This window comes from Pseudomonas sp. St29 (assembly GCF_001547915.1).
GTDB lineage: Bacteria > Pseudomonadota > Gammaproteobacteria > Pseudomonadales > Pseudomonadaceae > Aquipseudomonas.
The window spans coordinates 700772-756937 of the sequence record NZ_AP014628.1 but is presented as its reverse complement, the minus strand read 5'-3'; the positions used below and the strand labels follow the sequence as shown (position 1 = coordinate 756937).

General features: G+C 65.2%; 57 protein-coding genes and 1 pseudogene (1 of these 58 running past the window's edge). 44 read left to right on the top strand and 14 right to left on the bottom strand.

Annotation, left to right across the window (positions count from 1 at the left end):
• The 14 genes and pseudogenes from aroQ to PST29_RS03290 all read left to right on the top strand — a co-directional run.
• Positions 1–213: the 3' portion of a type II 3-dehydroquinate dehydratase gene (gene aroQ, locus PST29_RS03355; RefSeq protein WP_060842372.1), read on the top strand. The gene continues 240 nt to the left of window position 1, outside the view; the window shows 213 of its 453 coding nt (coding positions 241–453); the start codon falls outside the window, past its left edge; the stop codon is at positions 211–213.
• A 48-nt stretch (positions 214–261) separates the two neighbouring features.
• A complete protein-coding gene (accB, locus tag PST29_RS03350) occupies positions 262–723 on the top strand; it encodes an acetyl-CoA carboxylase biotin carboxyl carrier protein (protein ID WP_060837344.1) in 462 nt (153 codons plus the stop codon).
• 17 nt (positions 724–740) lie between these two features.
• Entirely contained in the window at positions 741–2102 is a 1362-nt protein-coding gene (gene accC / locus PST29_RS03345) for an acetyl-CoA carboxylase biotin carboxylase subunit (protein WP_060837343.1), read from the top strand.
• Between the two features lie 232 nt (positions 2103–2334).
• The gene (gene prmA / locus PST29_RS03340; RefSeq protein WP_060837342.1) at positions 2335–3213 is read left to right on the top strand and encodes a 50S ribosomal protein L11 methyltransferase; all 879 of its coding nucleotides are present in this window, start codon (positions 2335–2337) and stop codon (positions 3211–3213) included.
• A gap of 30 nt (positions 3214–3243) precedes the next feature.
• Positions 3244–4554, top strand: a complete 1311-nt coding sequence (locus PST29_RS03335) for a DUF3426 domain-containing protein (RefSeq protein WP_060842371.1) — start codon at positions 3244–3246, stop codon at positions 4552–4554.
• Positions 4555–4750: 196 nt separating this feature from the next.
• On the top strand, positions 4751–5764 hold the full coding sequence (gene dusB / locus PST29_RS03330; protein WP_060842370.1) for a tRNA dihydrouridine synthase DusB: 1014 nt from the start codon (positions 4751–4753) through the stop codon (positions 5762–5764).
• Positions 5761–6081 carry a DNA-binding transcriptional regulator Fis gene (gene fis / locus PST29_RS03325; protein WP_003186237.1) on the top strand — a complete coding sequence of 107 codons (321 nt, stop codon included), beginning with the start codon at positions 5761–5763 and terminating at the stop codon, positions 6079–6081. The genes dusB and fis overlap by 4 nt, the downstream gene beginning before the upstream one ends.
• Before the next feature lie 82 nt (positions 6082–6163).
• Positions 6164–7771 carry a bifunctional phosphoribosylaminoimidazolecarboxamide formyltransferase/IMP cyclohydrolase gene (gene purH / locus PST29_RS03320; protein ID WP_060842369.1) on the top strand — a complete coding sequence of 536 codons (1608 nt, stop codon included), beginning with the start codon at positions 6164–6166 and terminating at the stop codon, positions 7769–7771.
• 170 nt (positions 7772–7941) lie between these two features.
• Complete coding sequence (gene purD, locus PST29_RS03315; protein WP_060837339.1) at positions 7942–9231, top strand: phosphoribosylamine--glycine ligase; 1290 nt, start codon at positions 7942–7944, stop codon at positions 9229–9231.
• Between the two features lie 99 nt (positions 9232–9330).
• Positions 9331–12117 (top strand): hybrid sensor histidine kinase/response regulator, encoded by a 2787-nt coding sequence (locus PST29_RS03310; protein WP_060837338.1) that lies wholly within the window; start codon positions 9331–9333, stop codon positions 12115–12117.
• 63 nt (positions 12118–12180) lie between these two features.
• The gene (locus tag PST29_RS03305) at positions 12181–12777 is read left to right on the top strand and encodes a MarC family protein (protein WP_060837337.1); all 597 of its coding nucleotides are present in this window, start codon (positions 12181–12183) and stop codon (positions 12775–12777) included.
• Positions 12778–12810: 33 nt separating this feature from the next.
• On the top strand, positions 12811–13263 hold the full coding sequence (locus tag PST29_RS03300; RefSeq protein WP_060842368.1) for a hypothetical protein: 453 nt from the start codon (positions 12811–12813) through the stop codon (positions 13261–13263).
• Positions 13260–13703: pseudogene (locus PST29_RS32575) on the top strand (CPCC family cysteine-rich protein); the annotation flags it as partial. The gene PST29_RS03300 and the pseudogene PST29_RS32575, both read left to right, overlap by 4 nt.
• A gap of 124 nt (positions 13704–13827) precedes the next feature.
• Positions 13828–14307: an SMI1/KNR4 family protein gene (locus PST29_RS03290; protein ID WP_060842366.1), complete on the top strand. Its 480-nt coding sequence runs from the start codon at positions 13828–13830 to the stop codon at positions 14305–14307.
• A 54-nt stretch (positions 14308–14361) separates the two neighbouring features.
• On the opposite strand, the gene cobJ is transcribed toward PST29_RS03290, so the two are convergent.
• From cobJ to cobG, 4 genes are read right to left on the bottom strand one after another with little or no spacing between them, the layout of a single operon-like run.
• Positions 14362–16068, bottom strand: a complete 1707-nt coding sequence (cobJ, locus tag PST29_RS03285; protein WP_060842365.1) for a precorrin-3B C(17)-methyltransferase — start codon at positions 16066–16068, stop codon at positions 14362–14364.
• Positions 16068–16799 carry a precorrin-2 C(20)-methyltransferase gene (locus tag PST29_RS03280; RefSeq protein WP_060837333.1) on the bottom strand — a complete coding sequence of 244 codons (732 nt, stop codon included), beginning with the start codon at positions 16797–16799 and terminating at the stop codon, positions 16068–16070. The genes cobJ and PST29_RS03280 overlap by 1 nt, the downstream gene beginning before the upstream one ends.
• Positions 16799–17425: a precorrin-8X methylmutase gene (locus tag PST29_RS03275; RefSeq protein WP_060837332.1), complete on the bottom strand. Its 627-nt coding sequence runs from the start codon at positions 17423–17425 to the stop codon at positions 16799–16801. The genes PST29_RS03280 and PST29_RS03275 overlap by 1 nt, the downstream gene beginning before the upstream one ends.
• Entirely contained in the window at positions 17418–18731 is a 1314-nt protein-coding gene (cobG, locus tag PST29_RS03270; RefSeq protein ID WP_060842364.1) for a precorrin-3B synthase, read from the bottom strand. The genes PST29_RS03275 and cobG overlap by 8 nt, the downstream gene beginning before the upstream one ends.
• A gap of 131 nt (positions 18732–18862) precedes the next feature.
• Between cobG and PST29_RS03265 the strand changes: the two genes are divergently transcribed.
• The 27 genes from PST29_RS03265 to PST29_RS03135 all read left to right on the top strand — a co-directional run bounded on the left by PST29_RS03265 (position 18863) and on the right by PST29_RS03135 (position 45096).
• Positions 18863–20077, top strand: a complete 1215-nt coding sequence (locus tag PST29_RS03265; protein WP_060842363.1) for a bifunctional cobalt-precorrin-7 (C(5))-methyltransferase/cobalt-precorrin-6B (C(15))-methyltransferase — start codon at positions 18863–18865, stop codon at positions 20075–20077.
• 93 nt (positions 20078–20170) lie between these two features.
• Positions 20171–21268, top strand: coding sequence for a cobalt-precorrin-5B (C(1))-methyltransferase (locus PST29_RS03260; RefSeq protein WP_060837329.1), 1098 nt, complete (start codon positions 20171–20173; stop codon positions 21266–21268).
• Positions 21265–21993, top strand: coding sequence for a cobalt-precorrin-6A reductase (locus tag PST29_RS03255; RefSeq protein ID WP_060842362.1), 729 nt, complete (start codon positions 21265–21267; stop codon positions 21991–21993). The genes PST29_RS03260 and PST29_RS03255 overlap by 4 nt, the downstream gene beginning before the upstream one ends.
• 173 nt (positions 21994–22166) lie before the next feature.
• On the top strand, positions 22167–22469 hold the full coding sequence (locus PST29_RS03250; RefSeq protein ID WP_060842361.1) for a type II toxin-antitoxin system RelE/ParE family toxin: 303 nt from the start codon (positions 22167–22169) through the stop codon (positions 22467–22469).
• Between the two features lie 3 nt (positions 22470–22472).
• Entirely contained in the window at positions 22473–22763 is a 291-nt protein-coding gene (locus tag PST29_RS03245) for an addiction module antidote protein (RefSeq protein ID WP_060842360.1), read from the top strand.
• 99 nt (positions 22764–22862) lie between these two features.
• Complete coding sequence (locus PST29_RS03240; RefSeq protein ID WP_060837325.1) at positions 22863–23261, top strand: DUF2946 domain-containing protein; 399 nt, start codon at positions 22863–22865, stop codon at positions 23259–23261.
• Between the two features lie 49 nt (positions 23262–23310).
• Positions 23311–23805 carry a copper chaperone PCu(A)C gene (locus tag PST29_RS03235; RefSeq protein WP_016968237.1) on the top strand — a complete coding sequence of 165 codons (495 nt, stop codon included), beginning with the start codon at positions 23311–23313 and terminating at the stop codon, positions 23803–23805.
• Between the two features lie 57 nt (positions 23806–23862).
• Positions 23863–24273 (top strand): DUF2946 domain-containing protein, encoded by a 411-nt coding sequence (locus PST29_RS03230; protein ID WP_060837324.1) that lies wholly within the window; start codon positions 23863–23865, stop codon positions 24271–24273.
• A gap of 88 nt (positions 24274–24361) precedes the next feature.
• Positions 24362–26494, top strand: a complete 2133-nt coding sequence (locus PST29_RS03225) for a TonB-dependent copper receptor (protein WP_060842359.1) — start codon at positions 24362–24364, stop codon at positions 26492–26494.
• 99 nt (positions 26495–26593) lie between these two features.
• Positions 26594–27976 (top strand): PepSY-associated TM helix domain-containing protein, encoded by a 1383-nt coding sequence (locus tag PST29_RS03220; protein ID WP_060842358.1) that lies wholly within the window; start codon positions 26594–26596, stop codon positions 27974–27976.
• A gap of 154 nt (positions 27977–28130) precedes the next feature.
• On the top strand, positions 28131–30266 hold the full coding sequence (locus PST29_RS03215) for a TonB-dependent receptor (RefSeq protein ID WP_060842357.1): 2136 nt from the start codon (positions 28131–28133) through the stop codon (positions 30264–30266).
• Positions 30267–30295: 29 nt separating this feature from the next.
• Entirely contained in the window at positions 30296–31084 is a 789-nt protein-coding gene (locus PST29_RS03210) for an ABC transporter ATP-binding protein (protein WP_060837320.1), read from the top strand.
• Positions 31081–32040 carry an ABC transporter substrate-binding protein gene (locus tag PST29_RS03205; RefSeq protein ID WP_060842356.1) on the top strand — a complete coding sequence of 320 codons (960 nt, stop codon included), beginning with the start codon at positions 31081–31083 and terminating at the stop codon, positions 32038–32040. Before PST29_RS03210 ends, PST29_RS03205 begins: the two co-directional genes overlap by 4 nt.
• On the top strand, positions 32037–33047 hold the full coding sequence (locus tag PST29_RS03200) for a FecCD family ABC transporter permease (RefSeq protein ID WP_060837318.1): 1011 nt from the start codon (positions 32037–32039) through the stop codon (positions 33045–33047). Before PST29_RS03205 ends, PST29_RS03200 begins: the two co-directional genes overlap by 4 nt.
• Positions 33048–33190: 143 nt before the next feature.
• Positions 33191–33490 carry a hypothetical protein gene (locus PST29_RS03195; RefSeq protein WP_060837317.1) on the top strand — a complete coding sequence of 100 codons (300 nt, stop codon included), beginning with the start codon at positions 33191–33193 and terminating at the stop codon, positions 33488–33490.
• Between the two features lie 280 nt (positions 33491–33770).
• Positions 33771–35036: an urea ABC transporter substrate-binding protein gene (gene urtA, locus PST29_RS03190; protein ID WP_060837316.1), complete on the top strand. Its 1266-nt coding sequence runs from the start codon at positions 33771–33773 to the stop codon at positions 35034–35036.
• Between the two features lie 153 nt (positions 35037–35189).
• On the top strand, positions 35190–36692 hold the full coding sequence (gene urtB / locus PST29_RS03185; RefSeq protein ID WP_060842355.1) for an urea ABC transporter permease subunit UrtB: 1503 nt from the start codon (positions 35190–35192) through the stop codon (positions 36690–36692).
• Complete coding sequence (urtC, locus tag PST29_RS03180; protein WP_060842354.1) at positions 36692–37771, top strand: urea ABC transporter permease subunit UrtC; 1080 nt, start codon at positions 36692–36694, stop codon at positions 37769–37771. The genes urtB and urtC overlap by 1 nt, the downstream gene beginning before the upstream one ends.
• Complete coding sequence (gene urtD, locus PST29_RS03175) at positions 37768–38628, top strand: urea ABC transporter ATP-binding protein UrtD (RefSeq protein WP_060842353.1); 861 nt, start codon at positions 37768–37770, stop codon at positions 38626–38628. Before urtC ends, urtD begins: the two co-directional genes overlap by 4 nt.
• Before the next feature lie 116 nt (positions 38629–38744).
• Positions 38745–39443, top strand: coding sequence for an urea ABC transporter ATP-binding subunit UrtE (gene urtE, locus PST29_RS03170; RefSeq protein ID WP_060837313.1), 699 nt, complete (start codon positions 38745–38747; stop codon positions 39441–39443).
• A 30-nt stretch (positions 39444–39473) separates the two neighbouring features.
• Positions 39474–40313, top strand: coding sequence for an urease accessory protein UreD (locus PST29_RS03165; protein ID WP_060837312.1), 840 nt, complete (start codon positions 39474–39476; stop codon positions 40311–40313).
• Positions 40314–40356: 43 nt separating this feature from the next.
• A complete protein-coding gene (locus tag PST29_RS03160; protein WP_060837311.1) occupies positions 40357–40659 on the top strand; it encodes an urease subunit gamma in 303 nt (100 codons plus the stop codon).
• Between the two features lie 9 nt (positions 40660–40668).
• Positions 40669–41202, top strand: a complete 534-nt coding sequence (locus PST29_RS03155; RefSeq protein WP_060837310.1) for a GNAT family N-acetyltransferase — start codon at positions 40669–40671, stop codon at positions 41200–41202.
• Positions 41203–41209: 7 nt separating this feature from the next.
• Positions 41210–41743 carry a GNAT family N-acetyltransferase gene (locus PST29_RS03150; protein WP_060842352.1) on the top strand — a complete coding sequence of 178 codons (534 nt, stop codon included), beginning with the start codon at positions 41210–41212 and terminating at the stop codon, positions 41741–41743.
• Positions 41740–42045, top strand: a complete 306-nt coding sequence (locus PST29_RS03145; RefSeq protein WP_060837308.1) for an urease subunit beta — start codon at positions 41740–41742, stop codon at positions 42043–42045. Before PST29_RS03150 ends, PST29_RS03145 begins: the two co-directional genes overlap by 4 nt.
• Before the next feature lie 123 nt (positions 42046–42168).
• Entirely contained in the window at positions 42169–43869 is a 1701-nt protein-coding gene (gene ureC, locus PST29_RS03140) for an urease subunit alpha (protein ID WP_060842351.1), read from the top strand.
• Between the two features lie 99 nt (positions 43870–43968).
• A complete protein-coding gene (locus tag PST29_RS03135; protein WP_060842350.1) occupies positions 43969–45096 on the top strand; it encodes a sensor histidine kinase in 1128 nt (375 codons plus the stop codon).
• A gap of 174 nt (positions 45097–45270) precedes the next feature.
• Here PST29_RS03135 and PST29_RS03130 read toward each other — a convergent pair whose 3' ends face one another.
• Positions 45271–45576 (bottom strand): chaperone modulator CbpM, encoded by a 306-nt coding sequence (locus PST29_RS03130; RefSeq protein WP_173655925.1) that lies wholly within the window; start codon positions 45574–45576, stop codon positions 45271–45273.
• Between the two features lie 20 nt (positions 45577–45596).
• Entirely contained in the window at positions 45597–46535 is a 939-nt protein-coding gene (locus PST29_RS03125) for a DnaJ C-terminal domain-containing protein (RefSeq protein ID WP_060845064.1), read from the bottom strand.
• A gap of 298 nt (positions 46536–46833) precedes the next feature.
• Between PST29_RS03125 and PST29_RS03120 the strand changes: the two genes are divergently transcribed.
• Positions 46834–48099 (top strand): Hsp70 family protein, encoded by a 1266-nt coding sequence (locus tag PST29_RS03120; protein ID WP_060837304.1) that lies wholly within the window; start codon positions 46834–46836, stop codon positions 48097–48099.
• A gap of 95 nt (positions 48100–48194) precedes the next feature.
• On the opposite strand, the gene PST29_RS03115 is transcribed toward PST29_RS03120, so the two are convergent.
• From PST29_RS03115 to PST29_RS03095, 5 genes are all read right to left on the bottom strand, one after another.
• On the bottom strand, positions 48195–49205 hold the full coding sequence (locus PST29_RS03115) for an AI-2E family transporter (RefSeq protein ID WP_060837303.1): 1011 nt from the start codon (positions 49203–49205) through the stop codon (positions 48195–48197).
• A gap of 124 nt (positions 49206–49329) precedes the next feature.
• Positions 49330–50049, bottom strand: a complete 720-nt coding sequence (locus PST29_RS03110) for a hypothetical protein (RefSeq protein ID WP_232513194.1) — start codon at positions 50047–50049, stop codon at positions 49330–49332.
• Between the two features lie 164 nt (positions 50050–50213).
• On the bottom strand, positions 50214–50678 hold the full coding sequence (locus PST29_RS03105; protein WP_060845062.1) for a hypothetical protein: 465 nt from the start codon (positions 50676–50678) through the stop codon (positions 50214–50216).
• A 214-nt stretch (positions 50679–50892) separates the two neighbouring features.
• Positions 50893–51192, bottom strand: coding sequence for a PsiF family protein (locus PST29_RS03100; protein ID WP_060842349.1), 300 nt, complete (start codon positions 51190–51192; stop codon positions 50893–50895).
• A gap of 71 nt (positions 51193–51263) precedes the next feature.
• On the bottom strand, positions 51264–52052 hold the full coding sequence (locus tag PST29_RS03095) for an AraC family transcriptional regulator (RefSeq protein ID WP_060842348.1): 789 nt from the start codon (positions 52050–52052) through the stop codon (positions 51264–51266).
• Positions 52053–52148: 96 nt separating this feature from the next.
• On the opposite strand from PST29_RS03095, the gene PST29_RS03090 reads away from it, so the two are divergent.
• Positions 52149–53054, top strand: a complete 906-nt coding sequence (locus tag PST29_RS03090) for a DMT family transporter (protein WP_060842347.1) — start codon at positions 52149–52151, stop codon at positions 53052–53054.
• Positions 53055–53057: 3 nt separating this feature from the next.
• Here PST29_RS03090 and PST29_RS03085 read toward each other — a convergent pair whose 3' ends face one another.
• The 3 genes from PST29_RS03085 to PST29_RS03075 all read right to left on the bottom strand — a co-directional run bounded on the left by PST29_RS03085 (position 53058) and on the right by PST29_RS03075 (position 55012).
• Positions 53058–53948, bottom strand: a complete 891-nt coding sequence (locus PST29_RS03085) for an esterase/lipase family protein (protein ID WP_060842346.1) — start codon at positions 53946–53948, stop codon at positions 53058–53060.
• Positions 53949–54058: 110 nt separating this feature from the next.
• Positions 54059–54364, bottom strand: coding sequence for a DMT family transporter (locus PST29_RS03080; RefSeq protein WP_060842345.1), 306 nt, complete (start codon positions 54362–54364; stop codon positions 54059–54061).
• Positions 54365–54373: 9 nt separating this feature from the next.
• Positions 54374–55012: an FMN-dependent NADH-azoreductase gene (locus PST29_RS03075; RefSeq protein ID WP_060837296.1), complete on the bottom strand. Its 639-nt coding sequence runs from the start codon at positions 55010–55012 to the stop codon at positions 54374–54376.
• A gap of 125 nt (positions 55013–55137) precedes the next feature.
• Between PST29_RS03075 and PST29_RS03070 the strand changes: the two genes are divergently transcribed.
• Positions 55138–56091 (top strand): LysR substrate-binding domain-containing protein, encoded by a 954-nt coding sequence (locus PST29_RS03070; protein ID WP_162492865.1) that lies wholly within the window; start codon positions 55138–55140, stop codon positions 56089–56091.
• The last annotated feature ends 75 nt before the right edge of the window (positions 56092–56166 follow it).

Below are 56166 nucleotides of genomic sequence, written 5' to 3'. Positions count from 1 at the left end.
CATACAAGCGTCGCATTACGTGACGCGCTGCTGGCGGTGAGCATCCCATTCATCGAAGTGCATTTGTCCAACTTGCACAAACGCGAACCTTTCCGCCATCACTCCTACTTCTCCGATGTTGCGGTGGGAGTGATCTGCGGCCTTGGCGCCAGCGGTTACCGACTGGCCCTGGAGGCCGCCCTAGAACAGCTTGAACGACAGGCAAGTGCTTGAACGACAGGCAATAAACGCCCCTGACCGACCCTTGGGAGTTGATGATTCATGGATATCCGTAAAGTTAAGAAACTGATCGAGCTGCTGGAAGAGTCCGGCATCGACGAGTTGGAGATCAAGGAAGGCGAAGAGTCCGTACGCATCAGCCGTCACAGCAAGACTCCAGCCCAGCAGTACTACGCCCCCGCACCGGTGGCCGCTCCTGCTGCTGCACCTGCCGCTGCTGCCGCCCCGGCCGCCGCTGCTCCTGCTGCCCCGGCCGCACCTGCGCTGAACGGCACCGTGGCCCGTTCGCCAATGGTCGGTACTTTCTACCGCAAGTCTTCGCCAACCTCGCCAGCCTTCGTTGAAGTCGGCCAGAGCGTGAAGAAAGGCGACACCCTGTGCATCGTCGAAGCGATGAAGATGATGAACCACATCGAAGCTGAAACCAGCGGTGTGATCGAATCCATTCTTGTCGAAGACGGCCAGCCGGTTGAGTACGACCAACCGCTGTTCACCATCGTTTGAACCGCGGAGAGTCTTTGATGTTGAAGCCTGCGAAGTTGGAAAAAGTCCTGATCGCCAACCGCGGCGAAATCGCCCTGCGGATCCTGCGTGCCTGCAAGGAAATGGGGATCAAGACCGTCGCCGTCTACTCCAAGGCCGACAAGGAGCTGATGCACCTGGGCCTGGCGGACGAATCCGTTTGCATCGGGCCTGCGCAAGCCGCGCAGTCCTACCTGCACATCCCGGCCATCATCGCGGCCGCTGAAGTCACTGGCGCTACGGCGATCCACCCTGGCTACGGCTTCCTGGCGGAAAACGCCGACTTCGCCGAACAGGTGGAAAACTCCGGCTTCGCCTTCATCGGCCCGAAAGCTGAAACCATCCGCCTGATGGGCGACAAGGTTTCCGCCAAGCACGCGATGATCGCTGCCGGAGTTCCTACGGTTCCAGGTTCCGACGGTCCGCTGCCGGAAGACGAAGAAACCGCATTGCGCATTGGCCGTGAAGTCGGCTACCCGGTGATCATCAAGGCCGCCGGCGGCGGTGGTGGTCGCGGCATGCGCGTGGTGCACAAGGAAGAAGACCTGATCGCCTCGGCGAAGCTGACCCGTTCCGAAGCCGGTGCGGCGTTTGGCAACCCGATGGTCTACCTGGAAAAGTTCCTGACCAACCCACGTCACGTGGAAGTTCAGGTGCTGTCCGATGGCCAGGGCAATGCTGTCCATCTGGGCGATCGCGACTGCTCGCTGCAGCGCCGTCACCAGAAGGTCCTCGAAGAAGCGCCGGCACCGGACATCGACGAGACTGCGCGCCAGGAAGTCTTTGCCCGCTGCGTCAAGGCCTGTATCGACATCGGCTATCGCGGTGCCGGTACGTTCGAGTTCCTGTACGAGAACGGCCGCTTCTACTTCATCGAGATGAACACTCGCGTGCAGGTAGAGCACCCGGTATCGGAAATGGTCACCGGCATCGACATCGTCAAGGAGATGCTCAGCATCGCCGCCGGCAACAAGCTGTCGTTCACCCAGGATGACGTGGTCATCCGCGGTCACGCGCTGGAATGCCGGATCAACGCCGAAGACCCGAAAACCTTCATGCCAAGCCCAGGCACGGTCAAGCATTTCCATGCCCCGGGCGGCAACGGCGTGCGCGTCGACTCGCACCTGTACAGCGGTTACGCGGTTCCACCGAACTACGATTCGTTGATCGGCAAGCTGATCACTTACGGCAGCAGCCGTGACGAAGCCATGGCACGCATGCGCAATGCGCTGGACGAAATCGTCGTCGACGGGATCAAGACCAACATCCCGCTGCACCGCGATCTGACCCGTGACGAAGGCTTCTGCAAAGGGGGCGTGAACATTCACTACCTTGAGCACAAGCTGGCCGAGCAACACTGATCGGCACCCGCCACACCGACAAGGCCGCTTTCGAGCGGCCTTGTCGTATCCGCCCCTGCGCCCCGCAGGAGCGAGCTTGCTCGCGAACCACGCAGCGGCCATCCCCCGATCAACCGCCATCGCGACCAAGCACTCGGCTTCCCCCCTCGCTCCCACCGGGCGTCTCGCGTAAACTTGCGCGCTTCTCGCGGCCCGCTAGGCTGCACTTCACATATTTTCAAAGGTGCCCGCCATGCCTTGGCTGCAAGTCCGTCTCGCCATCAGCCCAGAACAAGCCGAAACCTATGAAGACGCTTTTCTTGAAGTCGGTGCCGTTTCGGTCACCTTCATGGACGCCGAGGATCAGCCGATCTTCGAACCCGAACTGAACACCACCCCGCTGTGGTCCCACACCCACCTGCTGGCCCTGTTCGAGGGCGGCACCGAGGCCGCCAGCGTGCTCGCCCACCTGGAACTGCTGACCGGCGCTCCGCTGCCCGAACACCACAGCGAAGTCATCGAAGACCAGGACTGGGAACGCAGCTGGATGGACAACTTCCAGCCGATGCGCTTCGGCCAGCGCCTGTGGATTGTTCCCAGCTGGCACGCCGCGCCGGAGCCGGATGCGGTCAACCTGCTGCTGGACCCGGGCCTGGCGTTCGGCACCGGCACCCACCCGACCACCGCCCTGTGCCTGCAATGGCTGGACAGCCAGGACCTCAAGGACTGCAACGTGCTGGACTTCGGCTGTGGTTCGGGAATCCTGGCCATCGCCGCCCTGCTGCTGGGCGCCCGCCACGCGGTCGGCACCGACATAGACATCCAGGCCCTGGAAGCCTCCCGCGACAACGCCGGACGCAACGGGATTGCCGACGAACTGTTCCCGCTCTACCTGCCCGAGCAACTGCCGCAGGTAGAGGCCGATGTGCTGGTGGCCAACATCCTGGCCGGCCCTCTGGTGGCCCTGGCTCCGCAGCTGTCGGGCCTGGTCAAGTCCGGCGGACGCCTGGCGCTCTCCGGCATCCTCGCCGAGCAAGGCGAAGAAGTCGCTGCGGCCTATGCCCAGGACTTCGATCTGGATCCGATTGCCACCCTCGATGGCTGGGTGCGCATCACCGGCCGTCGGCGCTAGAATGGCCGCCTGCATAATCCGGATGGCCGCATGACCGACAGTTTCGTCACCCAATGCCCACATTGCCAAACCAGGTTCCGTGTCAGCCACGCTCAACTGAGCGTGGCCCGTGGAGTGGTGCGCTGTGGCTCCTGCCTGCAGGTGTTCAACGCCGCGCGGCAGTTGCTGGAGCAGCGCGCCGCCAAGGAAAGCGCAGCGTCCAGGCCAGTGGCGAAACCGGCGCCCGCCCCCGCGCCTGCGGCAGCGCCTCCCGTCGAGCCGCCAGCCGAGCCTGCCGCCAGCCCCACGCCAGCGGCGCCCCCCGTGCAACGCGCCATCAGCCAGAAACAATGGTCGGCTGCCGAAATGGACCTGGATCACCTGGACCTCGACGAGGAGCTGGCCAAGCTCGAACAGCGAGAGATCCAGCCGGCCAAGGCCTTTGGCCAGGAACGGGAACACAAGGAAGGCAGCCTCAGCGCCCGCCGCGACCCGCAGGACGCCGATGACGCCCACTGGCCCGACGGCCTGTTTGGCAGCGCCGCTGAACATGACGAACCGCAACCTGTCGCTCTCAAGGCCCAGGCCCAGGCGGACGAACCTGCCCCCGAGCCGCCCCGGCAGAGCCGTACCGAGCCGTCGCTGTCCTTCAACCTGGCGGACCTGGAAGACGAACCCAAAGCCCCCAAGCTGCGCCTGGATGACGACCTGGAACCGTTCGACGCCCGGATCTCGGCAGACAGCGCCGAAGCGGACGATGAAGCGGACATCCCCCACGGCAAGAAACGCCGCGAACGCAGCGAACCCGCCGTGCCGGAAGACGTCTTGCTGGACCTGGTGGATGATCCGATCCACCTCGACTGGCAGAAACGCCGCTCGCCCTGGGGCCGGCGCCTGCTCTGGCTGCTGTTGATCCTGCTGGCCGCCGGCGGCCTGGCAGGTCAGTACATCGCCTACCATTTCGACGAACTGGCGCGCCAGGACCAGTACCGCCCCTGGTTCCAGCAACTGTGCCCGGAGTTCGGCTGCACGGTGCCATCCCGGGTGGATATCGCGCGGATCAAGAGCAGCAACCTGGTGGTGCGCAGCCACCCGGAATTCAGCGGGGCCCTGGTGGTGGACGCCATCATCTACAACCGTGCGCCCTTCTCCCAACCCTTCCCGCTGCTGGAACTGCGCTTCGCCGACCTCAACGGCCACCTGATCGCCAGCCGCAGCTTCAAACCCGGGGAGTACCTGGGCGGTGAGATGCAGGATGTGGCGGAAATGCCGCCGCAGACGCCGATTCACATCGCCCTGGACATTCTTGACCCCGGACCGAAAGCCGTGAACTACAGTCTCAGTTTCCACTCGCCCGAGTGAATCGGCTGAACGAGCTGGCGAACAACTCCGAATTGAAGACAGATTTATGACTGCGTCGCTCAGATTGATCCCAGAGCGATAACGGAATAACTGTTCAGATTTTATCCAATTCAGCCTTTATCCGGTCATCGAGAGCGGGTATCATGCCAACCCTTTTTCGAACTCTCATGATCCGGCCCCACAACAGGGAAGTCCTATGTCGGCGGTACGCATCGGCCCATATACATTGCACAACGGCTTGATTCTCGCCCCGATGGCGGGGGTCACCGACCAGCCCTTTCGTCAGCTTTGCAAGCAGTTGGGCGCGGGCCTTGTAGTCTCGGAAATGGTCACCAGCGACATGAGCTTGTGGAACAGCCGCAAATCGCGGTTGCGCATGATCCACGAAGGCGATCCCGAGCCACGCTCGGTGCAGATTGCCGGTGGCGATGCACAGATGCTGGCGGATGCCGCCCGCGCCAACGTCGAGTTGGGCGCACAGATTATTGATATCAACATGGGTTGTCCGGCGAAGAAGGTCTGCAACAAGGCCGCCGGCTCCGCGTTGCTGAAAGACGAAGCCCTGGTCAACGAGATTCTCCAGGCGGTGGTGGCCGCGGTGGATATACCGGTCACCCTGAAGATCCGCACCGGCTGGGACCGGCAGAACAAGAACGGCCTGACGGTGGCGAAGATCGCCGAACAGGCAGGCATCACGGCGCTGGCGGTCCATGGCCGGACCCGGGCCGACCTGTACACCGGTGAAGCCGAGTACGACACCATTGCCGCGATCAAGCAGGCGGTGTCGATTCCGGTCTTTGCCAACGGCGATATCGACTCACCCGAAAAAGCCCGGCAGGTCTTGCATGCCACCGGCGCCGACGGGCTGTTGATTGGCCGGGCCGCCCAGGGGCGGCCATGGATTTTTCGTGAAATCGAGCACTTCCTGCGCACCGGTGAGACCCTTCCGGCACCGGAGCTGTTCGAAGTGGAACGTATTCTGCTAGAGCACCTGGCCGCGCTGCATGCCTTCTATGGAGAGGTCATGGGCGTACGCATCGCACGCAAGCATGTGGGCTGGTATCTCGCAACCCTGCCGGGCGCCAGGGAGTTCCGCGCCCACTTCAATCGTTTGGAAGATACGGAAGCACAATGCGCCAACGTTCGTGAGTTCTTTGCCGGACGTTACAAGAGCCTGGAAACAGGGGACGGAGAAGGGGTGGCCGCATGACGATGATGACCGAGACTTTAGTGAGTGGAACAACACCCGTGAGCGACAACGTGAATTTGAAACAGCACCTCAATACCCCCAGCGAAGAAGGCCAGACCCTTCGCGGGAGTGTCGAGAAGGCGCTGCACAATTATTTCGCCCACCTTGAGGGCGCTGCCGTCACGGACGTGTACAACCTGGTGCTCTCCGAAGTCGAGGCTCCGTTGCTCGAAAGCGTGATGAACTACGTCAAGGGCAATCAGACCAAGGCCAGCGAACTCCTGGGCCTGAACCGCGGCACCCTGCGCAAGAAACTCAAGCAGTACGATTTGTTGTAAGCATTCAATCAAACCAGAAAGGCGCCCGCGTAAAAAACGGTCGCCTTTTTTGCTGACTCCTTTGCTTTTGATGGAAATTGAGATGACCGACCAGACTACCCGCCTGCCGATCCGCCGCGCCTTGATCAGTGTTTCCGACAAGACCGGGATCCTTGAATTCGCCAAGGAACTGGAAGCCCTCGGCGTGGAGATCCTCTCCACCGGCGGGACCTTCAAGCTGCTGCGGGACAACGGCGTGTCCGCAGTGGAAGTGGCGGATTACACCGGTTTCGCGGAAATGATGGATGGCCGGGTCAAGACCCTGCACCCGAAAATCCACGGCGGTATCCTCGGTCGTCGCGGTATCGACGACGCCATCATGAACGAGCACGGGATCAAGCCCATCGATCTGGTGGCGGTCAACCTCTACCCTTTCGAAGCCACCATCTCCAAGCCCGGCTGCGACCTGCCGACCGCCATCGAGAACATCGACATCGGCGGCCCGACCATGGTCCGCTCGGCGGCCAAGAACCATAAGGACGTGGCCATCGTGGTCAACGCCAGCGACTACGCCGGTGTCCTGGAAAACCTCAAGGCCGGTGGCCTGACCTACGCCCAGCGCTTCGACCTGATGCTCAAGGCCTTCGAACACACCGCCGCCTACGACGGCATGATCGCCAACTACATGGGCACCGTGAACCAGGCCGCCGACACCCTCTCGACATCCGGCCGCAGCGAATTCCCGCGGACCTTCAACAGCCAGTTCATCAAGGCCCAGGAAATGCGCTACGGCGAGAACCCGCACCAGAGCGCGGCGTTCTACGTGGAAGCCAAGCCCGCCGAAGTCGGCATCGCCACCGCCACCCAGCTGCAAGGCAAGGAGCTGTCCTACAACAACGTAGCCGACACCGACGCCGCGCTGGAATGCGTGAAGAGCTTCGTCAAGCCGGCCTGCGTCATCGTCAAGCACGCCAACCCGTGCGGCGTGGCGGTCAGCCCGGACGCTGAAGGCGGCATCCGCCAGGCCTATGAACTGGCCTACGCCACCGACACCGAATCGGCCTTCGGCGGCATCATCGCCTTCAACCGCGAACTGGACGCCGACACCGCCAAGGCCATCGTCGAGCGGCAGTTCGTCGAAGTGATCATCGCCCCGAGCGTCAGCGAGGAAGCCCGCGCCATCGTCGCCGCCAAGGCCAACGTGCGCCTGCTGGCCTGCGGCCAGTGGTCGGCCGACCGGGTTCCGGCCTGGGACTACAAGCGCGTCAACGGTGGCCTGCTGGTGCAGAGCCGCGATATCGGCATGATCGGTGCCGATGACCTGAAAGTCGTCACCAAACGCGCCCCGACCGAGCAAGAGATCCACGACCTGATCTTCGCCTGGAAAGTGGCCAAGTTCGTCAAGTCCAACGCCATCGTCTACGCCAAGAACCGCCAGACCATCGGCGTCGGCGCCGGTCAGATGAGCCGCGTGAACTCGGCGCGGATCGCTGCGATCAAAGCCGAACACGCCGGTCTGCAGGTTCAGGGCGCCGTGATGGCTTCCGACGCCTTCTTCCCGTTCCGTGACGGTATCGACAACGCGGCCAAGGTCGGCATCACCGCGGTGATCCAGCCCGGCGGCTCGATGCGTGATGCAGAAGTGATTGCCGCGGCCGACGAGGCCGGCATTGCCATGGTCTTCACCGGCATGCGCCACTTCCGTCACTAACAGCAGCCACAAGCATCAAGCTGCAAGCGACAAGCCAGGGCCAAGCGCAGTTGCGCTTGCCTGATCCTTGCAGCCTTCCCTTTTCAGAGCCGCACGCAGCACGGCAGGGCGATAAGAATTGCTCTTCACTTGCAGCTTGCGGCTTGTAGCTTCCTCCGAAGGAGTCTGACTTGAACATTTTGATCATTGGTAGCGGCGGTCGCGAACACGCCCTGGCCTGGAAAGTCGCTCAGGACCCACGGGTCGAAAAAGTATTCGTCGCCCCCGGCAACGCCGGCACCGCCATCGAAGCCAAGTGCGAGAACGTCGCCATCGACGTCCTGGCCCTGGAGCAACTGGCCGATTTCGCCGAGAAGAATGTGTCCCTGACCATCGTCGGTCCAGAAGTGCCGCTGGTGGCTGGCGTGGTCGACCTGTTCCGCTCCCGCGGCCTGGACTGCTTCGGTCCGACTGCCGGTGCCGCGCAGCTGGAAGGCTCGAAAGCCTTCACCAAGGATTTCCTCGCGCGCCACAAGATCCCGACCGCCGACTACCAGAACTTCACCGAAATCGAGCCGGCCCTGGCCTACCTGAAGGAAAAGGGCGCCCCGATCGTGATCAAGGCCGACGGCCTGGCCGCCGGCAAGGGCGTGATCGTCGCCATGACCCTGGCCGAAGCCGAGGAAGCCGTGCGCGACATGCTGGCCGGCAATGCCTTCGGCGAAGCCGGTTCCCGCGTGGTCATCGAAGAGTTCCTCGACGGCGAGGAAGCCAGCTTCATCGTCATGGTCGACGGCAAGAACGTGCTGCCGATGGCCACCAGCCAGGACCACAAGCGCGTTGGCGACGGCGACACTGGCCCCAATACCGGTGGCATGGGCGCCTACTCGCCAGCACCGGTGGTCACCGCCGAAGTGCACCAGCGGGTCATGGATCAGGTGATCTGGCCCACCGTGCGCGGCATGGCCGAGGAAGGCAATGTCTACACCGGCTTCCTCTATGCAGGCCTGATGATCGACAAGGCCGGCAACCCGAAAGTCATCGAATTCAACTGCCGCTTCGGCGATCCGGAAACCCAGCCGGTGATGCTGCGCCTGCAGTCGAGCCTGGTGCTGTTGGTCGAAGCCGCCCTGGCCCAGGCCCTGGACAAGGTCGAAGCGCAGTGGGACCCACGCCCGAGCCTGGGCATCGTCCTGGCAGCCGGCGGCTATCCTGCTGACTACGCCAAGGGCGCGGTCATCACCGGCCTGGACGCGGCGGCGGCCCTGGAAGGCAAGGTGTTCCACGCCGGCACCGCGCTCAAGGACGGTCAGATCGTGACCTCCGGCGGCCGGGTACTCTGCGCCACCGCCATGGGCGACAGCGTCGACGCGGCCCAGCAGCAAGCCTACCGCCTGGCGGCCAAGATCGACTGGCAAGGCTGCTTCTACCGCAAGGACATCGGCTACCGAGCCATTGCCCGTGAGCGCGGTCAGGAGTAAAGCTGCCCCTGTCCCCGGCAAGGGCCCGGTGCCCTTGCCGTGCGGTCATTACGCCGCGCATAGTTATAATCAGGCATCAACCAATGAAGGGATTTCGCCGTGCGCTGGCTCAGGATTGCCCTAGGCTTCACCGTCACATTGCTGACCCTGCTCTGCTTGAATCCGGCTCTGGCCGCTCAAGGCAGTGGCTGGGCGGTTTTGCTCGACGAACAGGCCGATCTGCAGCTCAGTGACATCCGCTCCCCGCGCTACACCAACCAGTTCAGCCCCATCGAGCTGGACAAGCTGACCGCCGCCGAACCCGATGGCGCGCTGTGGCTGCGCTTCAAGCTGCAACCCGGGCCCCACGAACAGCTCCTGCGGATCTTCGCCCCCGACCTGTCCCACCTGAATCTCTACGTGCTCGACGGCGACAAGCTGATCGAGCAAGTGAACACCGGCTCCAGCCAGCCACAAACGGAAAAGCCCCTGCCCAGCAGCGACTTCATGCTGCCGCTGCCGCAAAGCGCCAAGCCGCTGGAGGTCTACCTGCGGCTGGTGTCCGAACACGAACTGCGCCCCTACATCACCCTGCAATCGGCGGTGATGAGCGCCGCCGACCAGAGCCAGACCCTGATCTACGGTCTGTTGTTCGGCTGCCTGGCGATGCTGATCCTGCATAACCTCACCCGCTTCGCCTACACCCGTTCACGCAGCAGCCTGTGGCTGGCGGCCTGCGAGGGGCTGTTGACCCTCAGCCTGCTGATGCTGTTGAACCTGTTCGGCCCGTGGCTGCCGGACTGGCAAGCCTTGCAGACCCCGGGCGCCTACCTGGCGCTGCTGCTGACCGCGCCCTGCGGGATGATGTTCGCCTACCGCTTCTTCGCCCCGCTGGGCCCGCACCCGCTGAACCGCTTGCTGCTGGGCAATATCCTGCTGATCAGCCTGTTCGGCCTGTTGCTGCTGTTCGTCAACACCTTGCCGCTGAACATCATCACCTACGGCCTGGTGGCCCTGGCCGGCCTGAGCATGCTGTTCGTCGGCGGCTATCACTGGCACAAGGGCTATCGCCCGGCCCGGCTGTTCGTCACCGCCATGGTGATCTTCAACCTCGGCACCCTGGTGATTCTCCCGGCCCTGCTGGGCCTGACCCTGGTGGCCCCGCAAGGGCTGATCGTCACCCTGCTCAGCGTGGTCTGCGTCGCCGGCCTGCTGATGAGCGTCGCCCTGGGCGAACGCCAGCGCGACATCACCGAGAACCGCTTCAGCGTCAGCCGCGATCTGGCCGCCAGCACCGCCGAGGTCAATGCCAAGGCCGAGTTCCTGGCCAAGATCAGCCACGAGATCCGCACCCCGATGAACGGCGTGCTGGGCATGACCGAGCTGCTGCTGGGCACCCCGCTGTCGGTCAAGCAGCGCGACTACGTGCAAACCATCCACAGCGCCGGCAACGAGCTGCTGACCCTGATCAACGAGATCCTCGACATCTCCAAGCTGGAGTCCGGGCAGATCGAGCTGGACGACGTGCAGTTCGACCTCAACGCCCTGATCGAAGACTGCCTGAGCATCTTCCGGGCCAAGGCCGAACAGCAGAACGTCGAGCTGATCAGCTTTATCCAGCCCCAGGTGCCGCGGGTCATCAGCGGTGACCCGACCCGCCTGCGCCAGGCGCTGCTGAGCCTGCTGGAAAATGCCCTGAAGAAGACCGACGAGGGCGAAGTGCTGATCGTCGTCGCCATCGACGAGCGCAGCAGCAAGCCGCGCCTGCGCATCGCCGTGCAGGACAGCGGCCAGCCCATGGACGCCGAAGAGCGCGAGGCCCTGCTGCACACCGAACTGCACAGCAAGAACTTCCTCGCCACCACCCGCCTGGGGGGCAACCTGGGCCTGGTGATCGCCCGCCAGCTGATCCTGCTGATGCACGGCGAGTTCGGCATCAAGAGCGGCACCAACCAGGGCAGCACCCTGTGGCTGACCCTGCCCCTGGACGCCGAGCGCCTGGAGCACCCGACCGCCGATCTCGACGGCCCCTTGCAGGGCGCGCGGGTACTGGTGGTGGACGACAACGACACCTGCCGCAAGGTGCTGGTGCAGCAATGCAGCGCCTGGGGCCTGAACGTCAGCGCCGTGCCTTCGGGCAAGGAAGCCCTGGCCCTGCTGCGGACCAAGGCGCACCTGCGGGACTACTTCGATGTGGTGCTGCTGGACCAGAACATGCCCGGCATGACCGGCATGCAACTGGCGGCCAAGATCAAGGAAGACCCGAGCCTGAACCACGACATCCTGCTGATCATGCTCACCGGCATCAGCAACGCACCGAGCAAGGTGATTGCACGCAATGCCGGGATCAAGCGCATCCTCGCCAAGCCGGTGGCCGGCTACACCCTCAAGACCACCCTGGCCGACGAACTCAATCAGCGCGACAAGGCCCCTGCCGCCCCCTACAACATGCCCCTGGCCCCGGCTCCAGGACCTGAGCCGGTCACGGTTCCCAGCGACTTCAGCATCCTGGTGGCCGAGGACAACAGCATCTCCACCAAGGTCATCCGCGGCATGCTGGGCAAACTCAACCTGCAGCCCGACACCGCCAGCAATGGCGAGGAAGCGCTGCAGGCGATGAAAGCCAAGCGCTACGACCTGGTGCTGATGGACTGCGAGATGCCGGTGCTCGATGGCTTCTCCGCCACTCAGCAACTGCGTGCCTGGGAAGTGGGCAACCAGCGGGTGCGCACCCCGGTGGTGGCGCTGACCGCGCACATCCTCGCCGAGCACAAGGAGCGCGCGCGCCAGGCCGGCATGGACGGGCACATGGCCAAGCCGGTAGAGCTCTCTCAACTGCGCGAGCTGGTGGAACACTGGGTCACCCAGCGCGATCTGCGCGAACGCAGCGCCGCCCACACCAGTTGAGCCGACAGCCCGGGCGGCGCCTGTTAAACTCTCGCTCGCCCTCCCTAGTCGTGAGCTTCCACCATGCTCCACGTGCTGTTCAGCGTTTACCTGAAGATGCTGGTGCTCTATAGCCCGTTCTTCGTTCTCTCGTGCTTCATCAGCCTGACCCGCGGCTACTCCTCCAAGGAGCGCCGGCGCCTGGCCTGGAAAGTCGCCCTCGCCACCCTGGTTTCCAGCGTCCTGCTGTACCTGTTCGGTCGAGTGATCTTCAGCGTGTTCGGCATTACCGTGGATGCCTTCCGCATCGGCGCCGGCAGCGTGCTGTTCATCTCCGCCCTGGGCATGGCCCAGGGCAAGTCGGCGGTGCAGACCGACAACGTGCAGCAGGACGTGACCATAGTGCCGCTGACCATTCCCCTGACCGTGGGCCCGGGCACCATCGGCGCCCTGCTGGTGATGGGGGTCAGCCAGCCGCACTGGGACGACAAGCTCACCGCCATCCTCAGCATCGCCCTGGCCAGCCTCACCGTGGGCGTGGTGCTGTACCTGTCCAACCGCATCGAACGCATCCTCGGCGACCAGGGCCTGCAGATCGTCAGCCGGCTGATGGGACTGTTCGTCTGCGCCCTGGCGGCGCAGATCATCTTCACCGGGGTCAAAGGCTATCTGGTGCCCTAGCAGCGGCGCGACCCAGCGGACAAGGAATGTCACATGCCCGACCATGAAGATCGCCAGCTCATCCAGCAACGATGGCAGGACGAACGCTACCCCAGGGACAACTCACTCGCCCTGGGCTCGGGCTTCTACTGCCTGTTCGAGCTGCCCCATGAGCATCCCCGACTGATCAACAAAGTGTGGCTGCCGGCCTCGGACTGCGACGCTCATCAGGACGGCGAGGGCCTCGCGACCCTGGCGCTGTGCGTCGCCGGCAACGGCGCCTTGCAGGCCCGGGCCGGCGAGTGTGCCGCGCATGGCGGGGATGGTTTCCTGGCATTGCAGGAGAAAGATTCTGAGACCCTGATCTGGCTGCTGGTCCTGAGGGACACCAATCCCTTCAACCGGGTCGAGATCCAGGACCGACACCTCTATGCCGAGTCGACCTCCGGTGTCAGCGTGAAGATTCCTCTGGAGCGCCCCGATCAGTTGACCCTGGCCTGGCCATGACCCTTGCACTGCCACCGAGCCCGATGAAAAAACTGACCGCCACCGCCGCCATCGACCTCCTCAGCCGCCAGCGGTTGCCCGGCCTCGACGCCGCCGCCCGCGCCTCCCACCTCCTGAACTGGTGGGGAATAGACAGCGACGACCTTGAGTTCGCCGCACTCCCACCCAGCCTGCAACAACAGCTCAGGGCGCAACCGGAGCCCCCGGAAGACCCGCAGGCCCCGCGCTACGACGTCCTGCTGCTGATCGCCCTGCGCGCCGAATACCGCGGCGTGACCCACCGCTACCTGATGCGCTGCCTGCGTGAAGCCGGACTGGGCGACTACGCCGTCAGCGCGGACATCGAGTACCTGGAGGCCTGTCCCTGCTGCGGTTATCGAACCCTCTCGGCGCGGGGCGACTACCAGATCTGCGACCTCTGCCATTGGGAGGACGACGGCAGCGAAGCGCTGGATGTGCTGAGCGGACCCAACCACAAAACCCTGGGCCAGGCCCGGAACACTTTGCCCGGCAGCAGGGCCGCCTGCCCTTGGACAAGTGGCCACACATCAGCAAGGACACCCCATGATTCCCCAGCAGTTGGTCAACCTGATCGAAGCCCAGCCCCGCTTCCGCCCGCGCCCCGACACCGCCGAGGTCACCCGAGCGCTGGCAACATTGGGGATAGCCCTGGACAGCGAGTTCGCCCAGATCTACCTGGCCTGTCACCCCGCCGACTTCTTAGACCGAGTGAGCTACGGAGTGCTGATGAACATCGACGGGCCCAGTGATGAAATCCTGATGTGCACCGAGTTCATTCATGAAGTCTGGGAGTTGCCCAAGAACTTCATCGCCTTCACCTCACTGCAAGGTGAAGGCGGCTACTTGCTGGACAAGGACAGCGGTGGCGTCTGGGATTTCGACCTGGGCGACCGGGAAGCTTTCGTCGCCGGCCGGATCCCTGCCAGATGGGCCAGCTTCTTCGAATTCATCACCTGGCTGCTGACCGCCACGGACATGGATGAGGATGAGGATGAGGATGAGGATGAGGACCCTGCGCGCTAGAAGCCGCTGCCGGCGATGGCGATCTTGCGAGCGCCTTCGCCGGAAAGCCGGCTCCTACAAGGGTTTATGGCCGTACCAGCGCGGGGTGTAGACCCACTCGCCGCCCTCGGCCCGGGGGAACACGCAGGTGGTGGAAGAGCCCACCAGCACCATGGTGCGCATGTCCACCTGCTCCGGGGTCAGCTCGCCCAGGGTGATGACCCGCAGGGTCTGCCCCGGACGACCGATATCCCGTCCCAGCACCACCGGGGTGTGCGGCGTACGGTGCTGGCGCACGATCTCCAGGGCCCGGCCCAGTTGCCAGGGCCGCGAGCGGGAGATCGGGTTGTAGAAGGCCAGCGCCAGATCGGCCTGGGAAGCGAGGTCCAGGCGCTTCTCGATGATGTCCCAGGGCTTGAGGTTGTCCGACAGCGACAGCACGCAGAAGTCATGCCCCAGCGGCGCGCCGGCCTGGGCGGCAGTGGCCAGGGACGCGGAAACCCCGGGAAGGATTTCCAGGTCCACGCGGTGCCACGCCGGGTCGCTGGATTCGTGCAGGGCTTCGAGCACCGCCGCGGCCATGGCGAACACCCCAGGATCACCGGACGACACCACCACCACCGAACGGCCCTGGGCCGCCAGTTCGAACGCATGGCGGGCGCGCTGCATTTCTTCACGGTTGTCGGTGCAGTGCATGACCTGATCGGCGCGGAACGGACCGGCCATGCGCACGTAGGTTTCATACCCCAGGATGTCGTTGGCCCGGGCCAGTTCGGCTTTTACCGCCGGCACCATGAGTTCGGCTGCGCCGGGGCCAAGGCCGATCACCGCCAGGCGCCCACGGGGCCGGCCGATCTGTTCGGGGTCCAGGGGCTGGTTGGCCACGGCGATGGCGAGGTCGTCACCCACCTTCAGCGGTGGCAGCAATTGCGGCACGGCCTGTTGCGCCAGCTCGGCGACGCTGCCGGTGGCGGGCAGAAAGCGCAGCGGCACCCCCAGCTCGTCAGCCGCCTGGTGCAGGCCGCGGTCGGCCATGTCGCTGTCGGTAGCCAGTAGGCAGGCTAGGGACTGCACGGCGATGCGCGCCTGATGCAGGGCGTGGCGGATGGACGTGGCAAGGCCCGCGTCGCTTGGCCCACGACAGGCCACCAGGACGCTGCGGGGGTAGATCAGCAGCTCGTTGGCCGCCGGTTCGCGCTCGGCGGAACCGACGCGGATGGTCAGGCGGGCCTGATCGTTCTCGGGCAGCTTGGCCGCAGCCAGCCAGGGTGCGGCGCCTTCGATACGCACGCTCTCGCCACCCAGCAGATCGGAGACGAAGCGCTTGCCCAGTTCCAGATCCCCCAGGGCATAGCCGCTGGGCGGGTTCAGCAGGCAGGTGCCAAAGCGCAGTTCACCGCTGGTGGTAATGGCCGCGGCCACGCCAAGGCCGGCGGCTATTTCCCGGGCCATGACGTTGACTCCGCCCAGGCCACCCAGCAGCGGCACCACGGCGCTGCCGTCCTCGGCAACGGCCAGCACTGGCGGCTCGGCACCCTTTTCCAGCAGCAGCGGGGCCAGGGTGCGGATGACGATGCCGGCCGCGCACAGGGCGATGATCGGCGTGTCCTGTTGATACAGCTGGCGCAGCGTCGCGCCGAATTCGTGGTAGATCCGATCGGCGCCTTCGACCCGTTCCGCCAGACCATGGATCAACGAATCGGGGTACAGCCGCTGGATCTGCCGCGCGGTGTCGAGGCTGCCTTGGCCCAGGATGACGATGGCCGGAATTGAACGGGCCATCAGCCTTGCCACCTTTCGCCGGGCACGATGATCAACGAGAAATACGGCGAGGACATCGGCTCCACTTCATCCAGCGGCACGATCTTCTGGTTGGCCATGGTGGCGCGCTCGACGTACAGCGCCCGCTGCGCCAGCCCCAGTTCTTCCAGGACCTGGCGCACCTTGGGGAAGTTGCGCCCCAGCTTCATCACCACCGCCGCGTCGGCGTCCGCCAGACGCCGCTTGAGCTCCTCATGGGGCAGCACGCCCGAAAGCACCGACAGGCTCTGGTTGCGATACACCAGGGGCGCGCCCAGCACCGAGGCGCCGCCCAGCATCGAACACACCCCCGGCACCACTTCGGCCTGGTAACGCTCGGCCAGGCGGTCGTGCAGGTACATGTAGGAGCCGTAGAAGAACGGGTCGCCCTCGCAGATCACCGCCACGTCGCGGCCGGCATCCAGGTGCAGCGCCAGCTCCTGGCTGGCGCCGTCGTAGAAATCGCTGATCACTTGCTCGTAGGACAGCGGCGCCGGCAGCACTTCGGTGGTCACCGGGTACACCAGTGGCAGCAGGGTCTGGGCGTCCTGCAAATGCTCCTCGATGATGCCGAAGGCATTGCCTTTCTTGCCCTTGGCCACGAAATACGCCACCACCGGCGATTCGCGCAGCAGGCGCAAGGCCTTGAGGGTGATCAGTTCCGGATCACCGGGGCCCACGCCAAGGCCGATCAAACGTCCGGGTTGCTGCATCATTCGACCTCCGTGGCCAGGGCATTGACGGCGGCGGCGGCCATGGCACTGCCGCCCAGGCGCCCCTGCATGATCACGAACGGCACGCCACGGCTGTCGGCGGCGAGCATGGCCTTGGATTCGGCGGCGCCGACGAAGCCCACCGGGAAGCCGAGGATCAGCGCCGGTTTTGGCGCGCCGGCATCGAGCATTTCCAACAGGTAGAACAGCGCGGTGGGGGCATTGCCGATCACCACCACGCTGCCTTCCAGGTGCGGACGCCAGAGTTCCAGGGCCGCCGCCGAACGGGTGTTGCCCAGCTCTCGGGCCAGCTCCGGGACACTGTCATCGCGCAGGGTGCAGATCACTTTGTTGTTGGCCGGCAAGCGTGCCCGGGTAATGCCTTCAGAGACCATCCGTGCATCGCAGAGGATCGGTGCCCCGGCGGCCAGGGCATCACGCCCGGCCTTGCCGGCGCCCGCGGAGAATTGCAGGCCGTCGATGGCCTCCACCATGCCGCAGGCGTGGATCACCCGAACCGCGAGTTTTTCCAGGTCGGCCGGAATGCGATCCAGCTTCGCTTCTTCGCGAATGATCGCGAAGGAGTTGCGATAGATCTCCTGACCGTCGCGGATGTAATCAATCATCTAGGGAGCTCCGTAGGCGGGCATCAAGCAGGGCCTCTGCCGCTGCAATAGAAAGGTTGCGTGCGTGCAGCGTGCCGAACCCCGGCTGCGCTGCATCGCGTAAATACAAGTCGTAGCGCCCTGGGGCCAGCGCCAGCAAGGTGGCCGGCGCCACATGGGCGGCAGCGCAGGAACGGGAGCAGCCCGACAGGTGCACGGCCGCCTGCCGGCCGTGGCGCTGCAGCAGTTGCGCCAGCTCAAGGGCGTCGCCCTTGGTGTCGGCCAGGGCCTTACCGCAGCCACTGGAGCCGGTGCAGGCAATCAGGTGGGCCAGGGACTGTCGAGCACTGCACAACAGGCCCAATTGCTCCAGGCGGGCGGTGACGGTGGCGGCGTCCGCCGGGGCAATGCCCGGCAGCAACAGGCTCTGCCAGGGCGTGAAACGCAGGCTGGCGTCGCCGTACTGCTCGGCCAGTTGCGCGGCGCCCTTGAGCATGACGGGATCGAGGCGCCCCAGGGGCGCGACCGCGCCGACATAGACCCGGTCGCCCTCGCGCTGTGGATAAGTTCCCAGGTGCAGCCCTGCAACCGCAGCTGGACGCTGCCAGCCATCGATGTTCAGCAAGGGACTGCTCAGGCGCAGGTTCAGTCGGGCGAGAAAATCCGCCACCGGCATCTGCGCCAACAGGTGGCGCATCCGCGTCTGCTCGGGGGTGGCCAGTTCGAGAAACAGCTCCAGCACCGCCACCAGCAGCTCATGCCCCTGTGCCTCGGGCACCGCCGCCAGGGGTTTATCCACAGGACTGCCGGCCAGGCCGAAGGCCAGCAGCAACTGCCCGTCATGCACAACCGCCGCCAGCCACAGATCGTGGTGATGTTCGAGCATGGCCAGGGCTTCGCCGCCATCGAGCTGCACGGCGAACTTGGCCGACAGTTCATGGAAGCGCGGGTGACTCTGCAAGGTCGCCAGGATCTGCCCGGCCAGGGGGCGGGTGTCCATCTGCATTTGCCGGTCGATGCCGGCGCCGGGGCTGAGCATCAGGTTGCGGACATCGTCGCCGGCGGCGGTGGTCGGCCCCAGGCCCGCCGCCAGGAGCGCATCGATCAGCGCCTGATGCTCGACACCGATCCCGCGAATCTGCAGGTTGGCGCGGTTGGTGGCCTCGATCACGCCGCCGGCATAGGCCTGCGCCGCCTCGGCCACCGCCCTGGCCTGGGCGGCGCTGATGACCCCGCCCGCCAGCTTGATCCGGCAGATGCCGCCGTCCAGCGCCGGGACGATGCGCAGCAATCCCGGGCAGGCCGAGGGGCGGATGGCGGTGGACATTGGGCGTTCGTTCAAAGGGGCAACCGGCAGTGTGGGAAAAGCGCTTCGTCAGCGAAGGCGCGGTATTATGCCTGCTTTGTCCGAAGGCATGAAAAGCCTGCCGGTCGGAACCTTAGGTTTGAGGAATATAGATGTCGCCCTGGCTGACAGTAGTGGGAATCGGTGAAGACGGCTTCAAGGGGCTGGGCAGGAACGCCCGCCACGCCCTGCTGGGCGCTTCACGGATCGTCGGCGGCCAGCGTCAGCTAGATCTGCTGCCGGCCTGCATCCGCGGCGAGCGCCAGTTGTGGCCCAGCCCGTTTTCCCTGGAACCACTGTTGAGCCTGCGCGGAACGCCGGTCTGCGTGCTGGCCAGCGGCGATCCGATGCTGTTCGGCGTAGGGGCCAGCCTGGCCCGGCAACTGCCGGCCGACGAGTTGCAGGTGGTGTCCTTCCCCTCTTCCTATTCCCTGGCCGCGGCTCGCCTGGGCTGGGCGCTGCAGGACGTGGTCACGCTGTCGGTGGTGGCACGACCGATTGCCGCGCTCAATGCCCAGCTGTCCAGCGGCGTGCGCCTGCTGGTGCTGAGCAATGACCGCCACAGCCCGGCGGCGATCGCCGGCCTGCTGCGCGAACGCGGTTTCGGCCCGAGTCGCCTGACGGTGCTGGAGCACCTGGGCGGCCCCCTGGAACGGCGCCTGGACAGCACCGCCGATGACTGGAGCGATCCGGCGCTGGCCGACCTCAATCTGCTGGCCATCGAATGCCGGGCGGCAGCGGATACGCCGCAACTGTCCCGACTGGCCGGCCTGCCGGACTCGGCCTTCCGCCACGACGGCCAGTTGACCAAGCGTGACGTGCGCGCCATCACCCTGGCCCGCCTGGCCCCGGTGCCTGGCGAGCTGCTCTGGGATGTGGGCGCCGGCAGCGGCTCCATCGGCATCGAATGGATGCGCGCTCACCCCAGTTGTCGGGCCCTGGCCATCGAAGCCGACGATGGCCGCCAGCAGTTGATCGAATACAACCGCGACGTGCTCGGCGTGCCCGGGCTGCAGCTGATCCGCGGCAGCGCGCCCCAGGCCCTGGCCGGACTGGAGCGCCCCGATGCGGTGTTCATCGGCGGCGGAGTGACCCGCGAAGGCGTGCTGCAAACCTGCTGGGAACGGCTCAAGCCCGGCGGACGCCTGGTGGCCAACGCCGTGACCCTGCAAAGTGAAATGACCCTGATGCACTGGCGCCAGACGCACGGCGGTGAGCTGACCCGCATCCATATCGCCCAGGCCCAGCCCCTGGGGGAATTCGATACCTGGCGCCAGGCCCTGCCGATCACCCTGCTGGACCTGCACAAACCCCTGGACCTGCCATGAGTCTTCCTGGAGCGATCCGGCCCGCCAACGCGTCCTCCCCAAACACCGCCGTGCGTCCTTCGCGAGCCTGCTCGCTGCTACGGAGGCCGCGGCATGCGTGAGGAAACGGCCGAGCAGCCCGCGCCCCTGCGCAGCGGCCTGACCACCGGCAGTTGCGCCACCGCCACCAGCCTGGCCGCCGCGCGCCTGCTGCTGGGGGGCGTCAATGCCGATGCGGTGGAGATCGTCCTGCCCAAGGGCAAGCAGGTGCAGATGCGCCTGGAGTTCTGCCGCCGCACCGCCGAGGGCGCCGAAGCCGGGACCCTCAAGGATGCCGGCGACGACCCGGACGTGACCCACGGCGCCCTGCTCTACTCCCAGGTGCGCCTGACCCGCGAGCCGGGAATCCGCTTTGTCGCCGGCCAGGGCGTGGGCACTGTGACCCGCCCCGGCCTGGTGCTGGCGGTGGGCGAACCGGCGATCAACCCGGTGCCACGCCGGATGATCAGCGAGCACCTGCAACGGCTTGCCGAGGAGCACGCCTACACCGGCGGTTTCGAAGTCACGGTGAATGTCGAGGGCGGCGCCGAACTGGCCCTGAAAACCATGAACCCGCGCCTGGGGATTCTCGGCGGGCTGTCGATCCTGGGCACCAGCGGCATTGTCCGGCCCTTCTCCTGCGCGGCCTATATCGCCTCGATCCACCAGGGCATCGACGTGGCCAAGACCAACGGCTACCTGCACATTGCCGCCTGCACCGGCAACGCCAGCGAAGACACCATGCGCCGGGTCTACAACCTGCCAGAAATCGCCCTGATCGAAATGGGCGACTTTGTCGGCGCGGTGCTCAAGCACCTGCGCAAAGTGCCTGTGGATAAACTCAGCCTGTGCGGTGGCTTCGGCAAGATCAGCAAGCTGGCCGCCGGACACATGGACCTGCACAGCCGCCATTCCAGCATCGACCTGCCGCAACTGGCGCAATGGGCCGCCGCGGTGGGCGCCGGAGCCGAGCTGCAACAGGCCATCCGCGCAGCCAATACCAGCCAGCAGGCGCTGGCCATGGCCAGCGCCGCCGGGATCGCCCTGGGCGACGCGGTGTGCCGGCACGCCCTGGACTTCGCCCGCAGCGTGGTGCCGGCCCAGGTCCAGGTGGAAGTCTTCGCCATCGACCGCCAGGGCGGCATCGTTGGCCACGCCGGAGTCTTGTCATGAGCCGCATCCTGCTGCTGGGCGGGGTCACCGAGGCCCTGGCCATCGCCCGTACCCTGGGCCCTGAACATATCTACAGCCTGGCCGGGGTCGGTCGGGTGCCCAGCGACCTCAGGTGCCAGGTGCGGGTGGGCGGCTACGGCGGTGCCGAGGGCCTGGCGCGCTTTATCCGCGAACAACGCATTGGCCTCCTGCTGGATGCCACCCACCCCTACGCGGCGCAGATCAGCGCCAATGCCGTGGCTGCGGCACAGCACGCAGCCGTGCCTTGCTGGGCCTTGCGGCGCCCGGCCTGGCAGCCGCAACCGGGCGATGACTGGCGCGAGATCGCCGGCTGGGAGGCATTGGTCGAGGCCCTGCGGCCCTTCAAGCGGCCGCTGTTCACCCTGGGCCGCGAGCCGTTGCAGCATCTGAACGAGATTCCTGCGGGGCAGTTCTGGACCCTGCGCGCCCTGGAAAGCTGCCCCGGCAACGAGCGTTGCGAAGTCATCGGTGCCCGTGGGCCTTTCCTGATCGAAGACGAGCGCCAACTGTTCGCACGTCGGGACATCGATGTGCTGATCAGCAAGAACAGCGGCAGCAGCGCCACCGAGCCCAAGCTGGAGGTGGCACGTGAGCGGGGCATACCGGTGCTGGTGCTCAAGCGCCCAAAGCTGCCCGAGGCCGACCGCCACTTTGCCAGCGTGGCCGAGTTGCTGCAGGCGCTGCACTCGCCGGACAAAACCTGACAGGCAAAACCGCCGCGCCCCACAAACACTTGGGAAGCCCCTGGCAGCGCGCTACCAACCCCATGCTTTAGCCTCCTTGGACAGTCTCAATGGCGCCGGCTCCGCTCGTCGCCTGATTGAGCTCTAGGCGGGCAAATGGGTTGCCACGCTGTATCCCAAGGAATACATTCGCCATGTACGTCTTCGAGCAGACCCTGGAGTTCAGCCGCTGGCTCCTGCACCTGAAGGATCCGCAAGGCAAAACCCGTGTACTGGCCAGGATCCGCGCCGCCCAACTGGGCCGATTCGGCGACTGCGAAGCACTGGGTGGAGGCGTCTACGAGATGCGCATCCATAGTGGTCCCGGCTACCGGGTGTACTTCTCGCGCCGGGGCACGGTGATCTACCTGTTGTTGATCGGCGGTGACAAGAACACCCAGAGACGCGATATCCAACGCGCCAGGCAACTGGCCCACGACCTCAAGAGCGAGGGTTGAAACATGCACACCCCAGTCACCCGCTTCGACGCGGCGGAGTACCTCAAGACCCCTGAAGACATGGTCGCCTACCTCGACGCCTGCTTCGAGGAAGACACCGGCGACGGCAAGCTGATCCGCGCCGCCCTCAACGATATCGCCCGCGCCCGCGGCATGACCCAGATCGCCCGCGATACCGGCCTGGGCCGCGAGAGCCTGTACAAGGCCCTGGGCAGCCAGGGCAATCCCGAGTTCGCAACTATCATCAAGGTCATGAAAGCGCTCGGACTCAAGCTCCACGTCAGCCCGGCCTGAACTGGCACTGCGACACCACACCGCATACGCTGCTTTTTTACTTATCCACGGCGATCAGGCTAAATACCCGCCTGATCGCTCAACCGACGGATCGTCCCCATGTCCCGACAACGGCTCGCATTTGCCTGGATCGCCTGCTTCGCAGTGCTGTTCAACATGCTTGCCATGCCGCTTTCCGGGGCCATGCAGCGCAGCGATGCGGGACTGGACGAGCAACTGCTGTGGGGCAGTTTCTGTTCCGCCAGCGGCACCAAGCTGCAAGCCATTGCCTTGGGCAAGCTTGAGCAGAAAGCTCCGCAGAACGACGACCACTCGAACATGCAGCACTGCTGGTGCTGCTCAGGCTCGGCGCCCCTGGTGGCCCTGCCCGGCCATGCTCATCCGCTGAACTTCATGCGTTTCGCCGCCCAGCCGGGCGCGCCGCAACCGAAGATCGAACTGCTCACCCTGCGCCAGCAATGGCCCAGCCTGAACCCCGGTGCACCGCCTCTGGCATGATTCCGTTTCGCAAGTGATCTGCGTCTTTGAATCGTTCTGGAGAACTGCCATGTCTCAACCATCCCTGGTCAAGCAATCCCTGCTCCTGGCCGCACTGCTGCTGCCTGCCTGCTTCGCCAACGCCCATGACTACAAGGCCGGCGAGCTGCAGATCGCCCATCCCTGGTCCCAGGAACTGCCGCCGAACGCGCCGACCGTGGCCGCGTACTTCGTGGTGCACAACCCGGGCAAGAACGCCGACACCCTGCTCAGTGTCGACTCGCCGATCGCCGGTCGGGCCGAGCTGCATGAGCACGTCAAGCAGGGCGACATGATGAAGATGCAGCAGGTGCCCAAGGTCGCGGTTCCCGCCGGTGGCGAGGTGACCTTCGCGCCCATGGGCTACCACGTGATGTTGATGGAGCTCAAGGATCGCAGCCTGCTCAGCGACGGCAAGCGCTTCCCCCTGACCCTGCACTTCGAGAAGTCCGGCAATGTCACGGTTGAGGTCGCCGTGCAGAAGCAGGCCCCCGACGCCATGCAAGGGCATATGCACGACCAGTAAGCCCTGACCGGCCCTTCGACCGTGAACGCCCCGCACGCGCCTGGCCGCGGGCGGTCCGTGCCGCGTCGCAACTCCCGGAGAGTTCGACGCGGCAGCTGGATCAGCCTGTTCGCCATGTTGATGATCTTTATCGGCCCGCTGATTTCCCAGTCGATGCCGATGGATCACACCACGCCGATGAACATGTCCTCCGCCATGGACATGGGCGACGGCGCGCCCGGCTGTCACGGTGAAAGCCCGCATCACGCCCAACAGGGCAAGTCCCAGGGCGAGCAGCATGTGCTCTGGGAAAAGTGCGGCTATTGCAGCCTGCTGTTCAACTGCCCGGCACTGCCTTCGGGCCTGTCGTTCGCCGCACTGGCGACCACACCCACCAGCGGTTTCCTGATCCCCGCCACGCGCCTGGGCCACGCCCGGCAGACCGTGTTCCCCGGCGCCCTGACCCGCGCCCCACCGATCCTCGTCTGAGTCCCCTGCTCATCTCACACGGCCGGCTGTCAGCGCGACAGGCGCGTATCCGCGGCCGTGTCATTCAAGACTGATCGATGGAACATCTATGTTTTCTGCTGACTCTCGCCTGGGCGTTGCCCAGCCATTCAAGCCCTTCGCCTTGAACCCTGCCCGCCTGCATTTCAACCGTGCTCTGGCGGTACTCTGCGGCGCCCTGCTGAGCCCCCTGGCACTGGCCGACGACGCGCCAATGGAGCACGCCCAACACAGCACCGAACTGAGCCCGACGGTGATCACCGCCGTCGCCCCGAGCTCGCCGCTGACCGTGGTCACCAATCCCAAGGACCCGCGCCAGCCGGTCCCGGCCAGTGACGGCGGCGACTACCTGAAGACCATTCCCGGCTTTGCCCTGGTGCGCAACGGCGGCACCAATGGCGACCCGGTGCTGCGGGGCATGTTCGGCTCGCGGCTGAACATCCTCACCAACGGCGGCATGATGCTCGGCGCCTGCCCCGGACGCATGGACGCACCGACGTCCTACATTTCCCCGGAAACCTACGACCGCCTGACCGTGATCAAGGGCCCGCAAACCGTGCTCTGGGGCCCGGGCGCCTCGGCCGGCACCGTGCTGTTCGAGCGCGAACCGGAACACTTCGGCGAGCTCGGCACCCGGGTCAACGCCAGCCTGCTGGCCGGTTCCAACGGCCGTTTCGACAAGACCCTGGACGCGGCCGCCGGTGGTCCCCTCGGCTATGTGCGGGTGATCGGCAACACCGCCCATTCCGACGATTACAAAGACGGCAACAACGACACCGTGGCCTCGCGCTATGACAAGTGGAACGGTGACGTGGCCCTGGGCTGGACCCCGGACGCCGACACCCTGCTGGAGCTCACCGCCGGCAAGGGTGACGGTGAAGCCCGCTACGCCGGGCGCGGCATGGACGGCTCGCAGTTCAAGCGTGAAAGCCTGGGCCTGCGTTTCGAAAAATCCAACCTCGGCGAGGTGCTGGACAAGGTCGAGGCCCAGGTCTACTACAACTACGCCGACCACGTGATGGACAACTACAGCCTGCGCACCCCGTCCGGCACCGGGATGATGGCCGGCCCCATGGCCTCCAACGTCGACCGCCGCACCCTCGGCGCGCGGATCAAGGCCACCTGGCGCTGGGCCGACCTGCAACTGATCGGCGGCCTGGATGCCCAGACCAACGAGCATCGCGCCCGGGCCAGCAGCGGCATCGACACCTACAAGCAACTGCCTCGCACCAAGGACGCCGACTTCCATAACTACGGCGCCTTCGGCGAGCTGACCTGGTACGCCGCCGAGCGTGATCGCCTGATCACCGGCGCGCGCCTGGACCGCGCCTCGGCCAAGGACTATCGCGAGCGCATCGGCTCGGGAATGATGAGCCGCGCCAACCCCACCGCCGGCGACACCCGCGCCGATACCCTGCCCAGCGGCTTCGTGCGCTACGAGCATGACCTGGCCGACAGCCCGACCACGCTCTACGTCGGCCTTGGCCACACCCAGCGCTTCCCCGACTACTGGGAGCTGTTCTCGCCGAAAATGGGCCCGGCCGGCTCGCTGAATGCCTTCGATTCGATCAAGCCGGAAAAAACCACTCAGCTGGACTTCGGCCTGCAATACCAGAGCGAAGACCTTGAAGCCTGGGCCTCGGGCTACATCGGCCAGGTGCGTGACTACATCCTGTTCGACTACAACACCCAGATGATGAACATGAGCACCTCCCGGGCCGACAACATCGACGCCCGGATCATGGGCGGCGAACTGGGCGCGGCCTACAAGCTGACCTCCAACTGGAAAGCCGATGCGACCCTGGCCTACGCCTGGGGCAAGAACAGCAGCGATGGCAAGGCCCTGCCGCAGATGCCGCCGCTGGATGCGCGCTTCGGCCTGACCTACAGCCAGGACGACTGGAGCGCCGGGGCCTTGTGGCGGGTGGTGGCGGCGCAAAACCGCGTCGACCTGAACAAGGGCAACGTGGTCGGCAAGGACTTCGGCAAGAGCGGTGGCTTCGGCGTGTTCTCCCTCAACGGCGCCTACCGGGTGACCAAGAACCTCAAGCTCAGCACCGGGGTCGACAACCTGTTCGGCAAGGCCTACGCCGAACACCTGAACCTGGCGGGCAACGCCGGCTTCGGCTACCCGGCCAGTGATCCCCAGGCGATCAAGGAGCCCGGGCGCACCCTGTGGACCAAGGTCGACCTGAGCTTCTGATCCTCGTTCGCCGGCACGCCGGCTCCTCGCCACAGGAGCTGGCTGGCCGGCGAACAGTCCCCATAAGAAAAGATCCACTGCCCTGCGGAGCGTTCCCCGATGAGTCGACCCAACGTGTCTTTCTATAACCTGGCCTGGCGCTGGCATTTCTACGCCGGGCTGTTCGTGGCTCCATTCATGGTGATGCTGGCCCTGACCGGCATCATCTACCTGTTCAAGCCGCAACTGGACCCGCTGATGTACCCCAGCCTGCTCAAGGTGCCCGCCGGTCATCACCAGCTGAGCGCCGACGATTTGCTGCAACGGGTGCAAGCGGCCTACCCCCGGGGCCATATCACGCAGTACCTGCCGCCCATCGATGCCGAGCGCAGTGCGCAGTTCGTGGTGCAGGACCTGGGGCAGGAGCTGAATGTCTTCATCGACCCCTACCACGGCGACGTGCTCGGCGAGCAGGATGCCAAGCGCAACCTGCAGGCCGTGGCCCGGGCCATTCACGGCGAACTGATGATCGGCACCGTCGGCGACCGCCTGGTGGAACTGGCCGCGGGGTGGGGCATCGTCCTGGTGGTGTCCGGCCTGTACCTGTGGTGGCCCCGGGGCAAGTCGTCGGCCGGCGTGCTATGGCCGCGCTTCAATGCCCGCGGCCGCCTGTTCTGGCGTGACCTGCACAGCGTGCTGGGCTTCTGGGGCGCGGCATTCCTGCTGCTGATGCTGCTCAGCGGCATGACCTGGACCGGCTTCTGGGGCAAGCAGTACGCCGACCTGTGGAACCGCTTCCCGGCGGCCATGTGGAACGATGTACCGACCTCCGACCAGCAGGCCCGGGAACTCAACAGCGCCACGCGCCAGACCGTGCCCTGGGCGCTGGAAAACACGCCGATGCCGATGTCCGGCGACCACGCCGAACACATGGCCCATAGCGGGGCCGACAGTGCTCCCGCGGCCCCGAGCGTCAGCCTGCAAGCGGTGCAGGACATCGCTCGACAGCGCCAGGTGGCGCCGGGCTACAGCATTACCCTGCCCAAGAGCGCCACCGGGGTGTTCACCATTTCGGTGTTCGCCGATGACCCGCGCCACGACGCCACCCTGCATGTCGACCAATACAGCGGCCAGGTCCTGGCCGACGTGCGCTGGCAGCATTACAGCAACGTGGCCCGGGCCACGGAGCTTGGGGTGATGCTGCATGAGGGCAAGATGTTCGGCCGCATCAACCAGATCCTGGTGCTGGTGGTGTGCCTGATGATCCTGCTCAGCGCCGTGAGCGGCATCGTCATCTGGTGGAAGCGGCGTCCCCAGGGTCGACTCGGCGTCCCACCGCTGCGCCATGACCTGCCGAAATGGAAAACCGCGACCCTGATCATGGCGTTGCTGGCCCTGGCCTTTCCGTTGGTCGGGGCCTCGCTGGTTGCCGTGTGGTTGCTGGATCGGCTGCTGCTGTCACGCTTCAACCACGGCCCTGAATCGGCTTCATCTTCAACATGAATCAGCCGAGATGCGTGTTCCAGAGGGCTCTGTAGAATCCCGGCAGCTTAGCCATGCACAGTTATAATGTTACTTTATAACGCTAACGTGTAAGATCCCGGCCCGCAGTCCCCCCACTGCGGGCACCCCCTCGAAGAAGTGATTCAGCGTCCCGATGAACAACTCCCTGCTGCCCGGCCTCTGCCTGATCGCCCTGCCCTGCCTGGCCCAAGCGGCCCCATCTGCCTCGTCCCTGACCCTGCCTACCGGCACCATTTCGGCTGCGACCAGCGAGACCGACGACAGCGTCAGCCTGAACACCCCCACCCGCGCCGGTTCGCGCCTGAACCTCAGCGCCCTGGAAACCCCGGCCAGCACCGACAGCCTGAGCGGCGAACGGATCCGCGCCCGGGGCGATCGCAGCATTCAGGATGCGGTATCACGCAGCACCGGCATCAGCCGCACCGGCACCCCGGGGGACGGCGGCACCTCGCTGTCGGCACGGGGCTTTACCGGGCAGAGCTCGGTGATGCAGCTGTATGACGGCAACCGCCTGTACACCGGCATGGGCACCGTGACCTTCCCGGTGGACACCTGGGCGGTGGAGCGGGTCGACGTGCTGCGTGGCCCGGCCTCGGTGCTGTATGGCGAAGGCGCCACCGGTGCGGTGATCAACAGCATTCCGAAAAAGCCGTTCAGCGGCGCGATCGAAAACCACCTGCGCCTGGGCTACGGCTCCTTCGATCGCCAGCAACAAGCCCTGGACAGCGGCGGCTCCCTGAACGACAGCCTGAGCTACCGGCTCAACCTCAACCGCGAGCGCAGCAACGGCTGGATCGACCGCGGCGACTCCAGCGCCGACTTCGTCAGTGCCGCCCTGCGCTGGCAAGCCCGCGACGACCTGGCCTTCACCCTGGCCCACGACTACGGCGACCAGAACCCGATGAACAACTTCGGCACGCCGCTGATCGACGGGCGCTTGCACAAGAGCCTGCGGGACAAGAACTACAACATCCGCAATGACCAGCAGCACTACAACGACCAGTGGACCCGCCTGACCAGCGAATGGCAGATTTCCGACACCCTCAGTGCCAGCAACGAGCTGTACTACCTCAAGGCCCAGCGCCGCTGGCAGAACGCCGAGAACTACAACTTCAACCCGACCACCGGCCAACTGAGCCGCAGCGGTTACTACGGTATCGGCCACCAGCAGGAACAGGTCGGCGACCGCCAGACCTTCACCCTCCGGCACTCGCTGTTCGGCCTCGACAGCCAGACCCTGACCGGGGTGGACTACAACCGCATTCGCTTCCACCTGAAAAGCAATTCGCCCTTCACCGACAGCGTTACCAACGGTCAACCGCTGGACCTGTATCACCCGGCACCGGGCGACTTCGCCAGCAACAGCCCCTACCGCGATCAATTCAAGACCACCACCAAACAGATGTCGGTGTTCGCCGAAAACCGCCTGCAACTCAGCGAGCGCTGGTCCCTGGTGAGCGGTGTGCGCCGCGACTACGCGCATATCGATCGCGATGACTTGGTGAAGAACGAGCGCGATGACAAGACCCTCACCGGCAACAACTGGAAGGCCGGGCTGGTGTTCGCCGTCACTTCGGACACCTCGGTATACGGCCAGTACTCCACCAGCACCGACGGTGTCGGCGGGCTGATTTCCCTGAGCAAGAGCCAGCAGCAGTTCGACCTGTCCAGCGCCCGGCAGACCGAGATCGGCCTCAAGCAGGCGTTCTGGGACCAGCGCGGCGAATGGACCCTGGCGGCCTACCACATCGTCAAGAAGAAGCTGCTGACCGATGTGCCCGGCGAGCCGAACCGCAAACAGCAAGTGGGCCAGCAATCCTCCAACGGCCTGGAAGCCAGCCTGGAGCTGCAACTGCCCCACGCCTGGCAACTGCAGGCCAACGCCGCCATCGTTCGGGCCCAGTACGACGACTTCCAGCAGGACGTCAACGGCGTGCAAGTCTCCCGCGATGGCAATCGCCCGGTGGATGTGCCGCGCCGCACCGCCAACCTGTGGCTGAGCAAGGCCCTCAACGATGACCTGCGGGCCGGCGCCGGGGTGCGCTACGTGGATGCGCGCTACGCCGATATGGCCAACCGCAACGAACTGCCCAGCTACACCGTGGTCGACGCCAACCTGTCGTGGAAAGCCCTGCCCAATACCACCCTGGGCCTGCAATTGAACAACCTGTTTCACCGCCAGTACGCACAAAGCCAATACAATGACGGCCAGCAATGGATACTCGGCGAGCCGCGCTCGTTGTTCGTCACCGCTGACTACACCTTTTAACCGCACCGGCCGGACCCTACGGACACCGCATGACCTCGCTGAACCTCACCAACCTGGCCTGGACCCCCCTGGGCCAGGGCCACTGCCATCACCAGTTCCAACTGCGTGAGGCCAGCCTGCAGGTGGCGGCCGGCGAATTCGTCGGCCTGATCGGGCCCAACGGCAGCGGCAAGACCAGCCTGCTGCGCTGCGCCTACCGCTTCAGCAAGCCGCAGCAGGGCGAGGTGCAACTGGCCCACCACAACGTCTGGAAGCAGTCGCCGCGCTGGTGCGCGCAGCGCATTGCCGTGGTGCTCCAGGAGTTCCCCGACGCCTTCGGCCTGACCGTGGAAGAAGTGGTCGCCATGGGCCGCACGCCGCACAAGGGCCTGTTCGACGGCGACACCGAACAAGACCGGCGCATCGCCCGCGAGGCCCTGGAATCGGTGGGCCTGCTGGGCTTCGAGGACCATGCGTTCGCCACCTTGTCGGGGGGCGAAAAACAGCGGGTGATCCTGGCCCGGGCCCTGGCTCAGCGACCGCAGTTGCTGATCCTCGATGAACCGACCAATCACCTCGACCCGCGCTACCAGCTGGAGCTGCTGCAACGGGTCAAGCGCCTGGGCATCGGCACCCTGGCGAGCATCCATGACCTGAACCTGGCCGCGGCGTTCTGCGACCGGCTCTACGTCCTCGATCACGGGCGCATCGTCGCCAGCGGATCCCCCGCCGAGGTACTGACGGTCGAGCTGTTGCGCAATGTCTTCGGGGTCGAGGCCCTGATCGACGCCCACCCCCTGTCCGGCTACCCACGAATCACCTGGATCACTCAACCATGACCTTGCGCTCCCTGCTCCACCGCAGCCTGTTTCTGGCCCTGTCACTGGGCACCGCCCAGGCCTTCGCCGCAGCCACCCACTACCCGCTGACGATCAACAGCTGCGACCGCCAAGTGACCTTCAAGCAGGCGCCGCAACACGCCCTCAGCCACGACATCAACATGACCCAGATGATGCTCGCCCTGGGGCTCAAGCCGCGCATGGTGGGCTACAGCGGCGTCAGCGGCTGGAAGGCCGTGACCCCGCAAATGAGCACCCTGCTCGACGGTCTGCCGGAGCTGGCGGCCAAGTACCCGTCGGTGGAAACCCTGCTCAACGCCAACGTCGATTTCCTGTTCGCCGGCTGGGACTACGGCATGCGCGTCGGCGGCGACCTCACGCCGCAGACCCTGGCGCCACTGGGGATCAACGTCTACGAACTGACCGAGTCCTGCGCCTTCGTGATGAAGCGCCCGGCGGCCAGCCTCGACGACACCTACAACGACCTGCGCAACCTGGGTCGGATCTTCGACGTGCAGGACCGGGCCAACGCGCTGATCGCGCAGATGCAGGAGCAGGTCGCCGAGGTACAGAAGGACCTGCCCAAGGACAAGCCCCGGGTGTTCCTCTACGACAGCGGCGAAGACCGGGCCATGACCTCGGGCCGCCTGGGCATGCCCCAGGCCCTGATCGATGCGGCCGGCGGGCGCAACATTCTCGACGACGTCGAGGCCAGCTGGACCCGGGTCAACTGGGAAACCGTGGTCGAACGCAACCCGCAGGTGATCGTCATCGTCGACTACAGCGAAGTCACCGCCGAGCAGAAGCAGCAGTTCCTCCTGAACAACCAGGCCCTGCAAGGGGTCGACGCGATCAAGAACCAGCGTTTCATCGTCATTCCCTATGTGCAGGCCACCCCGGGGATCGACAACGTGCTGGCGGTAGAAGCCCTCGCCAAGGGTTTCCACGGCCAATGATCAAGGGTCGCTATGCCTGGCTGTTGCTGAGCCTGGGCGCCCTGCTGCTGGCGTCCTGTGTGCTGTCCCTGGGGTTTGGCCCGGCGCGGGTGCCGGCGGAGGTGGTCGGGCGGATTCTCCTGCACAAGGCCCTGGGCCTGGGCACGGTGGACTGGAGCCCGGGCCAGGAGCATATCGTCTGGCTGATCCGCGTGCCGCGCATGCTGCTCGGCGCTCTGGTCGGCGCCGGGCTGGCCCTGATCGGCGCGGTGCTGCAGGCCGTGACCCGCAACCCCCTGGCCGACCCGCACCTGCTGGGGGTGACCTCCGGCGCCACCCTGGGCGCGGTGATCGTGGTGCTGCACCTGGGACAGGTCATCGGCCTCCTGACCCTGCCCCTGGCGGCCTTTGTCGGCGCCCTGCTGAGCATGGCCCTGGTCCTGGGGATCGCCGCCCGCAACGGCCGCCTGGACAGCGACCGCCTGCTGCTGTGCGGGGTGGCGGTGTCCTTCGTGATGATGGCGGTGGCCAACCTGCTGCTGTTCATGGGCGATCACCGGGCCAGCTCGGCGGTGATGTTCTGGATGCTCGGCGGCCTGGGTCTGGCGCGCTGGGAACTGCTGGCGGTTCCCGCGGCCAGCGTGCTGCTGGGGCTGGGTTTGCTGCTGGGCATGGCGCGGCCGCTGAATGCCCTGATGGCCGGCGAGCAGACCGCCGTGACCCTGGGCCTGAATGCGCGCAACGTGCGCCTGAAGGTGTTCCTGATCGCCTCGCTGATGACCGGAGTGCTGGTGTCCATCAGCGGCTCCATCGGTTTTGTCGGGCTTATGGTGCCGCACATCGCCCGGCGCCTGGTGGGCGCCGAACATCGCCGCTTGCTGCCGGTGTGCGTGCTGCTGGGCAGCCTGTTCCTGGTCTGGGTCGACGTCGCCGCCCGCACCCTGATCGCCCCCGAGGACCTGCCGATCGGTGTGGCCACGGCGGCCATTGGCGGGCTGTTCTTCATCGGCCTGATGCGCCGCCGCTGATCCACTCAGCGGGAGCCGGCTGGCCGGCGAAGACGCCCCTGAGCCTTGTGCCAGGTTCGAGGGCCTCTTCGCTGGCCAGCCAGCTCCTACAATCGTCGCCCTTGCTTTAAGATCGCGCGCTTGGATCTCTCAGGATGAGTCTCATGTTCAGAACCGCACTCTTGGCCGTGCTGCTCGGCACCGCCCTTGGCGCCCAGGCCGGCACCTCGGTCGACGTCTCGAAAATCTACGGCAACATCCAGATCGTCAACAGCTTCCCCGACTACAAGGTCAAGGTGGTGAACTCCTTTCCCGACCTGAAGGTCAAGCAGGTCAACTCCTTTGCCGACTCGCCGGGCAAGTGGAAGATCGTCAACAGCTATCCCGATTACAAGATCCAGATCGTCGACTCCTTTCCCGACTTCACCATCAAATACGTCGACTCCTTCCCTGGGGTGAACTGAAGCCCTCGCTGACCAAGGCTGCCGCTCTGCGGCAGCACCACAATGACGCATCCCTGCGCACCATCCTCTGATCCAGGCCTCCTCTTGGGGCATCGACCGCCCTGCCCCAGCGCCTGAAGCGACGTTTTCATGCCCTGCGGCGACTCGGCACATCCCTTGCAAAACACCCCTTCAGTACCGACTCGGTGAACACCTCGGCGAGTGCCGAGGTGTTCACCGAGCCTGTGAAGTCCGCATCTGCCGCCTGAAAAAAAAATCAAAAGTTCATGGAGATCGCACAATGAAGCGTCGTAGTTTGCTCAAGGCTTTCACTCTCTCGGCAAGCATTGCCGCGATGGGCATGACCTGGACCGTCCAGGCCGCCGAGACCATCAAGGTCGGTATCCTGCACTCCCTGTCGGGGACCATGGCGATCTCTGAAACCTCGCTCAAAGACATGGCGCTGATGACCATCGACGAGATCAACGCCAAGGGCGGGGTCAACGGCAAGCTGCTGGAACCGGTGGTGGTGGACCCGGCGTCCAACTGGCCGCTGTTCGCCGAGAAGGGCCGCCAGCTGCTGACCCAGGACAAGGTGGCGGTGGTGTTCGGCTGCTGGACTTCGGTGTCGCGCAAATCGGTGCTGCCGGTGTTCGAGGAACTCAACGGCCTGCTGTTCTACCCGGTGCAGTACGAAGGCGAAGAAATGTCGCCCAACGTCTTCTACACCGGCGCCGCGCCGAACCAGCAGGCGATCCCGGCCGTGGAATACCTGATGAGCGAAGACGGCGGCAGCGCCAAGCGCTTCTTCCTGCTGGGCACCGACTACGTCTACCCGCGCACCACCAACAAGATTTTGCGTTCGTTCCTGCACTCCAAGGGTGTGGCCGACAAGGACATCGAAGAGGTCTACACCCCGTTCGGTCACAGCGACTATCAAACCATCGTCGCCAACATCAAGAAGTTCTCCGCCGGCGGCAAGACCGCGGTGATCTCCACGGTCAACGGCGACTCCAACGTGCCCTTCTACAAGGAGCTGGCCAACCAGGGCCTGAAGGCCACCGACGTGCCGGTGGTGGCGTTCTCGGTGGGCGAGGAAGAACTGCGCGGCATCGACACCAAGCCGCTGGTGGGCAACCTCGCGGCGTGGAACTACTTCGAGTCGGTGGATAACCCGGTGAACCAGAAGTTCGTCGCTGCCTGGAAGGCCTACGCCAAGGCCAAGAACCTGCCGGGAGCGGACAAGGCGGTGACCAACGACCCGATGGAAGCCACCTACGTCGGCATCCACATGTGGGCCCAGGCGGTGGAGAAAGCCAAGTCCACCGATGTCGACAAGGTTCGTGAGGCGCTGGCCGGGCAGACCTTCGCCGCCCCCTCGGGCTACACCCTGACCATGGACAAGACCAACCACCACCTGCACAAGCCGGTGATGATCGGCGAGATCCAGCCGGACGGTCAGTTCAATGTGGTGTGGCAGACCGAAGGGCCGATCCGTGCCCAGCCCTGGAGCCCGTTCATTCCGGGCAACGACAAGAAGCCGGACTACGCGGTCAAGAGCAACTGATCCAGCCCCAGGCCTGACGCCTTCCCTGTAGGAGCGAGCTTGCTCGCGATGAGGTCCGCAGGACCTGCAACGAAAACCGCTCGGCTGGCCGCTGCGCGGATCGCGAGCAAGCTCGCTCCTACGGGTTACCCGGGTGTTTTCAAGGACATCGCCATGCCCACTGCCCTCTACCGTTTGCTCCTCGCCTGCCTGTTGCTGCTGCCCATCGCAGCCCATGCCGGTGAAGCCGAAGATTTTGTCGCGGCCAATTCCAACCAACAGGCGCAACTGCTGGAAACCTGGGCCGTTCAGCCCGATCCGGCGCGCCTGGAACTGCTCAAGGCCCTGCAGCAGGGTCAACTGAGCATCGCCGGTGAAAGCAAAACCCTGCGCCTGAACAACCGCCTGCGGGGCCTGATCGACAGCGCCCTGGCCAGCCACCAGTTGCTTGCCACCGAGGCCAGCACCCGGCTCGACGCCGCCCGGCAGCTGCAGAAAAGCGCCAAGCCGGCGCAATTGAAATTCCTCGATGCCCGGCTCGCCGCCGAGCAGGACCCCGGCGTGCACGCCGCCCTGAGCCTGGCCCTGGCCAACCTGCAACTGGTGGACGGCGATCCGGCAGTGCGCCTGGCCGCCGTGCGCCTGCTGGGGGAAACCGGCGACCCGCTGGCCCGCACCCGTCTCGAAGGCCTGCTGCAACCCGGGGTCGAGGCCGATGCCAACGTGCGCACCGCCGCCGAAACCAGCCTGGCCCAGGTCAAGCGCAAGCTGCTGCTGGGTGAGGTCCTCGGCCAGGCCTTCAGCGGCTTGTCCCTGGGTTCGATCCTGCTGCTGGCGGCCCTGGGGCTGGCCATTACCTTCGGCCTGCTGGGGGTGATCAACATGGCCCACGGCGAGATGCTGATGCTCGGCGCCTACTCCACCTACGTGGTGCAGTGGCTGTTCCAGCGTTTTGCTCCGCAGGCCATCGAGTTCTACCCGTTGCTGGCCCTGCCGGTGGCATTTTTTGTCACCGCCGCCATCGGCATGGCCCTGGAGCGCACGGTGATCCGCCACCTCTACGGCCGCCCGCTGGAAACCCTGCTGGCCACCTGGGGCATCAGCCTGATGCTGATCCAACTGGTGCGCCTGCTGTTCGGCGCGCAGAACGTCGAGGTGGCCAACCCGGCCTGGCTGTCGGGCGGCATCCAGGTCCTGCCCAACCTGGTACTGCCCTACAACCGCATCGTGATCATCGCCTTCGCCCTGTTTGTCGTCGTGCTCACCTGGCTGCTGCTGAACAGGACCCGCCTGGGCCTGAACGTGCGCGCAGTGACCCAGAACCGCAACATGGCCGCCTGCTGCGGCGTGCCCACCGGACGGGTGGACATGCTCGCCTTCGGCCTCGGCTCGGGCATCGCCGGCCTGGGCGGCGTGGCCCTGAGCCAGATCGGCAACGTCGGCCCGGACCTGGGCCAGAGCTACATCATCGACTCGTTCCTGGTGGTGGTGCTCGGCGGCGTCGGCCAGTTGGCCGGCAGCGTGCTGGCGGCCTTCGGCCTGGGGATCGCCAACAAGATCCTCGAACCGCAGATCGGCGCCGTGCTGGGCAAGATCCTGATCCTCGCGCTGATCATTCTGTTCATCCAGAAACGTCCCCAGGGACTCTTTGCACTGAAAGGACGGGTGATCGACTGATGAACCAACCACTGCTCATTACCGCCAGCCAGAAAGCCGGGCCCAAGCTCACCCTCAGCGTCGGCGCCCTGCTGCTCCTGGTGTTGCTGGCATTGCCGCTGTTGTCGCTGCTGGCGGCGGACCACCCGCTGCACGTCTCGGCCTACACCCTGACCCTGGTGGGCAAGATCCTCTGCTACGCCATCGTCGCCCTGGCCCTGGACCTGGTCTGGGGCTATGCCGGGCTGCTGTCCCTGGGCCACGGTCTGTTCTTCGCCCTGGGCGGCTACGCCATGGGCATGTACCTGATGCGCCAGGCCGCCGGAGACGGCCTGCCAGCGTTCATGACCTTCCTTTCGTGGAGCGAACTGCCCTGGTACTGGACCGGCACCAGCCACTTCCTCTGGGCCCTGTGCCTGGTGGTGCTGGCGCCGGGTCTATTGGCCCTGGTGTTCGGTTTCTTCGCCTTCCGCTCGCGGATCAAGGGCGTGTACTTCTCGATCATGACCCAGGCCCTGACGTTTGCCGGGATGCTGCTGTTCTTTCGCAACGAGACCGGCTTTGGCGGCAACAACGGCTTCACCAACTTCCGCAGCATCCTGGGTTTTGGCATCACCGAGCCGGGCACCCGGGCGGTGCTGTTCCTGGCCACTGTACTGCTGCTGGTGGCCAGCCTGCTCCTGGGCTGGCGCCTGGCCCGGAGCAAGTTCGGCCGGGTGCTGACCGCCCTGCGCGACGCCGAGAACCGCCTGATGTTCTGCGGCTACGACCCGCGCGGCTTCAAGCTGTTCGTCTGGGTCCTGAGCGCGGTGCTCTGCGGCCTGGCCGGCGCCTTGTACGTGCCCCAGGTGGGCATCATCAACCCCAGTGAAATGTCCCCCACCAACTCCATCGAGGCCGCGGTGTGGGTGGCCCTGGGCGGGCGCGGCACCCTGGTCGGCCCGCTACTGGGCGCCGGGCTGGTCAACGGCATGAAGAGCTGGTTCACCGTGGCCTTCCCCGAGTACTGGCTGTTCTTCCTCGGCGCCCTGTTCATCGTGGTGACCCTGTACCTGCCCAAGGGCGTGATCGGCCTGCTGAAGAAACGAGGTGAACAATGAGAGTCACGGCCACGGCGGACTTCATGCTCGAACCCATACTCGAACCCAACAAGGACTCGGGCAGCAGCCGCGACGCCATCGGCCTCGGCCAGGCCGCCGGCAAGGGCCTGAACACCCGTCACGGCACCATCCTGACCCTGGAGGACATCAGCGTCAGCTTCGATGGCTTCAAGGCCCTCAACGACCTCAACCTGTACATCGGCGTCGGCGAACTGCGCTGCATCATCGGCCCCAACGGCGCGGGCAAGACCACCCTGATGGACGTGATCACCGGCAAGACCCGGCCGACCCGGGGCAAGGCCTGGTTCGGCGAAACCCTGGACCTGACCCGGATGAGCGAAGTGCAGATCGCCCAGGCCGGGATCGGCCGCAAGTTCCAGAAGCCCACGGTGTTCGAGGCCCTGAGCGTGTTCGAGAATCTGGAGCTGGCGCAGAAGACCGACAAGTCGGTGTGGGCCAGCCTCGGCGCGCGCCTGAGCGGCGAGCAGCAGGACCGCATCGCCCAGGTGCTGGAGACCATTCGCCTGAGCCCTTCGGCCCAGCGCCAGGCTGGCCTGTTGTCCCACGGCCAGAAGCAGTTCCTGGAGATCGGCATGCTGCTGATGCAGGACCCGCAACTGCTGTTGCTGGACGAACCGGTGGCGGGCATGACCGATGCCGAGACCGAGTTCACCGCCGAGCTGTTCAAGACCCTGGCCGGCAAGCACTCGCTGATGGTGGTGGAGCACGACATGGGCTTTGTCGGCTCGATTGCCGACCACGTCACCGTGCTGCACCAGGGCAGCGTGCTGGCCGAAGGATCGCTGGAACAGGTGCAGGCCGATGAGCGCGTGATTGAGGTTTACCTGGGCCGATGAATCGGCCAGCGACAAGCCGCAAGCTTCAAGCGGCAAGTAAAGAGCAAAGCCGTACAACCATCCTGCCCTGACTTGCAGCTTGAGTCTTGCAGCTTGAATCTACTGACGGAGTTCCGATGCTAGAGGTCCAACAGCTTCACCAGTACTACGGCGGTAGCCACATCCTCCGGGGCCTGAGCTTCGAGGCCCGGATCGGCGAAGTGACCTGCCTGCTCGGGCGCAACGGCGTGGGCAAGACCACCCTGCTCAAATGCCTGATGGGCCTGCTGCCGGCCAGGGAAGGCGCGGTCAACTGGGAGGGCCGGGCCATCACGGGCTACAAGCCCCACCAACGGGTCCAGGCCGGCATCGGCTACGTGCCCCAGGGGCGGGAGATCTTTGCTCGCCTGACCGTGGAAGAAAACCTGCTGATGGGCCTGTCCCGTTTCCCCGGCTCCCAGGCCAAGGAAGTCCCGGCCTTCATCTACGAACTGTTCCCGGTGCTGTTGCAGATGAAGCAGCGCCGCGGCGGCGACCTCTCCGGCGGCCAGCAGCAACAGCTGGCCATCGGCCGGGCCCTGGCCAGTCGGCCCCGGCTGCTGATCCTCGACGAGCCCACCGAAGGCATCCAGCCCTCGGTGATCAAGGAAATCGGCGCGGTGATCAAGCAACTCGCGGCCCGGGGCGACATGGCGATTGTGCTGGTGGAGCAGTTCTACGACTTTGCCGCCGAACTGGCCGACCAGTACCTGGTGATGTCCCGGGGGGAAATCATCCAGCAGGGCCGCGGTGAAAATATGCAGGCCGACGGTGTACGCGGCCTGGTTACGATCTAATCTGTAGCCTCCTAACGATAACGACCCAGCATGAACTCACCTGCCGCCACCGCCCTGTTCACCCCCAGCTGGCACGCCGAACTGGAGCTGGCCTACGCCCGTTTCGGCGCCAGCACGCGCCCGGTCCTGCGCCGCCACCTGGGCCCGCTGCGGGTGCAGAAGCACCTGTACGCCGAAGGCCCCGAGGTGTGCCAGCACATCATCGTGCACCCGCCCGGCGGCATCGCCGGCGGCGACCGGCTGGCGATCAGTGCCCGGGTCGAGCGCGACGCCTGGGCCCAGTTGACCAGCCCCGGCGCCGCCAAGTGGTATCGCGCCAACAGCCCGGCCGGTCAGACCCTGGACCTGCAGGTGGCGCCGGGGGCGACCCTGGAGTGGCTGCCCCAGGAAACCATTGTCTTCAGCGCCGCCCAGGCCGAACTGACGACCCGGATCGACCTGCAAGGCGACGCCCGGCTGTTCTACTGGGACATCGTCGCCCTCGGCCGCCCGGCCAGTGCCGAGCGCTTCGAGCACGGACACTTCCAGGCCCACCTGGATATCCGTCGCGACGGCCGGCCGCTGTGGCATGAGCGCCAGCGCCTCAGCGGCGGCGACGGCCTGCTGGATTCGCCCATCGGCCTGGACGGCCAGCCGGTGTTCGCCACCCTGCTGGTGACCGGCGACATCGACAGCCAACTGCTGGAGCGCTGCCGCGCTCTGCAGCACCCGGTACGCGGCGACCTGAGCCAACTGCCGGGGCTGCTGGTGGCCCGCTGCCTGGCCAGCGAGGCCCTGCTGGCCCGTGCCTGGCTGATCGACCTGTGGCGCCTGCTGCGCCCGGTCCTGCTGGGCCGCGAGGCCGTGCCGCCGAGAATCTGGAACACATGAAACACCTGCCCTTTTCAAACTGCCCAACGACGGATCGATCACGATGGACCTGACCCCACGCGAAAAAGACAAGCTGCTGATCTTCACCGCCGGCCTGGTGGCCGAACGGCGACTGGCCCGCGGCCTCAAGCTCAACTACCCGGAAGCCATGGCCTATATTTCCGCCGCGCTGCTCGAAGGTGCCCGGGACGGCCAGAGCGTGGCCGATCTGATGCACTACGGCACCACCCTGCTCAGCCGCGAACAGGTGATGGAAGGCATCCCGGAGATGATCCCGGAGATTCAGGTGGAGGCCACCTTCCCCGACGGCACCAAGCTGGTCACCGTCCACCAACCCATCGCCTGAGGCCGCGTCATGACCTATCGCATCCGTGATGCGCTGCACGCCGACCTGCCGGCGATCCGCGACATCTACAACGACGCCGTGCTCAATACCACAGCGATCTGGAACGACGCCCCGGTCGACCTGGGCAACCGTCAGGCCTGGTTCAGCGCGCGCCAGAGCCAGGGCTATCCGATCCTGGTGGTGGTCAACGCCGAGGAGCAGGTGCTCGGCTACGCTTCCTTCGGCGACTGGCGGCCCTTCGACGGCTTTCGCCACACCGTGGAACACTCGGTCTACGTGCGCCGCGACCAGCGCGGCAACGGCCTGGGTCCACAACTGATGGCGGTGCTGCTGGAACGCGCCCGTGGCTGTGACAAGCACGTGATGGTGGCCGCCATCGAGAGCGGCAACACCGCCTCGATCCGTCTGCATGAGCGCCTCGGTTTCATCAGTACCGGGCAGATGCCCCAGGTGGGCACCAAGTTCGGGCGCTGGCTGGACCTGACCTTCATGCAACTGACTCTCAACCCCGGGGCACAACCGCCCGCCCCTCACCAGGAGTGACCTCTCGATGAACGCCGCCCAACTGCGCCGAGTCCATGGAGAAAGCTTTGCCCATTACCGCCAGGGATTGATCGACCTGCTGCTGGACTCGGTGCAGCACGGCGCGTCCGTCGGTTTCATGGCCGACCTGGACGACAGTCAGGCCCGGGCCTACCTCAGCAGCGTGCAGGCCGGGGTCGAGGACGGCAGCCTGCTGCTGTGGGTGGTGGTGCATGACGAGAGGGTCCTGGCCAGCGTGCAGTTGGCGCTGTGCATGAAGGCCAACGGGCGCAACCGCGCCGAAGTGCAAAAGCTCATGGTGCTGCACAGCGCCCGGCGTCGCGGCCTGGGCCAGCAGTTGATCAATGCCCTGGAGCAGGCTGCCCGCCAGCACCGGCGCGGGCTGCTGTACCTGGACACCGAGGCCGGCTCGGCGGCGGAAGCGTTCTACCGCGCCCTGGGTTACACCCGGGTCGGCGAACTGCCCAACTACTGCCAGAGCCCGGACGGCACCTACACCCCTACCGCCATCTACTTCAAGACCCTGGGACAACCGCTATGATTCCTGGCCAATACCAGATCCAGCCCGGCGAGATCGAACTCAACGTCGGGCGCCGCACCTTGAGCCTGAAGGTGTCCAACAGCGGCGACCGGCCGATCCAGGTCGGCTCGCACTATCACTTTTTCGAAACCAACGACGCCCTGACCTTCGACCGCGCCGCCAGCCGCGGCATGCGCTTGAACATCGCCGCCGGCACCGCGGTGCGCTTCGAACCGGGGCAGACCCGGGAAGTGGAACTGGTGGAGCTGGCCGGCAAGCGCCGGGTGTTCGGCTTTGCCGGACGCATCATGGGCGACCTCTGAACACAGCTCCCAGTGACAAGCTTCAAGCGCCAAGCAACAGCGGCCTGAAGCGCTATGGATGTCTTTTGAATTTTCTTGCAGCTGGCAGCTTGAAGCTTGCCGCTCATTTCCGAGGAACGAGGAATGCGCATTTCCCGTGAGGCCTACGCCGACATGTTCGGCCCCACCGTGGGCGACAAGGTACGGCTGGCCGACACCGAGCTGTGGATCGAAGTGGAGAAGGACTTCACCACCTACGGTGAAGAAGTGAAGTTCGGTGGCGGCAAGGTGATCCGCGATGGCATGGGCCAGAGCCAGCTGCTGGCGTGCGATGTGATGGACACCCTGATCACCAACGCCCTGATCATCGATCACTGGGGCATCGTCAAGGCCGACGTCGGTCTCAAGGACGGTCGCATCGCCGCCATCGGCAAGGCCGGCAACCCGGATATCCAGCCCGACGTGACCATCGCCATCGGCGCCAGCACCGAAGTGATCGCCGGGGAAGGCATGATCCTCACCGCCGGCGGCATCGACACCCACATCCACTTCATCTGCCCGCAGCAGATCGAAGAAGCGCTGATGAGCGGCGTCACCACCATGATCGGCGGCGGCACGGGACCGGCCACCGGGACCAACGCCACCACCTGCACCTCGGGCCCCTGGCACATGGCGCGCATGCTCCAGGCCGCGGACGCCTTCCCGATGAACATCGGCTTTACCGGCAAGGGCAACGCCAGCCTGCCGGAGCCCTTGATCGAACAGGTCAAGGCCGGGGCCATCGGCCTCAAGCTGCACGAGGACTGGGGCAGCACCCCGGCCAGCATCGACAACTGCCTGAGCGTGGCCGACCAGTACGACGTGCAGGTGGCGATCCACACCGACACCCTCAACGAGTCCGGCTTCGTCGAAACCACCCTGGGCGCCTTCAAGGGGCGGACCATCCACACGTACCACACCGAAGGCGCCGGCGGCGGCCACGCCCCGGACATCATCAAGGCCTGCGGTTTTTCCAACGTGCTGCCCAGCTCCACCAACCCGACCCGGCCCTTCACCCGCAACACCATCGACGAGCACCTGGACATGCTCATGGTCTGCCATCACCTGGACCCGAGCATAGCCGAGGACGTGGCCTTCGCCGAAAGCCGCATCCGCCGCGAGACCATCGCCGCCGAGGACATCCTCCACGACCTGGGGGCGTTCTCGATGATCAGCTCCGACAGCCAGGCCATGGGCCGGGTCGGCGAAGTGGTGACCCGCACCTGGCAGACCGCCGACAAGATGCACCGCCAGCGCGGCCCGCTGCCGGGCGACGGCCCCGGCAACAGCAACTTCCGGGTCAAGCGCTACATCGCCAAGTACACCATCAACCCGGCGATCACCCATGGCATCAGCCATGAAGTGGGCTCCATCGAAGTCGGCAAGTGGGCCGACCTGGTGCTCTGGCGCCCGGCCTTTTTCGGGGTCAAGCCGACCCTGATCCTCAAGGGCGGAGCGATTGCCGCGAGCCTGATGGGCGATGCCAACGCTTCGATCCCGACCCCGCAGCCGGTGCATTACCGGCCGATGTTCGCCAGTTACGGCGGCAGCCGCCACGCCACCAGCCTGACCTTCATCAGCCAGGCGGCGCTGGACGCCGGAGTGCCGGAACAATTGGGCCTGAAAAAACGCATCGCCGTGGTCAAGGGCTGCCGCACGGTGCAAAAGAGCGACCTGATCCATAACGACTACCTGCCGAACATCGAAGTCGACCCGCAGACCTATCAGGTCAAGGCCGACGGTGTGCTGCTGTGGTGTGAACCGGCGGATGTGCTGCCCATGGCCCAGCGCTATTTCCTGTTCTGAAACCCATCCAGCCGCTGGGCAGGGACGGTGTTGAACCGGCGGATATGGCGCTAAGATGCGTGTCGGTTTTCCACTCTCTGCCCAATAAGGTGCCCGGCTATGCGCCTGTCCGATTTCATCGTGCAGCACGTTGATCGAATCGTTGATGAATGGGAACAGTTTGCCAGGACCCTGGCCGCGGACACTCTGACCCGCAGCGACCTGCGGGATCACGCCACCTCGATCCTGCTGGCGGCCGCCCGGGACATGCGCATCACCCAGAGCCCGGGTGAACAGCTGGCCAAGGCCAGGGGCGAAGGCCCGGAGAAATCCCCGAGCCTGGATGCGGCCGCCGCCAGCCATGGCGAACTGCGCCATCACGTGGGTTTCGATCTGGTGCAGATGACGTCCGAGTTCCGCCACCTGCGGGCCTGTGTGATCCGTCTGTGGGTCGCCAGCCTGGTAACCCCGGACCTGGAGCACCTGCAGGACATGATCCGCTTCAACGAGGCGATCGACGAAGCCCTGGCCGAGTCCACCACCGCCTATGCCGAGCAGGTCAGCCGCTCGCGGGATATCTTCCTGGCGATTCTTGGCCACGATCTGCGGGCGCCGCTGCAGGCGGTGAGCATGTCCACCGAGATGCTGGCGCGCAAAGTGCCGCTGGATGAGGACGCCCTGGCCTTTGTGTCGCGGATCAAGACCGGCACCCGGCACATGGGCGCCATGGTCAGCGATTTGCTGGAGTTCGTCCGCAGTCGCCTGGGCAACGGCTTGCCCATCGATCCCGCGCCCATGGACCTGGCCAGCGCGGCCAAGGCAGCCATGGACGAAGCCTGCGCGGGCCAGCCCGACTGCCTGCCGCTATTGAGCTTCGAAGGAGACAGCCACGGCATCTGGGACCGCGCCCGCATCGAGCAGATGCTGCAGAACCTGATCGGCAATGCCTTGCAGCACGGCAGCAACCGCCGCACCGTCACCGTGACCCTCACCGGCGGCGTCGAGCAAGTGCTGCTGACCGTTCACAACTACGGCGTCCCCATCCCCCAGGAAGCCCTGGCCACCCTGTTTGACCCGCTGGTGCGCAGTGCCGACGAGGAACTGGGCAGTACCAGCACCAGCCTTGGCCTGGGGTTGTTCATCGTCAAGGAAGTGGTGACCGCGCACCAGGGCAGCATCGAGGTCAGCTCCAACGAAAGCGACGGCACCACCTTCACCGTCACCCTGCCGCGGGTGTCCCGCGCCTGAGGCACGTTACAAACGCTAGCGCTCTTGGTAGCCGCTGCCGAGCGCCAGCGAAGCTGCGAACGAGGACGCAGTCCTCGCAACCCGATGTTGCCTGACACACCGCAGTCGCCTGGTTCTGCGGTCGCTGCGCGCCCGCTCGCAGCCTCGCTGGCGCTCAGCAGCGGCTACAGGTCATCAGTCCAGCAGCAGGCGGCCCAGGCGCTGCCTGAGCATCTGGTTCTCGGCGCGCAGTTGCCGCACTTCATCCAGCAGGTCCAGGGCCAGGGCGACCCCTTCCCACTCCAGGTCCAGATCGCGGCGCAGCTTCGCCGCGCGCTTGGCCAGGGACAGTTCGACATCACTGAAACGCCAGTTCTGGGGCGCCGTCCCCTGAGGTTCGAGGATGCCGTGCTCGACGATTTCGATCACGTAGGCCGCCGACAGGTCGGCCACTTCACAGAATTCTTCCATGTCCAGCTGAACGATCAGGGTGCTCATGATCGGCGCCTCCTAGTGTCGAATCAGAAATTTTCCCGGGGGTCGAACGCCGCCTTCTTCGCCAGCTCCTGCCACAAGGCCTTGACGTCATCGCCGGTGTGCTTGGGCATCACCGCCTTGAGCTGGACGAACAGGTAGCCGCGCTGGCCGGCCTTGTTCAGCAGACCGTGGCCCTTGGCGCGCATGCGCTGGCCGTTCTGGCTGCCGGCCGGAACCTTGAGGTTGATCTTGCCGGTCAGGGTCGGGACCGCGACCTCGGTGCCCAGCGCCAGCTCCCAAGGGGCCAGCGGCAGGGTGATGATCAGGTTTTCGCCTTCGACATCGAATTTCGGGTGCGGCGCAAAACGAATGGTCAGGTACAGGTCGCCATTGGCCCCGCCGCCCACGCCCGGCGCGCCCTGGCCCTTGAGACGGATGCGCTCGCCGTCGGTGACCCCGGCAGGAATCTTCACGTTCAGGCTCTTGCTGGTGTTGCTGACATGCTGGCCGGCGGCGTTGTACTGCGGCACCTGGAAGCTGATCTTCTTCGACTCGGTCGACAGGTTTTCCTCAAGAAAGATCGGCAGTTCCATTTCCACATCCTGTCCACGACGACCGCTGCTGCGGCGCTGTTCCGGGCCGCCGAATCCTGGCCCCCGGTTACCAAAGATCGAACTGAAGAAGTCCGAGAAATCACCACCGTCGCCGCCGCCAAAGCCGCCACGGCTCTGCCAGCCCGGCGGCCCCTGGAAGGGCTGGCCATGCTGACCGTACTTGCGCAGGTCGTCGTATTCGGCGCGCTTGTCGGCGCTTTTCAGCGCCTCATAGGCTTCCGAGGCATCCTTGAACTTGGCCTCGGCATCCTTTTCCTTACTGACGTCGGGGTGGTATTTGCGCGCCAGCTTGCGATAGGCGGCCTTGATCGCCTTGTCGTCCGCTGTCGGCTCCACGCCGAGAATCTTGTAATAGTCTTTGAAGTCCATCGAGGGAATCACCATCCGTTATCAAAGTCGCGCGGCGTGCAGCACAGCATGCTCGGTCTGGCAGCATGAGAATTGATCAATCTCAATCCTCTGACTGAACGGCGCATCAGAAGTTTATCGGCAGCCGCGGGCGGATCTTGTGATCCCTGGACGACTGCTCGGCCCATGCCTGCAAGTTTGGGGGTCAAGGATAGTCTTTCAAGGCACAACGGGTTGCGATTTAGCACATGGTCGGCCTTTGCAACGCGCGAGGACTGGCGTACGCTGCGCGGCCGTTTTTTTCACCGGATCCAAAGACATGAACAACGCCACCCCGGCCCGGGCCTGCGGCATTGACTTCGGTACCTCCAACTCCACCGTCGGCTGGCTGCGCCCCGGCGAGGAGACGCTGATCGCCCTGGAGGACGACAAGATCACCCTGCCTTCGGTGGTGTTCTTCAATATCGAGGAACGCCGTCCGGTGTACGGCCGCCTGGCGCTGCACGAGTACCTGGAAGGCTACGAAGGCCGGCTGATGCGCTCGCTGAAAAGCCTGCTGGGCTCCAAGCTGATCAAGCACGACACCAGCGTGCTGGGCACCGCCATGCCGTTCAAGGACCTCTTGGGGCTGTTCATCGGCCAGTTGAAAAGCCGCGCCGAAGCCACCGCTGGTCGGGAATTCGAGCAAGTGGTACTGGGCCGCCCGGTGTTCTTCGTCGATGACGATGCCGCCGCCGACCAGGAAGCCGAAGACACCCTGGTGGAAGTGGCGCGCAAGATCGGCTTCAAGGACGTGTCCTTCCAGTACGAACCGATTGCCGCGGCCTTCGACTACGAGTCCACCATCGAACGCGAAGAGCTGGTACTGATCGTCGACATCGGCGGCGGTACTTCGGACTTCTCCCTGGTGCGCCTGTCCCCCGAGCGCCGTGGCGTCGATAACCGTCACGACGACATCCTCGCCACCGGCGGCGTGCACGTCGGCGGCACCGACTTCGACAAGCAGTTGAGCCTGCAGGGCGTGATGCCGCTGTTCGGCTACGGCAGTCGGATGAAGAGCGGCGCCTACATGCCCACCAGCCACCACATGAACCTGGCGACCTGGCACACCATCAACTCGGTGTACTCGCAAAAGTCCCAGCTGGCCCTGGGCAGCATGCGCTACGACATCGAGGACACCGGCGGCATCGACCGCCTGTTCAAACTGATCGAACAGCGCGCCGGGCACTGGCTGGCCATGGAAGTGGAAGAAACCAAGATCCAGCTGACCCACGCCGAGAACCGCCTGGTGGCCCTGGACCGCATCGAGCGCGACCTCAGTGTCGACCTGAGCCGGGCCCTGTTCGAATCCTCCATCGACGGTTTGCTGGAGCGCATCCGCACCAGCGTCACCCAACTGTTGAGCGACGCCAATGTTGGTGTGGCCCAGGTCGACACGGTGTTCTTCACCGGCGGCTCCAGCGGCATTCCGGCGCTGCGCCAGAGCGTGGCGGCCATGCTACCCAACGCCCGGCATGTGGAAGGCAACATCTTCGGCAGCATCGGCAGCGGCCTGGCCATCGAAGCCAAGAAGCGCTACGGATAAGGGCAGCGGCAAGCTTCAAGCGGCAAGCCGCAAGTAAAGGCAAGAGCGGGATCGGCTGTAGCTTGCGGCTTGAAGCTGCAAGCTGGCGGCTGCTGTTAAACCAGGCCCGCCAGCTTCAATTCGCTCTTCAGGTAGGCGTAATAGATCGGTCCCGCCACCACCCCGGGCAGGCCGAAGGCGGCCTCGAACACCAGCATCGCCAGGAGCAGTTCCCAGGACTTGGCACTGATCTGCCCGCCGACAATCCGCGCGTTGAGGAAGTATTCCAGCTTGTGGATAAAGATCAGGTAGCCCAGCGCCGCCACCGCCACCCAGATCGACAGCGACAGCCCGACGATGGTGATCAGGGTGTTGGAGATCAGGTTGCCGATCACCGGCAACAGGCCCAGCAGGAAGGTCAGCACGATCAGGGTCTTGGTCAGCGGCAGCTTGACCCCGAACAGCGGCAGGATCAGCGCCAGGAAGATCCCGGTGAAGAAGGTGTTGAGCAGGGAGATCTTGATCTGCGCGAAGACGATGTTGCGAAACGCCTGGACCAGCAGGTGCAGGCGGTCGAACAGCGCCGCTGCCAGGGGCTTGCGCTTGGTCAGGTCGGGGATGCGCTGCAGGGCGATGATCGCCCCCAGGACCATGCCGATCAGCAGGGTCACGAACATGTGCGCCGCGTCCTTGCCCACCAGCTGCAACTCGCTCAAGTGCTTGCTGGCCCAGGCGCCGATGGCGGCCTGGAACTCCGCGGCGCTGGCCGGCAGGTAGGCGTCGAGGAACGGCGGCAACTGGCCCCGGGCCTTGTCCACCACCACCATGAACTTGCCCAGCGAGGCGCCAGGGTTCTCCGCTTCATGCAACAGGAAGCTGATGGCCCCGGCGAACAGCAGGGTCAACAGACTGACCACCAGCGTGCCCAGCAGCGCCACTGCCAGCCAGCGCGCCCGCCGGCCCTCGATCAGCCGCTGCAATTGCGGGGTGAGCATGTTGACCAGCTCGAACACCAACAGCCCCGCCAGCAGGCTGGGTAACAGACGCAAGGGCAAGGCCAGCAACAGGCCACCGAAGATGATGATCCAACTGATGAACAACAGATGACGCTGTGAAAACGCTGGCATATAGCCTCAAGACAAACAGCGGGAAAAGACCGGCAGTCTGCCAGCCTTCACCCCCGAGGAATAGTGGCAGGCGCCTTAAGGACGCGGGCTTACAGGGTACTGGAGTGTTGTGACGGACGAAGGTTCAGTCGGTTTTGGCCCCAGGCACCGGGGCTGAAAGGTCGGGCAGCGGGACGTCGTAGCCGCAGTAGTGCAATTGTGTCCGGATCAGTCGCTGGTCGGGGTAGTCACTGCCCCAGGGCAGCTTGCGGTCGTAGCGCGATTTGATATGGGCACAGACCCCCTGGATATCAGCCCGTGCCTTGGCCAGCACCGGCGCCGGCAAGGGGTTGATCTTCAGGCTCTGGAAGAACGGCACGATGAACACCTGATCCAGGTCGTAACCCTTGCTCCCCAAGGGCAAGCGCTGGCCTGCATGCACGTAGAACGGCTGTTGCAGGCCGCTCTCTTGCTCCCAGCACCAGTACTTGACCTTGTCTTCGAGAATGCCCACTGCGGTCCCCTCCCAACGCTCGTAGGCGCGCAGGCATTGATAGCCCTGCATGTTCACCCAATCGAGACTGCTGGGCTTGACACCGGTATGGGATGGCCGCGCCTGCCTGGCCAGCAGATCCTCAAGAAAGGCCTGCTTCGGATAGAGCAGACCATCCCCCCAGCCATCGAGAAAGCTGTTGACCCGCATATAGAGCCCGGAAGCCGTCACCTGAATGTCCCCATAGGAGAAAGATCCCGAGGTGCCGACCGACAGCGCATCACGGCCCTTTTCATAGGTGAACCCGCCGGTGATGGTTCCGCACTGCGCATGCCGATAAGGCTCGGGCAGGTCGAAGGAGTAACGCTGCATCAGAGTGATCCGCTTCGCGCCTTCCGTGCACAGCATCCGGCTGTCCAAGCGATCATTTTCGTAGACCAGGGGCGGCGACATGCAGCCGCTGACGATCACCAACAGTCCGCCTACCAGTAGGTGCCCAAGGGCGCGGCGAAGGCTTGCGACCAACCTGAGCCTGCTCATTCCTGGTATTTGCTGATAAACGAATACTTGCTCCCCGCAGCTTCGACGATGGCCTGCATCTCCTGCTCCTGCGCCGGCTCGCCGACAAAGAACACCCAGACCCGAGGAAACTGCTGATCACTCAGCGCACCGCCGACAATCGCCTTGTCCAGTGCCGGGTTGGCGCCGAATATCACGAACGTTCCATACTGCGCTGCCGAGGCTGTGCGAAACATATCGCGCATGTTGAACCGTACCATTCCGCCCCCCGCCACAATCGCCAGGCGATCCGGAAGCACTCCATGACTGTTGATCCGAGTGAAGACCAGTGGCGGGCCTTCCTTGGATTGCGACGAACCATCGCGGCTGTGCTGCACAGCTGACACCACGTCAGAGAGGACCTCATCCTGGCTTTTTTGACGAGGAGCAGAAGCACACCCGGCAAGAACACAACACAGCAGAACCCACAGAACTTTTTTCACCGTCACATCCCTATGCAATTGCTGGCCAGCTCCAGGCGCTGAGCCTCCATTAAGGCGTCGAACATCCGCCCCCTTGCTTGCGATGAAGCGCGGAGGATCATAAACACAATGACTGGCTATGGCTGAGAAAAAACAGCCATGAGCAACGAGGCGCGCGGGAGATGAGCCTCCCCAAGGCAAGACGGGGAGGCGCAATGACGGTATCGACAGGGACTTATTTCTTCTTCAGGCAATCACTCATGAACGCCTTGCGCGCATCGCCCTTGAGGGCCTTGGCGGTGGCGTCGGCGTTGCAGGTCTTCATTCTTTCCTGAGGCGTGGAAGGGGTGGCGGCGGAAGCCGGGGCGGCCTTGAGGCAGGTGCTCATGAAGGCCTTGCGCTCGTCGCCCTTGAGGCTCTTGGCGGTGGCTTCGGCATTACAGCTGGTCATCTTGTTCTGCTGGGCGGTGGCGGCAAACCCCTGGGAGCACAACAGCAGGCCCACCATCAACAACGGAATACGCAACATCTTCATGGAGTTTTCTCCTTGTCACCGCGCCGACGGGCACGGCCTCCTGCGCAGTGTAGACAAAGCCTGTTACACCTTCATCTGTTCTGCAGGCCGGCCCGGCGGTATTGCTCGGGGGTGCAGCCGGCCTGGCGCTGGAACATCGCGATAAACGCCGAGGCGGTGCTGTAGCCCATGTCGAAGGCGATTTCCTGGATGCTGCGCGGGCTGTCCAGGGCCTCGATGGAGGCCAGGAAACGCTGGCGCTGGCGCCATTCGCCAAAGCTCATGCCCAGCTCGCGAACGAACTGCCGGGCCAGGGTGCGTTCGCTGACATGGGCCTGCTGCGCCCAATGGGCCAGCGGCTGGTGGTTGCCCGGCTCGGCCTGCAGGGCCTGGAGCACTCGCAGCAGCTCCGGGTGGCGGGCGTAGGGCAGGTAGCAGTTATGCACCGGGGCCTGGCGCAGTTGGTCCAGCGCCACCTGGGCCAGGCGCTGGTCGGCCTCGCCCTCGGGGATCTGCACGTCCCGGGCGGCGAAGTCCTTGAGGATCGCCTTGAGAATCTCGCTGATGGCCAGGGTGCTGCCCTGCCGCGGCAGGTCCGCGCACAGTTCCGGCGCCAGCAGCACCGCCCGGTAGTTGATCGGCTGGGAAGTGTAGAAACTGTGGGGCGTCTGCGGCGGCACCCAGACCGCGTATTGCGGTGGCGACATGAAGCGCTGGCCGGCGATCTCCATGTGCATCACCCCATGGGCCGAATACTCCAGGCAGCCCCAGGGATGACGGTGCTCCAGGGCATGGCTGTGGGCGGCGAAGTCGGCATAGCGGAAATACACCGGCGCGGGGAGCCCGTGGAAATCCAGGAGGTCGATGTGTTTTTTGCTCATGCTGTCCGGATGTCGGGGCGGGTTGTCCGGTTCGCAGTATAGGCGTTGATCCGGACAAGGGGATAATCGCTCCTCATCAACTCTGTGGCTGTCTCCATGCAATACGCTTATCCACTGCTGGCCATCTTTATCTGGGCCGGCAATACCGTGATCAACAAACTCGCCGTGGGCGCGATCTTCCCAGCGGAGATCGGCTTCTATCGCTGGTTGCTGGCCGGCCTGCTGTTCACCCCCTTCATGCTCAAGCCGGTGATCGGCCACTGGCCGGTGATCCGCCCCAATCTGTGGCGCATCGCCATTCTCGGCATCCTGGGCATGGCGGTGTATCAGAGCCTGGCCTACTTCGCCGCCAGCCTGACCTCGGCCACCAACATGGGCATCATTCTGTCGCTGATGCCGCTGATGTCCCTGGCCATGGCCATCGCCGCCCTGGGCCAGCGCCTGACCGCCGGGGCCCTGGTGGGCGCGGTGCTGTCGTTTGCCGGGGTGCTGCTGGTGGTGTCCTCCGGCAGCCTGGCGGCGCTGCTGCAGCACGGGGTCAACCTGGGGGACGCGATGATGCTGGTGGCCACCCTGGCCTATGCGGTTTACAGCACCCTGCTGAAAAAATGGCAGCTGCGCCTGCCACCGCTGGTGCTGCTGTATCTGCAGGTGCTGGTGGCGGTGGTGGTTCTGCTGCCGCTGTTCCTGGCCTCGCCAAAAGTCGGGCCGACCCTGCAGAACATTCCCCTGGTGCTCTATGCCTGCCTGCTGGCCTCGATGCTCGCGCCCCTGGCCTGGATGCAGGCGGTGGTGCGCCTGGGGCCGAGCCGGACCACGCTGTTCTTCAACCTCTTGCCGTTGATCACGGCGCTGATTGCCGCGGTGGTGCTGCATGAGCGACTGGCCTGGTTTCATCTGGTGGGTGGCGTGCTGACGTTGGCCGGGGTGGTTCTGTCGGAGCGCTGGACCACGGTGCTGCGGCCGTTGGCCGGCAAGCCGGCGCCTACGGGGCAAGGCTGAAGGTCAGAGGCCGGCGGCCTTGAGGCGCTGGGCATGTTCGACGAACAGGCGGATCGGTTCCGCGCCCTTGCCCACCAGGCCCAGGGACTGGTTGACGATATCGAAGTGATCCAGGGGGTAATCGTCGCCGATGACCTGCCCCAGATGGGAGCTGTAGCGCCCCACCATGCCGTCGCACTGGCCGGCTTCGCGGACGAAGGTCCGGGCGAACAGGCGGCAGCTGCGACTGGTGCCGTCGAACAGATTGCGTCCGCGATTGGTCTTGCCCGGCTGCAAGGTGCCGGACCAGGAGTAGTAGCGCACACCGTCGACCTGCTCCGGCCCCTGGCCGCCCCAGGTCGTCGGCAACCCCTGGGGGTATTGGCGGTTGAACAGGGCCACGCCCTCGGTGGTCAGCGACTGGTGCGAGGCGTGAATATCCACTGGCAGTTTCGGCCCGCGATAGCCGGTTTCCAGCAGCGTCATCAAGGCCGCGATACCCCGCAATAGCGCACTCAGGATGCGCCCCTTGAAGCTGTGGGCCGGGGAATGCCGGGCCAGGTAATCCGCCAGTTCGGAACCGTGGTTGGGACCGGCCACCGAAGTCACCGAAGCCACCCAGTCCGGGCGCTTGGCGGCAGCGTAGCGCGCGGTGAGCGCGCCCTGGCTGTGGCCGATCAGGTTGACCCGCGAGGCACCGGTCTCGGCCAGGATCCGCTGGACCTGGGCCAGCAGTTGTTCGCCGCGCACCTCGCTGGAGTTGAGCGGCGACACTTGCACCGCATACACCCGGGCCCCGCCCCGGCGCAGGGCCGGGATGATCCCGTACCAGTAGGGGTACAGCAGCAGGCGGACAAAACCGAGCATGCCGGGAACCAGCACCAGGGGGTATCGCGTGGCAAGCGCTTGGGACATGCAGTAAGTCCTTGAAATGGGCCGGGCTGGCCCAGGCTGAAAGCTAGACCATAACCAAGGGCATCGTCAGTCCCCGTGACGGTTTGACGACAGCAGCATGACAGCCCCGCCTACTTCAACCCCGCCACCCCGGCCACGATCAGCCCTACCGACAGCAGCTTGAGCGGCGTCAGGCTTTCCCCCAGCAGCACGAAGCCCAGCAGCACCGTGCCCAGGGAGCCGATCGCGGTCCAGATCGGATAGGCCACGCTGACCGGCAACTCGCGCATGGCCAGGGTCAGGAAGTAGATGCCGGCCACGGCCGCCACCACCGTCACCAGCGAAGGCCAGGGACGGGTGAAGCCCTCGGCGTACTTCATGCCCATGGCGAACGTGACCTCAAAGGCCGCCGCCAACAGCAGGTATATCCAGGCCATGGCGCCACCTCAGAACGTGCGTGCCAGGGCCAGCAGACGCTGCTGCGCCTCGTCACAGGACTGTTGGAAACGCTCGGGCACCGACTCCTCGCCTTCTGCCGCGACCACGGTCACGTCCTCGATACCGATGAATCCCAGGGCCGTGCGCAACCAGCGATCGGCGTGGTTCAGCGCTTCGTGCTCGCCCCCGGGACCGAAGCCGCCACCACCACGACTGGTGACAATCAATACCTTCTTGCCCTGCACCAGTGGCTGGTACTGGGCCACGCCGTTATCCAGCAGGGTGTTGAAGGTCAGCCCCAGGCGCACGATGTGATCGACCCAGGCCTTGATCCCACTGGGCACGCTGAAGTTGTACATGGGCGCCGAGATCACCAGGCGCCGATGCTCCAGCAACTCGCCCACCAGCTCGTCGCTCAAGGCCAGGTCGGCCTGCATCGACAGCGACCGGGCCTCGGGCTGTGGATAAAACGCCGCGGCGATAAAGGCCTCGCTGACGTGGGGCAGGGAACCCCGCCCGACTTCCCGGCGCGTGAGCCTGCCCTGGGGATGGGCCCCTTGCCAGGCCTGGAGAAACGCTTCGGCCAACCGCCGGCTATGGGAACGCTCGCCCCGTGGACTGCCGTGAATGACAAGAACTGAACTCATCTTGATGCTCTCCTGCGGATTGATGTCAACGACCTTGCATGGCCGTAGATTCCGCGATAAATCTAGAGGCACCGGGTTTTCGCAACAAATGAGCAAAAGTTCACTCAGATGAACTTAGCTCATCCATGGAGCCAAACATGTTCGCCCATCTGCCCCTCACCGCCCTGCGCACCTTCGAATCCGCCGCGCGCCTGCTGAGCTTCAAGGCCGCCGCCGAGGACCTGTCGGTGACGCCCACCGCGGTGTCCCACCAGATCCGCAGCCTGGAGCACTGGCTGGGCGTGCCCCTGTTCCAGCGCCTGCCACGCCAGGTACGCCTGACCGACTCCGGCGAACGGCTGTTCCATAGCCTGCACGGCGCCCTGCTGGATGTGACCCAGAGTGTCGATAGCCTGCGCCCCAGCCCCAGCCCGACCCAGTTGACGGTATCCACCACGGCCGCCTTCGCCGCCCTGTGGCTGGTGCCGCGGCTGGGACGGTTCTACACCCGGCACCCGCGCATCAGCCTGCGCCTGGACACCCGTTGTGAAGTGGTGGACTTGCAGCAGGACGCCAGCATCGACGTGGCGATCCGCTATAGCCAGGATGACTACCCGGACCTCCACGGCCTGTGTCTGTTCGATGAGCGTTTCGCGGTCTACGGCGCCCCCCGGCAAGTGGCCCTCGCACAGCAGCAGCGACCGTCGCTGATCAGCGTGCATTGGCGCAACTCAAGGCTTTACGCCGACGGCTGGCAGGCCTGGTGCACCCTGGCCGGTGAACAGTGGCTCGACGACCCGGCGCTGGTCCGCTCCTACGACGAAGAGCAATACGCCCTGCAGGCCGCCATTGCCGGCCAGGGCCTGGTGCTGGCGAGCAATATCCTGGTGTCCCAGAGCGTGGCTAGCGGCCTGCTGCAACCCTATCGCCCGCAGGTCCAGGTGGACGGTGCCGGCTACAGCGCCCTGTGCGTGCCGGGCCGTGAACGCCATCCGCCGGTGAAGGCCTTCCTCCAGTGGCTGCAAGAGGAATCGCTGCTGGACGGGCATCCGCCCCTGGAGCGCGGCGGCGCTCCTGGCCGCTCACACAGCGCGAACTGAAGGAGCAGGCCTATCCGATAAAACTTTTTGCCGCGCCCGGGACTCACAACCCATGTAGCGATCAGGTCGACAGAG

Bases quoted from the DNA above. Each gene is read 5' to 3' on its own strand.
- accB (WP_060837344.1), top strand. From the start codon at position 262: ATGGATATCCGTAAAGTTAAGAAACTGATCGAGCTGCTGGAAGAGTCC.
- accC (WP_060837343.1), top strand. From the start codon at position 741: ATGTTGAAGCCTGCGAAGTTGGAAAAAGTCCTGATCGCCAACCGCGGC.
- prmA (WP_060837342.1), top strand. From the start codon at position 2,335: ATGCCTTGGCTGCAAGTCCGTCTCGCCATCAGCCCAGAACAAGCCGAA.
- PST29_RS03335 (WP_060842371.1), top strand. From the start codon at position 3,244: ATGACCGACAGTTTCGTCACCCAATGCCCACATTGCCAAACCAGGTTC.
- dusB (WP_060842370.1), top strand. From the start codon at position 4,751: ATGTCGGCGGTACGCATCGGCCCATATACATTGCACAACGGCTTGATT.
- fis (WP_003186237.1), top strand. From the start codon at position 5,761: ATGACGATGATGACCGAGACTTTAGTGAGTGGAACAACACCCGTGAGC.
- purH (WP_060842369.1), top strand. From the start codon at position 6,164: ATGACCGACCAGACTACCCGCCTGCCGATCCGCCGCGCCTTGATCAGT.
- PST29_RS03305 (WP_060837337.1), top strand. From the start codon at position 12,181: ATGCTCCACGTGCTGTTCAGCGTTTACCTGAAGATGCTGGTGCTCTAT.
- PST29_RS03300 (WP_060842368.1), top strand. From the start codon at position 12,811: ATGCCCGACCATGAAGATCGCCAGCTCATCCAGCAACGATGGCAGGAC.
- PST29_RS03290 (WP_060842366.1), top strand. From the start codon at position 13,828: ATGATTCCCCAGCAGTTGGTCAACCTGATCGAAGCCCAGCCCCGCTTC.
- cobJ (WP_060842365.1), bottom strand. From the start codon at position 16,068: ATGGCCCGTTCAATTCCGGCCATCGTCATCCTGGGCCAAGGCAGCCTC.
- PST29_RS03280 (WP_060837333.1), bottom strand. From the start codon at position 16,799: ATGCAGCAACCCGGACGTTTGATCGGCCTTGGCGTGGGCCCCGGTGAT.
- PST29_RS03275 (WP_060837332.1), bottom strand. From the start codon at position 17,425: ATGATTGATTACATCCGCGACGGTCAGGAGATCTATCGCAACTCCTTC.
- cobG (WP_060842364.1), bottom strand. From the start codon at position 18,731: ATGTCCACCGCCATCCGCCCCTCGGCCTGCCCGGGATTGCTGCGCATC.
- PST29_RS03265 (WP_060842363.1), top strand. From the start codon at position 18,863: ATGTCGCCCTGGCTGACAGTAGTGGGAATCGGTGAAGACGGCTTCAAG.
- PST29_RS03260 (WP_060837329.1), top strand. From the start codon at position 20,171: ATGCGTGAGGAAACGGCCGAGCAGCCCGCGCCCCTGCGCAGCGGCCTG.
- PST29_RS03255 (WP_060842362.1), top strand. From the start codon at position 21,265: ATGAGCCGCATCCTGCTGCTGGGCGGGGTCACCGAGGCCCTGGCCATC.
- PST29_RS03250 (WP_060842361.1), top strand. From the start codon at position 22,167: ATGTACGTCTTCGAGCAGACCCTGGAGTTCAGCCGCTGGCTCCTGCAC.
- PST29_RS03245 (WP_060842360.1), top strand. From the start codon at position 22,473: ATGCACACCCCAGTCACCCGCTTCGACGCGGCGGAGTACCTCAAGACC.
- PST29_RS03240 (WP_060837325.1), top strand. From the start codon at position 22,863: ATGTCCCGACAACGGCTCGCATTTGCCTGGATCGCCTGCTTCGCAGTG.
- PST29_RS03235 (WP_016968237.1), top strand. From the start codon at position 23,311: ATGTCTCAACCATCCCTGGTCAAGCAATCCCTGCTCCTGGCCGCACTG.
- PST29_RS03225 (WP_060842359.1), top strand. From the start codon at position 24,362: ATGTTTTCTGCTGACTCTCGCCTGGGCGTTGCCCAGCCATTCAAGCCC.
- PST29_RS03220 (WP_060842358.1), top strand. From the start codon at position 26,594: ATGAGTCGACCCAACGTGTCTTTCTATAACCTGGCCTGGCGCTGGCAT.
- PST29_RS03215 (WP_060842357.1), top strand. From the start codon at position 28,131: ATGAACAACTCCCTGCTGCCCGGCCTCTGCCTGATCGCCCTGCCCTGC.
- PST29_RS03210 (WP_060837320.1), top strand. From the start codon at position 30,296: ATGACCTCGCTGAACCTCACCAACCTGGCCTGGACCCCCCTGGGCCAG.
- PST29_RS03205 (WP_060842356.1), top strand. From the start codon at position 31,081: ATGACCTTGCGCTCCCTGCTCCACCGCAGCCTGTTTCTGGCCCTGTCA.
- PST29_RS03200 (WP_060837318.1), top strand. From the start codon at position 32,037: ATGATCAAGGGTCGCTATGCCTGGCTGTTGCTGAGCCTGGGCGCCCTG.
- PST29_RS03195 (WP_060837317.1), top strand. From the start codon at position 33,191: ATGTTCAGAACCGCACTCTTGGCCGTGCTGCTCGGCACCGCCCTTGGC.
- urtA (WP_060837316.1), top strand. From the start codon at position 33,771: ATGAAGCGTCGTAGTTTGCTCAAGGCTTTCACTCTCTCGGCAAGCATT.
- urtB (WP_060842355.1), top strand. From the start codon at position 35,190: ATGCCCACTGCCCTCTACCGTTTGCTCCTCGCCTGCCTGTTGCTGCTG.
- urtC (WP_060842354.1), top strand. From the start codon at position 36,692: ATGAACCAACCACTGCTCATTACCGCCAGCCAGAAAGCCGGGCCCAAG.
- urtD (WP_060842353.1), top strand. From the start codon at position 37,768: ATGAGAGTCACGGCCACGGCGGACTTCATGCTCGAACCCATACTCGAA.
- urtE (WP_060837313.1), top strand. From the start codon at position 38,745: ATGCTAGAGGTCCAACAGCTTCACCAGTACTACGGCGGTAGCCACATC.
- PST29_RS03165 (WP_060837312.1), top strand. From the start codon at position 39,474: ATGAACTCACCTGCCGCCACCGCCCTGTTCACCCCCAGCTGGCACGCC.
- PST29_RS03160 (WP_060837311.1), top strand. From the start codon at position 40,357: ATGGACCTGACCCCACGCGAAAAAGACAAGCTGCTGATCTTCACCGCC.
- PST29_RS03155 (WP_060837310.1), top strand. From the start codon at position 40,669: ATGACCTATCGCATCCGTGATGCGCTGCACGCCGACCTGCCGGCGATC.
- PST29_RS03150 (WP_060842352.1), top strand. From the start codon at position 41,210: ATGAACGCCGCCCAACTGCGCCGAGTCCATGGAGAAAGCTTTGCCCAT.
- PST29_RS03145 (WP_060837308.1), top strand. From the start codon at position 41,740: ATGATTCCTGGCCAATACCAGATCCAGCCCGGCGAGATCGAACTCAAC.
- ureC (WP_060842351.1), top strand. From the start codon at position 42,169: ATGCGCATTTCCCGTGAGGCCTACGCCGACATGTTCGGCCCCACCGTG.
- PST29_RS03135 (WP_060842350.1), top strand. From the start codon at position 43,969: ATGCGCCTGTCCGATTTCATCGTGCAGCACGTTGATCGAATCGTTGAT.
- PST29_RS03125 (WP_060845064.1), bottom strand. From the start codon at position 46,535: ATGGACTTCAAAGACTATTACAAGATTCTCGGCGTGGAGCCGACAGCG.
- PST29_RS03120 (WP_060837304.1), top strand. From the start codon at position 46,834: ATGAACAACGCCACCCCGGCCCGGGCCTGCGGCATTGACTTCGGTACC.
- PST29_RS03115 (WP_060837303.1), bottom strand. From the start codon at position 49,205: ATGCCAGCGTTTTCACAGCGTCATCTGTTGTTCATCAGTTGGATCATC.
- PST29_RS03110 (WP_232513194.1), bottom strand. From the start codon at position 50,049: ATGCAGCGTTACTCCTTCGACCTGCCCGAGCCTTATCGGCATGCGCAG.
- PST29_RS03100 (WP_060842349.1), bottom strand. From the start codon at position 51,192: ATGAAGATGTTGCGTATTCCGTTGTTGATGGTGGGCCTGCTGTTGTGC.
- PST29_RS03095 (WP_060842348.1), bottom strand. From the start codon at position 52,052: ATGAGCAAAAAACACATCGACCTCCTGGATTTCCACGGGCTCCCCGCG.
- PST29_RS03090 (WP_060842347.1), top strand. From the start codon at position 52,149: ATGCAATACGCTTATCCACTGCTGGCCATCTTTATCTGGGCCGGCAAT.
- PST29_RS03085 (WP_060842346.1), bottom strand. From the start codon at position 53,948: ATGTCCCAAGCGCTTGCCACGCGATACCCCCTGGTGCTGGTTCCCGGC.
- PST29_RS03080 (WP_060842345.1), bottom strand. From the start codon at position 54,364: ATGGCCTGGATATACCTGCTGTTGGCGGCGGCCTTTGAGGTCACGTTC.
- PST29_RS03075 (WP_060837296.1), bottom strand. From the start codon at position 55,012: ATGAGTTCAGTTCTTGTCATTCACGGCAGTCCACGGGGCGAGCGTTCC.
- PST29_RS03070 (WP_162492865.1), top strand. From the start codon at position 55,138: ATGGAGCCAAACATGTTCGCCCATCTGCCCCTCACCGCCCTGCGCACC.